This is a genomic window from Bradyrhizobium sp. WSM4874 (genome assembly GCF_055811835.1).
Window position 1 is genome coordinate 1 of record NZ_JBVVPR010000056.1, and the last position, 41,359, is coordinate 41,359.

The following is a 41,359-nucleotide window of genomic DNA, read 5'->3' on the forward strand; positions in this document are numbered from 1 at the left end:
TTGATTGCGAGGGCTCAACGATAACGGAGGTTGTCTGCCACGAGCGCCGACCGCAATTACGTCATCGTTTGCAAATTCGGCGATGAAGTTGCCGGACGGCACTGGCTGCACGCTCGGCACGCGGGTCGCGGAATTGCTGGTGAACGTGTATTACAGACCCATCGCGCGCAGTTGGCTGAAAACGCTCGCCGGCACGTCCGGTCAGCGATGTCGGCGACCGTGCTTGCGACCAGCAACGCCGGCCATCGCCGGCGCGACCGCGGCTTTGAGTTCGACGTCATGCGGCCACAGGCTCGATGCCACTACGGCCGGCGACCGGCGATTGACGCGGCCGAGCAATTGGCAAGCGGCGAACCCGGTCACCAGCGATCCGTCGCGGCGGTGTCTGCCGCCGCTGTTCTCGGCCGGGCGCGCGACCTGATGGTGGACCGCGCTGAGGGTCGAGCGAGTGTCTTTGCAAACGCGGGCGATGGTGGTGAGGTCGTTCATGGCAGCGGCCCTCGTTCGGCACAAAAGTCGTGGTGAAGATGCTGGCTGCCAGTTTGCTCGGAACGCGCGGTGTCGGTGATCAGGCCGACCGCGTTGCGGAGCACCCGGAGTCTGGACCCCGACGCAGCCGCGCGCAAGCGGGATGTGCTAACGTCGAGGTTATGTTGCTCACGAAACGCCAGCGCCGCGATCTGGTCCGCATCGATCAGAACTAGTCGTACAGTTGCGAAATGTCGGCTCGTGGCGAGATGGCGGGACGACATCAGTGTCGACTTTGAGAGATGGCTGGATATTCGCGGGCGCATCGCGATCGATGAACAGGCTGACGTTTCGCGCTCCAATTTCTGGAGCGGTCAACGGGGTTGAAGCGGCGCAACGCTTTGCCGCGCTTCGCCTCAATTCGACCATTCGACTCAGGCTGTGCTTGTATTTGTTGCTGGCGTCTCGTTTACGACGGTTCTCGATCCCGAACCGGCGCACAACGAAGCGGAGCCGAAGGCCCGGAGAGAACCCCATCGAACCGGGTCTTTGCGCTCTCGATATGGCGAAGCCCATCGCCTTACCGTTTGTATTGAGCCCGGGGAGGGAATTCCCGGCTGCGCATCTCGGCTTTTATCAGGAGCCGTTGCCGCTTTGCTGCGGCGATCTGATCCCGGACGTGCTCGCGCAGATAGTTTGCTTCGTCTATGGCGCGCTGAGGGCGGTCCAACAATTTCTGAGCCTCGCGGCTGATCGCCTCTGCCATGACATGCTCCCGAACAGGCGGGAGCGCAGTCGCGTCTCTCAGTCCCCGACGCCCTGGAAATCGCGGCCGGCGATGGCAGGCAACGTACCACGGCCAAGATGGGTCCAACACGTGCCCCATCAGTGTATTGCCGTAGGTATCGATCCACTGAACCTCCTGGAGGAAGTTCTCGCGAAGATACCGTTGCTCCTCGCTCGAGCAACTGTGCCGCCCGTGCATACGGCCTTGATTCCGTAAATGGAAAGCGGCCGGTCCAGGGCGCCAACGAGGGCGATCAGAAGTTTGGACGTCGTGAACAGCAGTGCGGGCCTCAGGCTATGCAGGAGCTCGATGGTCTGACGCAACAGGTGACGGACATACGGATCGGCATCCTGCCGTTCTCGAATCAGCTCCTAGATCCAGCGCCGATCGAAATCGATGCACTGCTATCTTGCGGGCCGTCGCGGTGACTGCTTTGGCCTTGCCAATGCGGGACGACAGTCTTCTATAGAAGGCGCCGAGCGCGGTATCAGTGCGTCCGACGGTTACGGCAGCAGGCGCAGCAGAGCTGCGGCCCGCAAGATAGCAGTCCTGTTCTATAATGCTGTGCGTCACGGAATGGACTACGTCGATCTCGGGGCCTCGTCCAATGAGACACGCTATCGGACGCGAGTGATCAACAATTTGCACCGACGTGCCAAGGCATTCGGCTTTGTCCTGCACCCCTTGGAACCGGGAGCTGGTGCCGTTTCTTAGGAATCGTTCTCCAGCGTCAGCTCCCCGATCTTGGCATGCAGCGACTCACATCGATCGCAGGCGTGGCCGTCGTAGGGCTGCCCGAGCCGATACATCGGAAGCTCCGCCCTCAAGCTGGGACTTCCAGGCCATCACTTGATTGGGGTGGAGTCGAATTGCTCGGCAAGCTGAGCTATCGACCGGTCGCCCTTGACGGCGGCAAGCGCCACCTTCGCCTTGAAAGCCGGTGCGTGGTTGCGGCGTGCTCGTCTGCTCATCGTCGCTCCTGATTCGCAGGCACCAGCGTGCCCGCTGTCAGGCAGAAACTCCACTTATAGACCTGTTCAAATTTGCGGAGCCGGCTCTCTTGCCAAAGCGCCCATCGCCGTGATTGGCAATCCACTCTTCCCTGACGCGCACTTTCACATCCTGTGCGGCCTCCATGACCGCCTGCTGGAAGAAACGACTGTGCGTGAAAATAATGACCTGCCGGCCGGCAGCCGCTTCCTTGACCAAGCGCTTTGCTACCTGAATCGCCTTCTTAGGTGCACGAATATTGGGATTGCCTATACCAAATTCGTGAACTGCGTCTAGTTCGCACTCTAGCTGAACGGGAGGCCCGAAAGCACGCGGAGCCGCTACGAGTTCGGATACAACTTCAGTCAATCCGGCAAGACCGAATGCATCTTCCACATATCGAAAACGCTTTAATAGCTTGTTCGCGCGTACAGGGCTGCTGCGGGTAGTCAGAGCGAGCCGAGCAACCGGGCCACCCCGGCCTTCCGATGGCAAGTTGAGCATACACTGACTTGTTGGTAATAGGTTCTCAGTGGCCTTGGAGCTGCTATTCAACCGAAGCATACAGCCCCATCCCAACCACCACGCCGATGACATTGGCGCGAGGTTCGGGCTTCCGTTCTCGTTTAACGATGAAATGAGAACAACAGGTGTCCCAATGTAATCAATGGCAGGGTCAAACGGAATCGTTTCGATTTCATATGACTCGCCATCATTCCTCCTTACCGCCAACATCTCTGACCTCCTGTGCTTGAATGTCTATTTTGAGAGGCGCCCGCCGTGTTCGAAGCTTCGGAAGAAAAGCCGCGGCAGGCAACGAATTCGCTCCGCGGACCGGGCTCCGTTTGGAGGGTAGAAAAGCGTCGAAAAAATACGGCCAGGCTGCCGTACAAACAGAAATCGAACCACTCGATGACCGTGCCTGCGCTGGAGGCAAGTCCTATGGTCCAGATTCCCGGAGCTCGGGCATCCGCTTTCGGTTTGCTCATGGGACTCTCCTTCGCGCTTTTGGCGCAAGCGAGTTTAGTTGCGCGGACGCCTGAGCGCACGCGCTGTTGTCACCTGGCAAAATACTAGAAAGCTCGCGGCTTACTTATGCTGCGACCGATTGCTGCGTGGGCGCGTAACGCGCAAGACATGCGCTGGCTTCTGTCGAGATGCGCTTGACCAATTCACCAGCGGTTGGGATGTCATGTATCAATCCGATACCCTCGCCAACGGTGACATTGGCAGTATCATAGTCACCCGATGACCATGCCGCGTCGACGCGCTGCAGCTCCGCCTCTTGGAGGTTACGCAAGTCGTCTTCCCGGCCGTGCCACTGCTCGATGAAGCCATTCTTCATGAGCCTCCCGGTGTATTCTGAGGGCCACGGCTTTTTGCGAACCACGTCGTAGACACGAGTCCGGATCGTTTCGTCGCCTGTGGCGGTCACCGCCTTTTCCTTTGCGTTACGATGGATCACCGATTCTTGCGTGGCCCAGAAGCGCGTCCCCATCAATGCGCCATCAGCACCGAGCATCAGCGCCGCAGCGAGGCCGCGTCCATCGGCGATACCGCCTGCAGCAAGCACGAGGACATGAGAGGCCCTTTGTGCCACCAGATCGGCGACCGCCGGAACGAAGGGCATCGTGGAGCGCGCCGTTAGCCCGTGGCCACCTGCCTCGGTGCCTTGCGCTATGACGACATCGGCACCGACGTCGATGGCGCGCTTCGCATGCTCAAGTGTTTGTACCTGACAGATGAGCGGAACGCCCGCTTGCTTCACCTGCGGTGCATAGGGCTCGGGATCCGAGAATGAGAGCATGATCGCCTTGTTGTGCCGCTGCAAAGCAAGATCGAGCAGGCCAGGATCGTTTGCCAGAGCCCATGTTATGAAACCGCATCCGACGTCCCGGCGGCTCACCTTGGCCGACTGTTCTTCGAACCAGGTCCGGTTGGCATAACCTCCGCCCAGCATGCCCAACGCGCCGGCCGCGGAAACGGCCGACGCGAGTTCGCCGCCGGAGGCGGGGTCCATCGGCGCCAGTACGATCGGATGCTCGAGTCCAAAAAAGTCGGTCAATCTCGTTTTGATGCCCATTTTCCGTCCTCGCTCAGGCGCGATCCGCCTTTTTCCATGCAAACACTAGATCAGACGTTGACAACGGAAAAGTGATTAGTTTTGATCAAAGTCATCATTACGGGAGATGACCCATGGACAGCACCGACCTTAACTTCTTTACGGCGGTCGCAATGGCGGGCGGGATCGGCCGGGCGGCAAACGAGCTCCACACGGTGCAGTCCAATGTGACGCAGCGGATTCGGGCACTCGAGGTTCAGCTGGGGGTCCAGCTTTTTCACCGGTCCAAAAGGGGAGTGACGCTGACCTCGATGGGGAGCAGGCTGCTTCCTTACGCCAATCGGATCAGCGAGCTTTTGGCAGAGGCCCATCGTGCAGTGAAGGATGAGGCCTTTCCAAGCGGCGAATTGCGCATCGGTTCGATGGAGACGACGGCGGCCTTACGGTTGCCGCCTCTGCTTACCCAATACGCCATCGCCTATCCCGACGTTGACGTCCAGATCGAGACCGGCCCTACGGCAGTTCTCGTCGACAATGTGGTTTCTCGCAAACTGGATGGAGCTTTCGTCTCCGCACCGATCACGCACGGCGAACTCGCCTGCACGCCGATCGTGGAGGAGGAGCTGGTGCTGGTAACGTCACCGATGGTGTTGTCCGACCAACATCTTACCAAGTTCTTGGCAACAGGGAGCGGCCGCAAGGTGATCGTCTTCCGCGCGGGCTGCTCATACCGTCAGCGCTTGTCGGAATATTTGGCGCATCATGGTTTTGTCGACCTGCGCTGGATGGAGATGGGAACGCTGGATGGAATCATCGGCTGTGTCGCCGCATCGGTCGGCATTTCGCTCATCCCGCGTATAGTGGCTGAGCCGGCCGAGCGGCAGGGCTTGATCAGGCTCCATCCACTGCCCAATGGCACCGGCACAGCGGTCACCGTGTTTGTTCACCGAAAAGATACGTTCGTCTCGTCCGCCCTGCGGGCGTTCATTGAATGCGCCGGATCAGGAGCGAAGCTCGAAGCTGTTCCGGAGCGATCTGCGAGCGTGGTCAAGACGCCTCGAAAGATGACCTAGCAGCCTTCACGGAGGAAGCGATGAAGCGGTGTACCTCCTGAACTCTCCGCGTTTCATGCGTGTCAGGATGAGAGGTGAGCCAGTAGTTTCGCACGAAGCGTAGATCCGGGAGCAATTGCCTGAGCTCGGGGTGGCGCCTGGCCGCGTAATCGTGAAGAATGCCAACGCCGTGGCCAGCTCGCACCGCCTCCATCTGCGCAACGACGCTTCCGCATTCGTAGCGGCGCGACATGAGACGGCCAAGAGTCGATGCGTAATACAAAGCACGGCTATAGACGAAATCCTCAACATGCGTGACGAACAACCGCCCTTGAAGTTCGGCCTGAGTTTTGACTGGTCCTTCCCGTGCTAGGTAACTGTCCGCCGCGTAGACACTAAGAGTGTAATCAGTCAATTTTGAAAGGATGAGCCGCCCCTGCTTGGGCCGCTCCAGCGTGATAGCGATGTCGGCCTCTCGCCTCGACAAGGAGAAGGTGCGTGGAAGTGGGACGAGCTGAATTACCAGCCCGGGATGGCTTGCAGCCAGTGCGCCCAGACGATCGGCCAAGAAATAATTTCCAAGTCCGTCCGGCGCTCCGACCCGCACCGTACCGGTGATCGCCTCGCTCGTCGCTCCGATGCTGGAGCCCACTTTTAGAAATTCGCTTTCTGCGCGCTCGGCCGCAGCGAGCAGAGCCTCGCCGGACGCCGTCAATGTGCAGCCAGACGTGTGCCTTTCGAGCAATTTGGTTTTCAGGCTACGCTCCAGCGCTGTGAGCTGGCGAGCGACCGTTGCATGATTCAGGCGCAGGTTCTTTGAGGCCTTCAGAATCTGCCCGGCCCGCGCAATCTCGAGGAATATCCGGACCCGCTCCCAATCCATTGGCTATACTTTCTGCACAACAGAGCCGCTAATTCGGCCGTTGATGCGCAATTCTATGCGCTCCATACGGGACTTGATCAAGCTCTGATACAGGAGAGAGTCCATGGCGGCGACTATTCCGAACTTCATCAATGGTGAGTTGGTACTTAGCCGGAGCGCCCGCACTTCGCTCGTCTACAATCCGGCCACCGGCGAGGAATCCGCAACGCTTGGCCTGGCTACGGCGCAAGACGTTCAGGCCGCAGTCACGGCGGCTCGGAAAGCCTTTCCGGCTTGGCAAACACCCCTCCGCTGCGGCGCGCGCGCATCCTCAACCGCTTTCTGCGGATCATGGAAGACAGGATCGACGAGCTCGCCGAGGCCATCACCGCTGAGCACGGCAAGGTGCTCTCGGATGCAAAAGGCGAGATCCAGCGTGGCATGGAGGTCGTCGAATTCGCGACCGCGGCACCGCAACTCCTTAAGGGAGAAGTCACCGAAAACGTGGGTACCCGCGTTGACAGTTACTCTTTGCGTCAGCCGCTTGGAGTGGTTGCCGGAATTACACCGTTTAACTTTCCAGCCATGGTGCCGCTGTGGATGTTTCCGGTGGCGCTCGCATGCGGTAATAGTTTTATCCTGAAGCCCTCGGAGCGGGATCCGTCAGCGTCGCTCATTCTGGCGCAGTGGTTGAAGGAGGCCGGGCTGCCGGACGGCGTCTTCAACGTCGTGCACGGTGACAAGGAGGCGGTGGACGCCATCCTGACCGACCCCGGCATCGTCGCCGTCAGCTTTGTGGGCTCCACTCCGATCGCCCGCTACATCTACGAGACCGCCACTCGCCACGGCAAGCGCTGCCAGGCTCTTGGCGGCGCCAAGAACCACATGATTGTCATGCCGGACGCCGACATGGACCAGGCCGTCGATGCGCTGATGGGTGCGGCCTATGGCTCTGCTGGCGAACGCTGTATGGCGATTTCGGTGGCGGTTCCCATCGGGGATACCACGGCCGAGCGGCTGATCGAAAAGCTGGCGCCCAAGGTCCGCGCTCTGAACATCGGTCCCGGCACTGATCCCGAGGCCGAAATGGGTCCATTGGTGACAAAGCCCCACCTTGACAAGGTCCGGGGTTACATCGATGCGGGCGTCGCAGAGGGTGCAAAGCTGATTGTCGACGGACGCGACTTCCGGCGCCAGGGCTATGAAAACGGATATTTCATCGGTGGAAGTCTATTTGACCGCGTGACCACCGACATGAAAATCTACCGTGAAGAGATCTTCGGTCCGGTCCTCGCGGTGGCACGCGCCAAGTCTTATGACGAGGCAGCCGAGATGATCAACAACAATGAATTCGGCAACGGCACTGCTATCTTCACAAGGGATGGTGACGCGGCCCGTCAGTTTGCGCACCAAATTCAGGTGGGAATGGTTGGCATCAACGTCCCGATCCCGGTGCCGATGGCGTTCCACTCGTTCGGAGGCTGGAAAGCGTCTCTTTTCGGCGACCACCACATGCATGGTCCCGAAGGAGTCCGATTCTACACCAAGCTCAAGACAATCACGACAAGGTGGCCGACCGGTATCCGATCAGGCGCCGAATTTGTAATGCCAACGATGAGCTGATCTGTCGAAGCAGAGGGCCGTGGACGCCTACCACGGCCTTCTTGCGTCAACTCTCGAATTCGCTCCTTGCGTCGTGGCGAGCGGCTGATTGTTTGTGCTTGCTGCGCGTCAAGCAAAAACGGCACTAAAGCTTGTGTCCCTCGTAGACCGCACTCATCCTGACGGTTCTGCTTGGCGGACTGGCCGCGCAGCGTCCCATCTTGGCCGCAGGCGTTGCCGTCATCCTTGCCATTCTGCTTGCAGCCCGTGCGGCGTTGCACGACTTCGTCCGTACGGTGCTCACGGAGAACGAAGTCAAGGACGGCCTGATCTTTGCCGCCGCCACCCTCGTCATCTTACCCCTGCTTCCCGATCAGCCGATCGGCTCCTTTGGCGCGCTCAATCCGCGCGCGATCTGGATCATTGTCAACCTGGTAATGGCGATCGGTGCCGCCGGGCAGTTTCAATACGGCTGCTCGGTGCAAAAGGCGGGCTCGCTATCTCGGGCTTCGCCTCCGGTTTCGCCTCCAGTACAGCCACGATCGGAGCGATGGGGGCGCGGGCACGCAAGACGCCGGAGTTGCTCGGAGCCGCCACCGCCGGCGCAACGCTTTCGACTGTCGCAACGATCGTTCAGCTCTTTGCGGTGCTCGCAGCAACCAGTCTGCCCACGCTGCAAACTCTACTGGTTCCGTTACTTTGCGCTGCTGTCGCGGCGGCGATCTATGGCGCGATCTTCACGATCAAGGGCATGCGGGAAACGGCGGCAGGCGATCTGAAACTCGGACGGGCTTTCAGCCTGCGTTCGGCCTTGTTGCTGGCGTTGACACTCTCCGCAGTTCTCCTGCTCTCCGCCAGCCTGCGGGAGGTATTTGGAGAAATTGGCCTGGTTGTCAGCGCGGCTGTAGCCGGGCTCGCAGACACGCATTCGCCTGCCGTGGCAGCAGCCACCCTCGCCGCCTCAGGCAAGATCAACTCCGCCGACGCTGTCGCTTCGATTTTAGCGGCGCTTTCGACGAATACCCTCAGCAAGATCGTTGTTGGCTGGATCAGCGGCGGGCGCTCCTTCGCACTGCGGCTAATACCGGGCCTTATTCTGGTCATCGCGGCCGCGTGGGCTGGCGCATTTTCGATCTCCTGATCGCCTGGGCCGTCTATGCCGACTGCCGCGAGTCTATTGCTGCCGGGCTGAGTTCTTTGTCCCACGCATAAAGGCCTGCATCTCGTCCAGAGTGAGCTTCCCATCCTTATTGCTGTCCATTGCCTTGAAAATTCGTTCGTGGGCAACCTGAAACTCCGACAATGAGATGGTCCCGTCGCCATCAGCGTCCATCAGCGCGAAGATCACGCGGAACATGATTGCTGGCCCCATTCCATCCGCGCCCGTCATGCCTTGCCCATTCATGCCGCGCCCCATCATTCCCATCATGTCACCACCACGCATCGTGCTTTTGCGCTCCGCGGATGGGCCTGCGGGCGATTCCGCCTCCGCGGGCGGCGACACTTGGCTTTGTCCAGGGTGATGGACCTCGTGATCAGCCGACGACTGAGCAAACGTGGGATAGCTCAGGACAGCAGACAGCAGCGCTACAGCGATGGATGGGACTCGCATGGATGCTTCTCCGGCGTCGATTAAAGAAGCAACGTTGCCGATCCCGACTGGGTTGGGCTTGAGCCAAGTCAAGGGCAGTGCGCGGCGAAACTGCTGCACTCTCCGGTCGTCGCGGGGTCGTTTGCGATCCGGTCAACACTGTTTGTGCGTGGCTGTAGCCTGTCGTCGCGAACGGTTCTAGCGAGCACAAGGTCATGCGGCACGTCAGCGGTCGTGCAGATGATCGACATCCGAACTTGAGACGCAAACTACGGGATGTTGTCCACAGCATCCTAGCGTGCTGGCGGGTCGGTGTTTGCAACAACCGTTTGAAACGTCAGCTTCTCAACCGGTTTTGATCGCTAAGGCATTGATATGGTGGGCGCACCAGGACTCGAACCTGGGACCCGCTGATTAAGAGTCAGCTGCTCTGAGAAACTTCGCTGGTGGATTCACCCGGTGTGAAAATCGGAAGCGCCAGACGCTCGAAGCGCCTGAGCTTCTGCAGAAGTCACATTGCCTCAAGAAGTGATCGCCCACGCTTGCCGTCAATGTAGTTTTCTTGATCTCCCGGTGCACACGTCGTGCACACGCCGCCTTCTAACTTATTGATGAACTTGAACTCTCGCTGCAATCCATCATCGGAGAAATCGAGTTCACCGGTTGCGGTAAGAGCAGGCCTTGTCGCAGAGCGGCACCGTAACGCGGCGGGACGACCAACCTACGCGCGGTAGCGTTGCATCTGGGACCGAAAAGTCAACGTTCTTGCTCCTTCATTCTTAGCCGCCCTTCACGCGCCGCGCCTTTCTGGGTTCCCGGTCGGTGACGGTCCTGAACTGGGTCTAGAACCGTCGCGCGAGTAAACGAACGACCATTTTCGAGATGGTGCGCGATCCGCTCCTTGGCGAAGGCCATAATGCTTTGGCGAGCATTCTCATCGTTCGGCAGAGCGCGTTCGACAAGCTTATTAATGACGACAATTTGGGATTGGGCCGCGAGCAGGTCAGAATCATGCGCGACCGCCGGTCGCTCTGCACGGCGTGCCTCGACCGTCACACTCCACCTGTTGCGCCACATCTGACGCCTTTCAGTGCTAGCGACTCCTGTAGCGGCGTCTATGAACTTGATCGCCCTGATGACGGGCTCGACGCCTTCCCTGCGCAGAGAGATGCGGTCGCCAGGCCTGCCGCCACTATTTGCGACGTCGTTCTCAAGGCCGACGCCCCACACCTGATGGCGCCGGCCATCGTCAAGTTCGATGGCTACATAGGTTGATGGCTCCGCGTCGGGGCGGTTGCGGTAGGCGCCATAACCGACCTCCATCAGACGTCCGGAAACACCCTTGTCGTAGTCGAGCCTATCCGCCCGCAGCGGCTTGTCCGGAGCCGAGCGAGCGTCTACCTCGTTGGTCCGGGCCTGGGCTCGTTCCCATGCCGCTCGTCGATCAGCGAGCGCCTGGCTGTCAAGCTCAGTTGGCTGATACCCCTTCACATCCATGAAGCGCGCGCGTGCCTCGAGCCAGGCCTCGCGTCGGAACTCGACGGAACCACGGACGTGAAGGGCGTCCCACTGGCGATGTTGTGCGACGCTGACCATGTCCCGGATCACTTCGGCAGCAGCCATACGGGTGACCAGGCGATCGTCAGTGGCCTTGAACGCGAGGTACTCTTTCCGCTCATCGGCATAGAGCCGCGCCTCGCGGTCAGATCCATCCTTTCCGGATTCACTGGCGACCACGTAATATTTCCGATGGATACGGTCTGGAAACGCCCTATCGGTGAGTTCCGCGGATGAAGGCTTGTTGAGGTCTGTTGCTATGGAATCGTCTTCCCCCTTTTCTCGGGCGGAAGCGCGCCCCGCGCGACGTTGCCGCTCCAGGCTGAATTCCTCGCGAGCGTCATGCCTGTCGTTCATGCTGCTCACCCTTCTGCTTGCGGCCGGTCCGCCGCGTCGGCGGAATGACCTGAGCGTCGATGTAGTTCAGGGTCCAGGCTTTCAGGTCGTCTTCGGAGAGGCCTTCAAGCTCGACATCCACGTCCCCGAAGTCGAAACTGACACCGGCAGGAATGGTGGAGGGGTCGGCCACCTCCTCGTCGGTCATCGGTCGCGACCGAAACACCGTGCGGAGTTCAGCGATCTCGGACCGAAGCTCTTTGATCTCTGCCTCCATCAGCGCATTCGAGCGGCCTTTGGGCATCTCCGGAACAGGCGCCGGGAGCAGACGCCGCAGGAAGGCCTTGTCTTCGTAATACACGATCTTGTCGGCGATAACGGGCGGCAGCCCCGAGGCTAAGATGAAGGCCTTGGACCTAGGCAAGAGTTTCAATTCCTGCGGCAACATCAGGGCACGACGATGCTCGGAGATCGTCTCGCTGGTCGAGCGCGTCGCAAGCCCTTTTGGCCCGCTGCGGCTGCGCGCCTTTACCGTGTCGTAGCCAATGCGCTCCGACAGCTCATTGGCCACGTCCTGCTCCTTCGGGGCAAAGACGACCTCGACGGCATGGTTGGTCATGAAGTTGCGGGCTGCGTCGATGCCGTAAATTGCGCGAAGCTGAGCCGGACTTTGAACCACCGTGAGGAGCCGGATGCCGTATCCGGCGATGAACGCGACCGATTTCGCAAGCACATTGACATTGCCCAGCGCCGGAAACTCATCGAGCAAGAGCAGCACCTTGCGATTGAGTTTAGAGTTCTGCTCCGGCAGTTCGCGCGTATTGAGATCGACCACCTGCTGGAAAAACAGATTGAGAAGCGGTGCCATGCGGTCGAGATTGTCTGGCGTGACCCCGAGATAGATCGACATCGGCCGTTGCCGCAGCTGCCGCAAATCAAAATCGTTGGTCGATGTCGCCGCGTCGATGCGCGGGTTGAGCCAGAGGCCGAGCCTTGCGGTAACGGTCTTGCGCACCGAGTTCATGGTGTTTTCGGAAGCCGCGAGGAAGTCGTTCAAGGCGCTGACGCAGTGTCGCGATAGTGGCGAAGGGCCGGCTTTGCGAGCGGCAATGAGTTTCTCAAAATGGGCCTTGAGGTCGCTCGCTGCGGACAGCTGGTGCAGGATTTCGCCGATCGTTAGGGGCAAGCCAGGCGTTTCCGCGACATAGCCTCCGATCGCCACAAAGGCCGAACGTGCCGCCTCGAACCAGAATGGGTCGCCACGGCTTTCGGCCGGAAACAGCATCATCGCGATGCGCTGGAGATCGTCATAGAGATCGGCGGGATCGCTGCGGACATAGCCCAGCGGATTATAACGCGCCGTGCGACCGTTTTCCTCGAGCGGGTCGAACAGATGGACCTCTTGCCCATGCGCTGCACGAAATCCCGCCGAGCGATCCCAGTTCTCCTTCTTCACATCCAGCACAACAACTGAATCCGGCCAATTGAGCAGGTTAGGAACGACATAGCCAACCCCCTTCCCTGCGCGGGTAGGGGCGTAGACCAGGACGTGTTCCGATCCGCCAAAGCAGAGCAGTTTGCCGCCCTTGCGGCCGAGCAGCACGCCTTCCTTGGACCGCAGGCCGGCGGCCTTGATCTCGCGCTCCGAGGCGAAACGGGCGCTGCCATGAAGCGGCAGAGGTCGCTGCCGGAGGATAGCGCCGAGCAGGCCAAAGACGACGATCACCCCGGCCAGGGTTGAGAGTGTCAGCCAGCGGTCAAAGCGTGGGTCAGTGCCGTATCGGGGCCAGCCCGTGGCGATCTCGGACCAGTGGATGCCTCCATCGTGATGCCTGAGCCCGAGCAGCAGAACATTTGAGGCGACCAACAGAAACAGCCCGATGGCGCCGACCGCAAGCGCAGTACCGAGCGCGAACCTAGTGGGCGTGGTCGCGTTTGCGAACGGGGTCATAATAGATTTCCGAGATGCGGTAGCGGCCATCTCGCTTCTGCATCTGGACGACGACGTCGACCAGAAGCAGCAGGAGCGAGCGGATATCGTCGCGATGAAGGTCACGGCCTTCCGCACTTTCCTTCACCAACAAGGTCAATTGCTCGAAGGCGAGCCGGGCGCTATCGGCGTGGACCGTCGTGATGGACCCCGGATGTCCGGAGTTCACATTCCTCAGATAGAAGAACGCGGTCCCATCCCGAAGCTCCTGCAGCAGGATCCGATCTGGCCGCATCCGCAAGCACGACTCGAGCAGTTCGCGCGGTCCAATCCTGGCGACGCCCTGCCCGTCCTTGGCATAGAGCAGCCGCACGCAATTCTGATGGGGGATGACAAGCTCGGCGGTATCCTCAATCGTGATGAGCCGCTCCTGCGCCGGGATGGCCGCGATCAGCGCCTTGGACAGGGTGGTCTTACCGGAACCGGTTGCGCCAGAAATAAGAATGTTGCGGCGAGCTCGCACGGCCAGATCGAGGAACTCGCGCCATTCGCCGGCTTCCTTGAGGGCAAGCAAGCGATGCTCGTCAGGGCGGAGCTCATTCCCCGTGACACGGATCTCGTCGAACAGTCTTGCCTGCTGGAAAGCGTCTAGCGTCATGGTCAGGGTCGATGGCTTGCGGATTGTCAGGCTGATCGTCCCGGCCGGCACAGCCGGCGGGACCACGATCTGGCAGCGCTCCTCGCCGATCAAGCTGGTCGAGACGACCGGATGCTCCGGACCGATGTCCTGGCGGGTGTGGCCGGCGGCGGCAGTCGCCAGATGCGACAGATAAGCGTGCGTCAACGCCGGCGCGTTATGCCGGGTCCAACCGCCGGGCCCTTCCACGAAGATCTCGCCAGGGCGGTTGACGACGATTTCGGTCAGGGCTTTGTCCGCCAGGTATGGCGCCAGCGGCTCCAGATAGCGCTCCAGCACCAGGCGGCCACCATCGCGCTCAATCGACATCACCTGGCTCATTTTGTCACCACAGCCGGGGCCACGATGCCACCAGGGATGGTGCGGTCGAGAATCTGGGTCCGGGTCTCAATTCGCCGAAGTTGGTAAACCGAGGAGAAATCGACGTCGCGCGCAACAAAGATGTTCACGAGTTCGCCCTGGTTCTTGTTCAGCGTCGGGGGGATGTTGATCGACTGCTCGACAGCGATAGCGGCGGCCGTATTCGTGGCCCCCGCGGTGTTGTTGATTTGGATGGAGCCGTCCTGCATCTGCTGACGGCCGATCGACGAGGCATCGCTGACGATCGAGAGCAGCAGCGCCGAGCCAAACCGCTCAAAGAAGTGGGTGTCAATGTCACCGTCGAAGCCGGCGCGGCCCAGCGCATCGGTGGCAGGCGAGGACAGGGCTGCAATCACGCCGGTCGGCGTCTTGGCGCGGGTCCACAGCACGAACAGGCGCTTTGAACCGCGGCGCACATTGCCGCGATACTCGCCGACCACTTGCGTGCCTTTTTCCATCAAGACCACGTTGCCGGAGTCCGACATCACGTCGCGTATGACGACGCAGGAGACGAAGCCGGCCACGTCTGAGGACATCGCGGTTTCCAGTACGCACGGAATTGAAGTACCCTGGGTGACCAGCAGATTGCGGTTGGGAAGCCGCGCGGCGCGCACGCCCTCGATCGGCGTAGGTTTCAGCTTGTCGGCAAGGTCGTTGCGCGGCTCGCCCCGTCCAATCCCATAGGGATCGGCAATGACACTTCCGGTCACGCTATCGCGGGCGGGACGCCCGGAAGAAATCGGCCTATTATACGCCAGCACTGGGGCGCGCCGGGCGCTCTCCAGCAGCTGGTCGGAGGCGGGTGCTGGCGCAGCTGCGATCGGCGTGGCTGCAATTGAAGCCGTGATGATTGGCGCAGACGGCGGTTCCGGTGCGGGCTCGAACGCCGCCGCCGGCCGGATCATGAGCTTGCGGGCGGAATCGCTCACTGGCTTATCGCTCTTCCAGGTGCTCCAGATGATCAGAAAGGCAAAAGCGGTCAGCGCCAGCGCGCCGAAGCCGCGCTTGAGCATCGCCGTTCGACCATTGTTCCCTCCTCCCACTGGGGTAATGCCGCGGTCGCCGGCAATCGTCTCGTCATCATGCTCGGTCATGTCGCGCCCGCCTATCGTGACTTCAGGGTTGGAGGTGATTTCTTCGCCCGCCGCTCAATCGAGGGGCTGGTGGTATTGGTGCCGGGGTTGATTCCGACCGCGTCGAACGCCTCGTTGAAAATGCAGAGCACGTTGTCGCCCTTGCGCAGCCGAAACTCCCGCGCCGTGGCATGAACGACCACGAGCTCGCCGCGGACATCCTTAGGCACGAGGCTTTCCGAGCCGTCGGAGTTGATCAGATAGATCGCCGGGATTTCGCGGTTGCCCGCAAAGCGGAATGTGGTCTCTTTGCCGTCATCGAATACGGCCTCCGGCTCAAGATCGATCGAGCCCTGCGCCGAAAAGCGCCAGTTGCGCGCCCCATAGGAATGATGCAAGTCGAAGGTCTGCTCGATCAGCGCGCCTTCCCGCTCGGCGCCGCGCGCGGCGGCTTCCACGCGACGGCGTTCTATCTCGTCACTGGGATAGGCGAACCGGACCACGAAATAGCTGTCCGCCAGCGTGGTCTCGGCGATCGACAATTCGAACTGATACGAGCGCTTGCGGCCGTCGGGACGGGTGGTCACAACCTGCAGATTGGTCGGCGGATGCTTTTCCCGAGGCTTGAGGAACAAGATCGAGCCTGCGGGGGCAACCTCCCATGCGACGGAGTCGCCGATCGCGACATGCGCGACCTCCTCGTCATCAGCAAACAAAATCTGGGTTGAAGCCCGGATGACGCCGTTGACCCGCACCACGTTGGCCGGATCGTAAGCGACTGTGCGCACCCGAGCGTCGTGTTGACCAGGTGCTGGCTGCTGCAGCGCCAGTACCGGTCCCGCGAATCCCAGCGCAAAGATCATCAAAAGGACGGAACGTTTCATGGCACCACCTCCGGATCGGCGCGATATTCCGAAACCAGGAAGCCGAGGGGATTGATGAGACGGTCGGCGGAGGACATGGGCGCACTGGCATAGGAGAACGTCAGGGTCGAGACCCAATGGGTGATGCGGGTTTCCTCGCCCTTGCGGCTCTCCTTCATGAACCGTACGGAAGCGACATTGTCGGCGAGAAGCGAGATCGCCTTGATGCGTACCGTGGCGACCCCGAAACGGCCTTGAACGACCTGCGGGCTTTCGGGATTCGAGCCGCGGTACCACGCCGCGAAACGGGCTTGCTCGCCCGCCCCGGACAGCAAGGAAATGGTTCGAAAGTTGGTTTCCGCCTCCGGATAGCTGTAGCCCTCGCGTGCACGCACATAGCGGCCGAGAAAATACTTGGTCACGGCTTCATCGTAGCGCGCCGGCGTCGATTTGAGCGCGGAGACCGTATCAACAATGCCGGTGGCATTATCGACCCGGATGACGAACGGCTCGACCGTTTTGAGTGGCGCAAGTGCCGCGACCGCACCGACCGAGGCGGCCGCCAATACGCAGGCACCCGCGGCAATCACCCACGCCGTTCGGCGCGAACGATGGGCCGATAGCAACAGATCCTGTTCCCACCGGCGCGCGTTGTCGAAATAGGTCTTCAGATCATCCTGCCGGACCATCTCACGCCTCCTTGCCGCAGGCGCGGTAAGACGCTGCAATGTCCAACCGAGAGCTCAAATTGGCGGTATGGCTGGATGGCGCGAACGGGCTGGCGTCGCCTTTGCGGATGATGGGTGCTGGCCCGGACGGCGGAATTGGCGCTTCGGGCGCCGCCAGCGGCGTGCCGTTCTCCCAATCCCAAAGTGAACGATTGAGTGGGCGGCGCGTCAGACCGTCACAGGACGGCGGCCCCTTTGACCAGTTCGCGCAGGCCCCAAGCTGCCATGCGATAACGCAAATGATGAATAGTCGACGCCACATCGTTCTGATGCCCCTGTCTTTCCTGTCGCCTGATGTGCCGGCGATCTTTGCTTACGCTGTCGTAGTGCCCTGCGATCGGACCCGCCGCATACTGCCGCCCTGCCGGCTGGCTCTGACTGCAGCAAGACCCCGGCTTGCCGACCAGCGTGCGCCAGCATAGGCGCCGCCGGCTGCGGCCGTGGCATTGGCAATCAGGGGACTTGTGACCAGCCGGCTTGCGAGCGATGCCCCACCCCCGGCGAGTCCGCCTGCGATGATCGGCAGTTGCAGCGAGATGTATCCGGACAGACCGAGCACTGCGCTGATCGCGACCGCGGCCACCACCATCTCGCCGGCTGTGCCCGCATTGGCTGCGAACCTGTCGATGAAGCCGCTGACGGTCGTTAGCATCAGCCCGACCAACGCGACGACGAGCACCAACAGAATGACGAAATTCGCGACCTGCCGAAGCCAGGCTTCTGTGAACGGCCGCGTGGCCTCGAATAGCCCGAGCGCAATAAAGATAGGGCCGAGCGCGATCACGACGCCGAGACCGACCTTGGCATAGAGCAGGATGGCAAACTGCAAGAAGGAGCCAACCGCCACGAAGACCAGGAGAATGGCGGCAACCAGCGCCGGTGCGATGTTGGTCAGACCGGCTTGTTCGTAGATCTTGTTGGCAACGTCGATACCTTTGGAAAGAAGCTGATCGAACGGAGCTCCGGAACTGGTATTAAGTCCCGCCCCCGCCAGCGCATTGCCGATCTCTTTCGGCAACGAGTCGAAGAACAGACTCGTGACGTATTGCTGAAAGGCACTGGAATTCGTTGCCAGCAGCACCACGACCACGATCCGCATCGCCCGCCAGGCAAATTCCATGATTGGCTCAGAGATCGCGCCGCGCATCACCGCAAAGCCGTAGAGAATGACGTAGAGCGTGACGGCAGTGCGAAGCGGACCGTCGATGTACGAGGCGAGATTCGACACCGAGGTGGACACGAATGCCGTAATCGGTTGCTCGAATTCCTTCAGGAAACTGTCAAAGACGTTTATGGCCATCGCGGCGGTCCTTACTTCAGGGCGTCTTTCATCTCTTGGATGGTGACCTTGTTACGCGCTTCATTCGCGTTGATGCAGTCGGGCGTGTTCCCACGTTCGCCTGGGTTATCACGGCACGCCTTGAGCGTTGCTTGAAGCTCGTCCCGATGCTCGAAAAACCAGCTGACGGTCTTCGTCTGCCGGGTCGTATCGGATTCATTACAACCCGTAAGAGCGGCGGCAACAGCGATCAGCAGAAGGGATGCTCTCAGTCTCATTGCAACGCTGCTTTCATTTCATCAATCAGTTGTCGTTGTTTCTCGCGCTCCCGCTGCCCATCCATGTCCGTGCGGGCCTGCTGGATCATCGCGAGGCCTTGCATCCGGAGCACATCGTTCTGGAGCAGCGCCTGTTCGGCCTGCAGCCGGGCTGACAAATCAAGGGTCTCCTTGACGTCTGTCGCACTGCTGATGCGGGTTCTGAGCTCTTCGAGTGCGTCGATACGCTGCGAGGCAGTGTCGTACACCGCCTGCCCCATGGAGTGCTTGGCGCCGGTCTGCCGCGCGATCCGGTCGAGCTCGCTCTGGTAATACGAATTGCCGCTGTTGCCGGCATATGCGCGGTTCTGCGACAGATAGTGATCAATCGCGTCGGCAAAGTTGCCGCCACCCTGCCCCGCGACGAGACGTTCGATCTCTGAGAATTGTTGCGGCAGCGTTTTCCGGAACTGCGGTGTGTTCAAGAGCGACCCGATGTCGTTGGCGTTGGTCCGCTTGTTGAAGCTGTCATAGAGCTGCTTGGCCTGGTTCAATTGGTCCTGCGCCACCTTGAGCTGCGACGTCAGGGTATCGACCTGCTTCTTCAGCTCCGTCAGTTGCTCAAACTGCCGCGCAAAGACGTTAGGGTCGAACACGATCTCGGCTGCTGCCGGAGACGCCATCAGAAGGGCCGCGACTGACGCGGAGGCAAACATCACCGACATGCGCTGAACCATCATCGGGCTTTCCTCCGCTCCGCGTGAAATACCGGCAGCCACTGGGCCGGATCGTCGCCGTGCTCGCTGCGAATGCGATCGAGCAGTTCGACCGTTTCCGTCCGCCCTGACAGCACGGCAAGGGCGTCGTCGAAACCGCCGAGATCAAGTTCCGCCACGACCGAGTTGTGGCCCTGCTTGACGAGAAACCGCCGGCTCTCGGGCGCGAGCTCCTCCTTGATCAGGCGGAATTCAGTGTTGGTCAGATGGAACCCGTCGATATAGTCCGATCGCGTTCCCCGCGCGTTCGGCAGGAAGATTTGCGTCGGGCATTGCTCGACGATGGTGTGTGCGATCGGCGAGGCCAACGCATCGCGTGGCGACTGCGTGCCGAACACCATCACGCCGTTCTGCTTGCGGATGGTTTTCAGTTTGTTGTTGGCGAGATCCCGAAAGGCCTCGTCGCCGAGCGCCTTCCAGAACTCGTCGATGTCGATGATCAGGCGCCGGCCGTCGATCAGCCGCTCGACCCGATGGAACAGATACATCATCAGCGGTGTGCGAACGGTCGCATGATCCAACAGATCGGTCATGTCGAAGCCGATGAACCGGGCCTCCAACCCGATGGCATCTTGTTCGCCATCCAGGACCCAGCCGTAGGGAGCACCCCGGCACCATCGCTCCAACCGTGCGCCGATCCCTTCCCGATCTTGCTGGCCGAGAAAGGCCCGCAGCGCCCCAAACGAGCGTTCCGCTTGCCGCAGTTGGCCAAGAGCTCTTAACCCGGAATCGATCCGTTCCTCCTCGGTCACCGTCAGCGGCCGGTTTTCCGGCGTGACGAGTTTCCGGATAAGTGCGCCGAGAAAGGACAGGTTGGCCGGCGTCAGCTCCAGCGCCTTGAGCGGCGCGCAGCCGGTTGCAACGCCGTTGTGGAGCGTCAGATAGGTGCCGCCGGCGGCGCGGACGAAAATCTCGGCGCCGCGGTCCTTGTCGAAGAACACGTAAGTGGCGCCAAGCCGCTCGGCCTGCGACAGCAGGAAATTCTGTACGACGGTCTTGCCGGATCCGGACGGACCGCAGATGAAGGTGTTGCCGAGATCGCCGTGATGGAACGAGAAGTAGAACGGCGAGCCCGACGCGGTCTTGAGCATCGCAACAGCCGGACCCCAATGGTTGCCGGCAGCCTTCCCGGTCGGATAGGTGTGAAACGGGGAGAACGCCGCGAAATTGCGGGAGCTGATCGCCCCAGTTCGTGCCCGATATTTGAACAGCCCGGGGAGCTGGGCCCAATAAGCCGCTTCAAGTCCAAGATCTTCGCGCGCGACCACGCTACCGGCATCGGCCAGTGCTCGCCGCGCCACGCTCATATGTTCCTGTAGCTGGGAAGGCGTCTCCGCGTAAATCAGCAGCGAGAGGTGATGATCGCCGAGCGCGAATCTATTGGATTCGAGATCGTCGAGCGCGTGAGCGAGTTCGTCGATTTGCGAGGCCGCCGGATCCTGAGCCGACACCAGCTGGTTCTGCTTGCGGGTCAGAACGGTCTTGGCGTCGGCTTTGGATAAGAACGCAAAGGATTGCGTGAGGGTGATCTCGAAGGGCGCGGAAAGCAGCGCGTTCAACTGGCCAGGTCTCGTGGACGCTGGATATTCCTTGATCCCGAACATGCCTGCGAAGCGCGATCCGCCGGCACCCCGGATTTCGATGGCTTCGCGGCCGAAAATGACGCGGTTCGAATAGAGCGCGGGGCCGATCGGTCCTTGCGGCAAGGGGACCGGCATCCACTCCCCGCTTGTGATGGCGTGGAGCAGTTCCATCGGTTCTGAAAACACGATCCCGTTGCGCTCGACCAATCCAAGAGTATGGGCACCGTAACGCTCCAGGGCTGCGACCATGTCGCGCCTGGCATCCTCGAGCCGCTTCAAAGCATCGCTGTCGGCCTCGGCGGATTGCGCAGCGCGTCGGCCAAGCTGCTTGAAGAACGCTGCGGCCACGTCCGTGGCGGCACGACCGGGATGCCAGACCAGCGTCAGATAGAGATCATTGCGAAAGAGCGCCTCGTTGCGGAGCCGGTTGCGATATTGCGCGTCGAGCGCGGCTGCAAATGTCGAGCGGAACGTACCGGCGGGGTAGTCTGACGTTCGACGGCGCACCAGATGGGTCCATAGCGCCAGCCGTGGATCCGCAACGTTGCGTAAGGTGAGGTTCAGCTTGGCGTGAAGGTCGTTCAGATCCGCCGTCTCGGCGGTTTCGAACGAAGTGCCATCAAGCCTGATCACTGTGAGCAGCGCTCGGGTCGTGAGACTGATCACCGTATCGGTGATGTGCCGGCCGAATGGCAGGTAGACATCGGGACCGATCTCCCGGGTCTTCAGCGCTGCGTTACGCATAGCCAAGGTCTCTTGTTCGATATCGCCGAACGAGCTTGAGCGGCGTGCAGGACGATCCGCCCCAAAATGACGCGTTGCGCGTGCGCCCTCGCGTCTCGATCCAGGCAAGCAGAATCCGGAACATGTTGGGGTCGTGCCGGCAGATGATGCGGCAAAGGCCATGGATCGGAACCGCGACCAAGCCGTAGAGAATGCTGCCAGCTACTAGAAACAGGATGCAGGAAAACATCACGTTGAGCGCCACAGCCTCCATCGTGACGCCGGCGACCATGGCCGGACGCGTGCAGGCCAAAAACAAGGTGTCCTCCGTGAGACGCGCGGCCTCGGTCATCAATGACCCCCAGTCAAGGTCGAAACCACCTCGGAGGCGCCGAACGTGATGGCCACACCGAGCACGACATAGGCGGCCTTGCGCAGATCGAGGTAACCGAACATCCAGGCGATGCCGACGATGATGACGGCCAGCGTCGCTAGCAGGCGGGCGACGTTGCCGGTCAGCATGTTGACGATGTTCTGCAGCACGCCTTCGATGTTCGCGGTCTGCGCAAACGCGGGCTCGACCAACGCGATGCTGAGAACGGCGCCCATGCAAAGGAGGGCAGCGGAGTTTTTAAGAGGAGAAGTCATGGCACGGCTCCGATTGGCACTGCAGCCGGACCCCAGCCCGGACCGCGGTTGAGTTGAGATGAAAAGCGGCGATCCTCATCGTTCGTAAACAAAGGCTGATGTGCCTATGCCCGAGCGATAGACGTCCCAGGGCCGGCGCTCGCTGGTAGAGGCTGCGGGTGGATTGCTTGTCGTATCGCCGGTGGGGCGAGCGCGGCCGGTAGAAGCAATCGGCTCGATACGAGGCTCCGAGACTTCACCGGAAGCCTTCGGTGCGAAGCTCGCGACGACCTCGGCGATCGCCTGGTCGCGGTCTGCGCGTTTTAGGCTCGCCGCTTGCAGTCGTGTGTCGAACAATCTGCCAAGGCCGGCAATGTGCTGGCACGCATCGAAGGTGGTACTAGCCGTCAGTCCGGCCTTCCTTGTTTCCTCAGCATCAAGTTGAGCGAGCCCCGTTCGGACCTTCTGACCGGAGGCGATGGCCTCGGTCGCGAGCTGGATGGCTTCGTCCCGATCAGTGGCCTGAATCGGAATCGGTTTGCGCCCCTGAATCGTGATGAGCAGCGGTTCGAACGAGCTCGCCTGCCGCACGATTGCCGTCAGCGGCCGGACCATTGCCGTCGGGGCACATCGCTCGGCCAGAGCTGCGAATGCAGCTGGATCCATGGTTGAGAGCCTTCTTGTCGGGAGTTGAGACGTTCGATGCTAGGCTGCGGCCGTTAGGCTCGACGGTGCGTCAATTGCACACCCTGAAATCTGCCCGGCCGCTCGGATCGCGCCGAGGGCCTCTTCGGTGATCGGCAACAATCCAGCGACGGCATTTGTCGTCCCGATTTGACGAGGCGTGCCGAGGCGATCGAGATGCCATCCGGCCCGGCGCAGGATGCGTTCCACGCGCACGTCAGTAACCGTTGCGATGGCCTGAAGATTGTGCTGCTGCCCCCATTCGATCATGGCTGCAAACAGCAGGAACGTCGCTTTGCGCAGACCATTCTCTGCTGTTGCCGCCGCACTTTTGGTGTCAACGCAGAAGCGCGAGCTCTCCCACATTCTGGCCGACCTCGGCGCCGCGTTACCATCGAGCAACACCGGGAACGTATCGGCGAGCATGTTGCGTCCGGTGGTGGGCAGGAGGCGAACACAGCCCACAACCTCGTTCTGCTCGAGTGCCAGGAGATAAGTTGGCTTGAAGGTGTCGTACTGATCGATCTCCAATCCGTTGCAGACTGAGACGTCCCAGTCGAGCCGTTCCTTGAACACACGCCCTCGCAGGCGGTGCATTCCCATTGCCAGTTCAGAATCCTGCAGCAGCGCCGCACGCGTGCGAACAATGGCCTTCATTCTTAACCTCAAACTTACGAATCACAGCTTCGAGATCAAGAAAGCAGTCGCAGTCACGGCGTTGCGCTGTCAGTTCTGACAGGGCCTTGGTTCTGTTGGTCGCGAAGCGCATTCGCAAGGCGCGGTTATCCGCACGCAATTTGGAAACCCTATAAGTTCGTGACGCGCGGATCTGACGGCGCAGGGAATGGAATTCCCTAACCTCTACAAATGGAGAAAAATAGTTGCCTTGGGTGGCGCAGTCAGAAGTTGTTTCTCCCCCGTCGTATGTTCGCGCTGCTCCTGTAGTTCTGACAGGACGATATCGAGTTGTTCGTGCCGCAAAGCTGCCGCAACGTCACAATACAGCGTCTGCACGTGGAGCGCGAATCGTCATAAGTTTCGCGTTGAGGGAACTAAGAAACGACTGAAGTGGCGCAATGAAAGATGTCAAAAGAGCATGCGATGAATTTGTCGATTGTCTGCACGCAGCCCATACGGAAGATGATTTTCGGCGTGTTGCGGAACGAGCTGCGCATGCCCTGGGATTCCGGTGGTTTGCCTATTTTAGTCAGCGCGCTAATGGCCCCATTCTGATCTCATCCTATCCGAAGAGCTGGACCAGCCACTATTTTCGCGAAGGCTATCACAACATCGATCCCGTTCTTCAGGAGCCGCGAAACACGAGCCGTGTGTTCCTGTGGGATGGTCGTGAGGCGCGAAGCGCAAAGTCGGCGAAAGAGCGCCGCCTGTTCGATGATGCGCTCAGCTTCAAGATCAGGACCGGCCTGACCATTCGCATTCCCTCAAGCCAAAACCGGTTTGCGGCGTTCACGCTGGCGGTGGATGAGCGCAGCCTTGGACTCGATCGCTTCGTCGAGAGCTCGCAAGATATGTTGCAAACGGTGGGGCTCACTTACCATGCCCATGTGAGCGCTGCCGGAATTGGATGGACGCCTCGGTACGCCCAGCAGGTCTGCACCTTGACCCAGCGCGAAAGGCAATGTTTGGGTTGGATCTCCGAGGGCAAGACGATGCAGGATATTGCTCAGCTCCTCGGTGTCGGCTCGCGCGGTGTAAAATTTCATTTGGATAATGCCCGGCGGAATCTTGCTGCATTAACCCTCCCGCACGCTGTGGCTCTCGCGCTTCGGCAGGGATTGCTCCCGTAATGCGCAAAACAGCTGTCCGGTTTGCAAGGAGTTGCGAAGATCGACGGTTCAATTGGGGTAGTAGTACTGGGCGGTCGCACTCAGGGCGCGGGATTCTTTGGTACATACCCACGGCGTGATTTGCGGACGAGCCAAGCCTCGAGCGCTTCGACGGCCTGGACCCTCCCGGCAAACAGATCGATCCGCCGGCGGCCACGGTGGCCCAGACGTCCCCATTCGCGCACCAACGCCGTATCACCGAACAGAGTCGGTTCAATCGTGAGGACATAGAACCTGGCCATATTGCGGGCCGGATCGCAACGTTGGAGCACGAGGTATGGCACCGTGAGTTCGGACATGCGCAAGAATCGCACCTGTCGAAAACGTCGTCCAATTAAGTTATCGAATCGATCAGGCCTATCGATTCAGAATGTTAATACCGGTGATGAAAGCCATTGAGGGTGCTCAACGAGCGGTCTCCGAAACTACAGGGTGTTGTGCGCCTCTGACTGCAAACAAAGTGGGCGTCGCCCTGCGGGCCGGCCTGGAGGCTGCGCTGACCCCCCGCGAGCGGGTCTTCCCCCTTACGGGCTGCCATCCCTGACGCGAAACGGCCCGAGTCCCCGAACAAGGCAGCTGCTGAGTCATCGGAAGCTCCCGCGTATTCGCGTCGGACCTCAACCCCCTAAATGCAAGCGATGCCTATGGTCTCGAGGACATCGAGGCCCAATCCGCGGAGTAATCGCCTGGTGGGCAAATCGACTGTCGCTCCGGACAAAAGACGGCGGCTGTTCTCGCAGTCAATCAGACCGATACTGCATCCGCGGGCGAACGATGTGCGTTTCGGCTCACATGCTTCCGGTGAAGGACCAACTCCGCTCTCGATCGGGCTTCCTTGGTTCTGGTGCGGCCTTCTACGATCAACCCGCAAGGGGTTCGCTACGCAAGCGTGCGACCTCTTCGGCTTCGCCTCTCGAGGTGACCGCGACCGCCCCCGAACACGTCGGCGCCTGTCGAGCGGGGATGGTCCCCGCCGCAAGACGGGAGCCTTTCAATGTCGCACAATCTCACCCTCGCTCTGAACCACGCCTTCGATCTGGCCCGCACGCTGGTGGTGCCGGTCATCCTTTTCCAGCCTGAGAGCGAATTCGGTGTGATGGTCTCCAGCGAATACCACGGGAATCAGGATGCGATCGTCCATGAATACGACCCCTGGTGCCCGGCTCATCGAGCCGGGTGACCGGCTGCCGCTGGCGCCTTGCCGGCTGCAAGGGAAGCTTCGCCGCGCCCACCTAGCTGACAAATTCGACAGCTTGTCCGCGCGCCCTTGCCTCCGGCAGGCTTCGCGGCCGGTCGGGGGGACGTGCCGCAAGGCTAGGAACAAGTGAGACCAACAGAAGAGGGCCGGACGTCGCCTGCGCGACCCGGTGCAGATAAATGGACAAGCAAGAAATTGAAGAGCTGCGTAAAAAGGTTGGTTGCGCAGCCCTGCTCGAGAAAGACGGCTGGAAGGTCGACGTCAAGGAAAGCACCCGGCGGGCGATCAAGTATCGCCGCGACACCAACATCATCATCGTCATCCACCAGGGCCGCGGCTGGTTCGATCCATTGTCGCCGGCGAAAGGGGACGTGTTTTCGCTAGCCGAACACCTCGGTGCTGGTGGTTTTGTCGAGGCGTGCGGCCGTGTTGCGGATGTGGTTGGCTTCGTTCCTGCGGCACCAGCGTGGCAGCGCCCGGCAAGGGCCAAGGCCCTTGCGTCGATTGTAGAGCGGTGGGGATATCGTGTCACGCTGCGGCCCGGCTCGCCAGCTTGGCGCTATCTTACCGGCGAGCGCGGACTGCCGGCGGACATCGTGAAGCAGACGGTCGCTAGCGACCTGTTGAGAGAGGGCCCCCTAGGCAGCATGTGGGCGGCGCACAGCAATTCTGCTGGAGCGCTCACAGGTTGGGAGGAGCGTGGACCGTCGTGGCGGGGCTTCGCCACGGACGGCAGCAAGGAGCTCTTTCGCTTCGGGTCGGAGGGGGCCGAGCGGATCTGTATCACCGAGGCCGCCATAGATGCGATGAGCCTCGCCGCAATCGAGGTCCTGCGGCCTGACACCCTTTATGTCAGCACCGGCGGCGGTTGGTCGCCCGCGACCGATGACGCCATCCGCGGCTTGGCCAAGCGCGCCAACGCTTGGCTCGTGGCAGCAACCGACAACAATCGGCAAGGCGACATATACGCCGACCGTGTCAGTACCATCGCCGCAGATGCAAGTGCCCGGTATGCCCGTTTGCGGCCGCGCGCCGGCGACTGGAATGAGGATTTGAGCGCCTGACGTCTAACTGATGCGGCTCGCCAGGGTGACGCGCCGGCTGCGTGGGGGCCGCGCCAAGGCCTTCAAATGAGTGGGGTCTCTGACGCCCTGGCGTTGAGCGAAGGAAGAGGGGATCGAACAATGAAGGTGGGAAGATGAAATGGGAATGCAGCGCTGCCGCATGCCCGGCCGGCGCGTCAAGGGTGAAGCTTCGCCCGCGTTCCGCGGCCCTTGACCCGCCGGACCTTCGATGCGGCCGGCGGGGGAGGTGTGATGAAGGACTGAAGTGACGAAGGGATCAGGCGGATCGCTCGCGCTGTCAGTCCGGCCAGGCCGAGAGGAGCCGCCCATGCACACCTCCCCCAGCATCCGCAAAGTCTTCGAAGGCGTTGCGACGCGCCATGAGATGCACCGCTTGTTCAACCGCCATCGTGGTGACCCCGCGATGGCCGAAGGTGAAGGCCAGCATCTCTTCGCCGGCGAGTGGTTTGAGATCAACGAGCGGGAGCACGACTACATGCTCGAGATCCTGCCCCCGCTGTTCATGCGCGCCGACATGTTCGCGATGCGCGAATTCATGACGGGCAGCATCACCAGTATCTTCTTCACGCTTGCCATCGACGGAAAGCGGCGCTGGTTCCATGGCTATTGCGATCTTTCAGATCGGCTGTCGCCGGAGCGGATGAAGGCGGCGATCATCGAGCGCGAGTCACGGCCCATGCGCGCGATGACGCGCGACGAGCGGCTCGACCACATCTGGTCGAGCACGCATGACGATTATCGCGGCTATGCTGGCGAGCGCTGGCCGCAGGCCATGCGCGGCCGCCGCACTGTACTCGTCTATGCCGGCCAGAGCGGCACGGTCCTGAAGCTCCTCGACGACCTCACCGAGGCAGAGATCGCGGCCAAGCTGCCGGTGCAGTTCCGCCATCTGCTGGAGACGGCCGCGGCCTAGCCCGACCTTACCTGCCCGCCCCGCGGCAGCCCGGCCTCGCGCCGGGCGTCGCATTTCAGCACCCGGCCCGGGCGGGCCCACTCATCAACTCTCGCAACTCCGTGCCGTCCGTCGCAGGGACCGCTGCGGCTTTCTGTAGCGCTGCCGAAGGGAAGGTTTTTTGGTCTAGGTCGGCTCCGGGCCACAAGCGGCCTTTCGGCAGCCCGGCTGCTTACTTCCGTTTGAGTATCGGGAGCGGACATCACCCGCGCTGGTCGGGAGGTCCGAGATGGGCCAACAACGGACTTGCTCTTCTCGCAGAGAGCAAATCCATTCAGTCACGTCGTCTACGCGGATGCGCAAAGGAGGGTGGCACGGCGAGGCGGAGCGCCTTCGCTGTCTTCATTGGTGATCACTAGCTCAAACTTGGCGGGCTGCTCTACCGACAGGTCGGAAAGCTTGGTGCCTCTGAGGATCTTCTCCACGTAGCCCCCTGCACGAACACACAAATCCGCTATGTCAAAGCCGTACGAAATCGACCCGCCAGCGGTCGCGAATAGCCGGAATAGATAACTTCGCGGGCAGACGATGCTTCGCCGCGAGCGACGTTAGTTTACGTACGCTTTCCGAAAGACGCCGACGAGGACGTGACGTTGACCGCCCTATCCATCGCAGCCTCCATCCGCACTTTGTCAGCACTTTGCCGCTCTGCAATTTGAGCTGTCCGTGCAGCCCCGCGGCTCTGGGCCAGTTCCCGGCTCAAGACTTCAGTTTTCAGAATGCTGAAGGTTTTGAAGTCGGAGCTTGCCAAGAGTACTCGGCCATCCTTGAATTCGGCCTGAAACACAACGTCCGATTTCCGGTCTGAGCTTGCCAGCACTCCAGCAGCGGCCCCAGCTACGCCAAGCAAAGCTGCGCCAACGATACCGCCTACGACAGCACCAGTGGATCTGCCGACCTGATCCTGAAGCAGGATCTCCACGCTGACCAAGTCTTCGAGCGAAATTCGCTTTGAGAACCAGTCACCCGCTGCTTTGATATCGATTGCAAAATGCTTGCCGCGAAAAAAGTCATATAAAACGGTAGCTTTACGACCCGTAAAATCGCCGCCGCGAATGTTGATGATCCTACCCATGCAGCAAGCATACCATTATGCCTTTGCCCAATTGTTAATTTAGGTCGGCGAATTGTCGCCATTGCCGGTTGCGTCGGGCCACGATCGCCTTCGGCGATAGTGTCCAAATGCCCACGACGCGTCTCCTCAACGAAGCGTCTCATCAGGTCCGCCAGATCAAACCGAGAAGCGGCCGTTCATGTCGGTTTGGGGTCAGAAGGCGAAATGCTGATCTCGCCTACCTTGGTCTGCTTTACCCCGAGAAGCGGCGCTTATTGAGCGCGCGCCCAAGACCCGCTCCTGACGACCAGGAGCGCGCGCATCGCACGGACGAATGTCCCACTCCGGCCCGATCGGTCGTCCGGGGAAGCGGCATGGCGCGGCGGCATGGCGGGACCCCGCCTGAATTCCCGGCGCGCTTGAGCGAACGTCGCGAGCATGGCGCCACGACGGCGGTCTGGCTGGAGGACTTTCCGGCATCGTCAACCCGGCCCCAACCCTGTCGCCTCCCCTCGGGTTTGCTGCGGTCTGCGCCCCCGGCGGTCCGCTTCAAGGCCAAGTCGCAAGCGACCGGAGACCGCCGATCTCGGCAAGGCCCGGCCGCGTCCGGCGCAGGGCCCAGCAGCGTGGCCCCGCTTGTCCGCAACCGAACCTCGCTCGCCTGGCGGTCCCCGGACCTTGAAGCGGCCCTCATCCCGGCGGCGCTGGGCGACCGCACCCGAAGGGAGAGCCGGCAGGGGCCGGACCGAAGCCGACGGCGAAACCAGAAAAGGACTTCACCATGACCAAGACCGCTCGCGCACCCCGCACCAACGCCCGCGTCGTCCCGCTTCGCCGCGGCACCACCATCGAAATGGTCCGGCTCGTTTGCCCGGACGCAGCCCAGGCCACCCGCATCGCCGAGAGCTTCGGCCTCCCCGTCCTCGACAGCGACGCCATCTGCGACCTGCATCAGCGGCTCATCAGCGAGACCGCCGACGCGCTCGGCGAAGGCGTCAACGAACGCGCCATGCAGATCCATCTGCAGCGAATCGTCGGCTCCTATGTCGGCTCAGCCCACGGCGCTGGGCAGTTCTACAGCCGCGCCGTCACCGAAGCGCGCGAGGCGACGGCAAAGCTCGCCAACGACACGCGCGACGAGGACCTCGACGGACCTGTCGGGTTCGAATCCACGGCCCAGCGCAAGCGCGAATTCGCCGCCGAGGTCGCTGTTCAGGCACACGCACTGCGCATGGCGGCCGAAGGCGCCGCCGCAGCCTACGAGCACGTCGTCGGCGAGAGCTGGAAGCCATTCGAGCGCCAGCCCGACCAGCCGGGCGAAACCGTCAGCCGCAAGGCGGCCGAGGTTCAGATGGCGGCGTTCGGGTGACGCCGCCGGCGGGGCTTCGGCCCCGCCATTCTCTTTCACGATCGGATATCGGCCGGTCCCTGCGGGCCAGCCTTTTTCATGTCGCACGGCGCGGCGGCGCAAACGAGCAAAGAGAAATTATCCGGGATGGAGCGCACGTTGCGGCCCGTACCGGCTTTCGGTCGATGCTCCGGCCGGCGCGGCAGCGCAACGGCTTTGCCGTCCTCCACTGCGTTCCGGTCCGGTGTCTCTCCCCTCAGCCCGACCATCAGCGTCACCGGATGCGCGACCCCGCAGGCCTTCGCAGCGGACCGCCGTGACGGGCCGCGACGGGCGCGGCCTCCAACGGAGGTTAGGATCATGACTGGTAAGGAAACCAAACCCCGCGCCGACATCTATGCGCGGATCACCGATCGCATCGTCGCAGACCTTGAGCGCGGTGTGTGTCCGTGGGTCAAGCCATGGAATGCGGCCAACGCGGATGGGCGCGTCACGCGCCCGCTGCGTCACAACGGCATGCCCTACCAGGGCATCAACGTCGTGCTGCTGTGGTCGGAAGCCGTCGCGCGCGGCTTCACGTCGGCGATCTGGATGACGTTCAAGCAGGCGCTCGAACTCGGCGGCCATATCCGCAAGGGCGAGACCGGAACGATGGTGGTCTACGCCAACAAGATCACCAAGACCGAGACCGACGAGCATGGCGACGACGTCGAACGGGCCGTTCCGTTCCTGCGCGCCTACACCGTGTTTTGCGTCGATCAGATCGACGACCTGCCGGATCAATATTACGGGCGCCCGGCGCCGACCATCGCGCCGGCGCAGCGCATCGCGCATGTGGACGCCTTCTTCGCCAACACCGGCGCGACCATCCGGCATGGCGGTGACAAGGCTTTCTTCGCACCATCGCTCGACATCATCCAGATGCCGCCGTTCGAAAGTTTCCGTGACGCCGAGAGCTATGCCGCCACGCTCGCGCATGAATGCGTGCATTGGACTGCGCCGGCGCATCGCGTCAATCGCGATCTCAGCCGCTACGCAAAGGATCGCAGCGAGCGCGCCCGTGAAGAGCTGGTTGCGGAACTTGGCGCGTGCTTCCTCAGCGCGGACCTTGGTATCGTGCCCGAACTCGAGCCGCGTGCCGATCATGCGAGTTACCTTGCATCGTGGTTGGAGGTGCTAGCCAACGACAGGCGCTTCATCTTTAGCGCGGCCGCCCACGCTCAGCGGGCAGTCACCTATCTGCACGATCTTCAACCCAAGCCGGCCGAGATCGACCAAGCGGCATGAGGTGCAACGATCCGTCTCTCGGCCGCTTGCGCTCATCGTTCACCTTTCTAGACAACGACGAAGGCCTCATCTCACGGGCTTTTCTTTTGTGCGTCGCCATGCCTGTGCCGGCGACTGGAGAGGCGGTGCTTCCCATCCCGACGGCGTAGGCGAGATGCGCCGGGTGGGTTCTTGGTGCTTCCGAGATGCCCGTCTGTTTCTGGGCGCGCGTCTTTCCGAAGCCGCAGAAGGCTGGTGTCATCACAATACGACAGTCCGGAGTTGGTTATTGCGTCCGCTGGACTGGCGGAAAGCTTACGCGGCGCACGCGAGTGCTTTCACCAATGCGCCCGTCGTCGTGCGGTGTGGCTTGCCTGTCGCTCAGTCGTATCCTCATCGTTCGGCCTGTCGCGCCCAATGCGTCCTCGATTTGGCATGTCTAACCGAAGGCCGTCGTCGCTGCGCTCCGCCTCGATCAAAAGACCGCAACGGCCGTTCTCGGCTTTCTTCCCCTGGCCGCTGCGCGCCCATTCCTCGCGAGACAAGAAAGCCTCGCCCTGGCCGCCCTCTACTGCGTGGCGGCCCTTCGGGTGCGGCCCGATCGCCTCCGGTCAACGACAGCCATCGAGGTCGCGATGGTCGCGGCCCGAGAACGAAAGAGGACACGAACATGGCTACCATCGGCAACTTCACCGTCAACGGCAACGGCTTCGTCGGTACCGTCAAGACCCTCGCTCTAGGCACCGTCAAGACCAAGATCGTTCCGGCCGAACGCTCTTCAGACAAGGCCCCGGACTACCGCATCTTCGCGGGCGCGAACATCGAGTTCGGCGCCATGTGGAAGAAGAAGTCCCAGGACACGGGCCGCGAGTACCACTCGGTCAAGCTGGACGACCCGAGCTTCCCGGCTCCGATCTACGCGACGCTGGTCGAGGTCGAAGGCGAGGAAGGCCGCTCGCTCATCTGGTCTCGCCCGAGTCGCGACTGAGACGCCGCGCAGGTGGCCCCGCCGCGAGGCGGGGCCTTCACCCGTAGGCGGAAAGGAGAAATGATTTTGAACGCGCGCGTAAAGTCGACAAGCGCTGCGTCATCGTGCCGCCTATCCCTTCATGGATAGCTGATGGGGAGGCCGGAAGGGCCTCGTCGGCAGTCACACCGCATCACCTGCGGCCCGTGGCGACGGCCCACTACGCTCATCCAAATAGCCGGGCCAGCGCATTCGATTGCTCGGCGAATTTTCGGGCGTTGGTCTTCCGAAGCCGTTCCAAGTTTTGCAGCTTCCATCGCAGGCCGGGAAGCTGCTCCAAGTGCGGCACGCCCAGTAGCGACCATTCGGGCTCTGCGGCAACCAGCGACAGCAGGAAGCGGCGCTCATCGCCGTTCAGACCTTGCTGCAGTTCGCGCATCATTCGCTCGCGCGCTGCCAAGAGCGCGTCGAGTTCAACGGGCTCGGTGGTCATGCCCGCGAAATTGTCTTCGAACTCCTGGCGGAGATCCCGCAGCGATGGAAACAGGACCTCGTGCACCGGCCGGTTATGGCTCGCAAGATAGACGACGAAAGCGCGGCGAATGCCGGCCGTGATTCCCTCGTGCGCGAACAGCTGCGTGACGTCGAACAAGTCGCGGGGATGCTGGCGGTCCATCGCCGCAACCAGTTTGCCGCCGTAGACATCTTCGAACGACGCCACCGGGATTTCGAGATCCGCCTGCAGCGTGTCGCGCGCGGCCTCTGTCAGCGACGCCATGTGCACCGGATGGACGGTGCCGCGCATGACGAAGTTGACCTCGATCTTGACCTCAATGCCGCCTCGCCGCACCATCAGCTTGGTCTCGCCGGATTCCGTCGCGGCCGGCGCATGGGTCAGAAACCTCTGCTTCTGCAGGCGCGCGGCCGACTGACGGATGGCCTCGTTGATGCGCCGCAGCGCCTGCTCGCGCGGCAGTGTGTGGTCGGGAAACACCAGATCGAGATCGACCGAGAGCCGCGGCATGTCGCGCACGAACAGGTTGATCGCAGTGCCGCCCTTGAGTGCGAACGTATCGTCGACGAGCACCAGCGGCGCCACGCGCGTCAGCAACCGCGCGCTGTCGAGGTAGACCTGGTTCATGGCTTCAGCACCAGGAGCCCATCACCGGAGCGGGACACCCAGGCCCTGTCGCTGCCCTTGGGCAGTTGAGACGGATCGAGCTTGCTGGCCCAGGGCTGAGAGAGTTCGCGGCCAAGCTGCAGGCACAGGCGCACGGTCTTGACGCTGGTGCAGCGCTTGAGCAGGTCTCGCAGCAGATCGGCACGCAGGCTGTAAGTGCTTTCGACCAGCTCGCGCGCTTCTTGCAGCGGCTGCCGGACGCCGACTTCGCTCAGCACCTCCAGCAATGCGCGTTCCGGCGCCGAGACGAGCGGGCCGCCCTTGCGGCTCTCGAAGGGCCGGACATGAAGCAGCGCGCCGGGTTCTTCCTTGAAGAGTCGCTTGCGGTGGTACTCGGCCGGGAAGCGCTGGGTGAACCACTCCGGAAGGCGTCCGGCTTTCCAGCCGTATAGATGGAGGACGGGCCGCTGGGAGACGTACTGGCGGATGCCGTGCCAGTCGAAGGCCGACTTACCGCCGACATGCAATCCTTCGAAGCTCCGCTGCAGCAGGACGAGGCTCGGGTGCAAAGTGGGCGGATCGTTTGGCCGGCAATAGACGCCGCGTGCCAACCGTTGCAACCAGCCGGCACGGACATAGTGGACGGCAAGGTCAGCCGATATCCCGAGGGCGGCGAGGTCACCGGAGGTCAGCGGCGCCCCCGGCGCCAAGCGGGTATAGAGCCTGTTTAGCTTGTTTCTGTGGGTCGTAGCCATGTTACGATAATAAGAATATTGTCAAATTCCGCAAGCTTGAATTGGAAGGCAAAGTCGTAGTCAGGCTACGATAACCCGCATTAAGCTAAGAAGACCCCAAGATCGGCCGGGAACTCGTCAGCTACGGTTCGCTATGCTCGGTGATACCCGCCAGACACCACGTGGTGCGCAATTCGGGTCTACTCACCGGTGCACGAAGGCGCCTACTCTCCGCTGACAAGAAACCTTGCCGGCGAATACACCCCATGCAGAAGTCAGCGCCCGATCTTGATGTCGCCGATGCCGCGCCGACCGCGCCGATTCTGACCGGCTATGACGAGCAGCACCTGGTCACCTATCTCCGTCTGCTCGACGCCGCAGCCGATGGCGCCGACTGGAAATACGTCGCGCGGACCGTGCTGCATATTGACGTCGCGCGCGAGCCGGATCGGGCGCGCCGGGCGTGGGAAACCCATCTCGCCCGTGCCCGCTGGATCACCGCGCATGCCTACCGGGATCTGCTGCGGGGCGGGGCACCGCACTGAGGGCGCCTACAGAATCCCCCAGGCCCGATATCGTCCCCTGCCGGTCACCTCCCGCAGGTCAAGCTCGCCGACCAGGTCCTGAGCGGCGCGCGGCGTGATCCTAAGCTCCTTCGCGATCATACCGGCCGAGGCGATCGGCCGGGTCAACATATAGTCGAGCAGCCCGGGCAGTTTTGACGTGGCGCGACGGCCGGCGAGTTTTCGGGCGAGCAGGGTTCGCTGGTTAAGCCAGCGGTCGTGGTCCTTGAGACCGGACGCCGCGGCAGCGGTGATGGCCTCGAGTTGCACGGCGAGTCGCGCCGCCGCGTCGCGCGGCCGCCGGCGTTCGCGGGGGATGGCCTTCAGCCCGTCATGCAGGCAGGGCAGATGCCAGCGGGTCTTGGCCCGCGCGCGCAACACGCTGGCTGCCAGCAACCGGCCGAGCCAAGGCGTGTGCTGCAGCGGGGCGATGGCGTCCCAGGCGTCGGTCGCAAGCGCGGCCGCGAGCGTCGGCGGCAGTGTGCGGGCCTGCTCGACCACGGCGCGCCATTCGTCGAGGCGCGCGTCCTCGTCCCAGTCGGGGTCGTAGACCAGCGGGTCCCGCTCGGACTGGGTGCGGCTCCCGCCGGCGAGTGTCCGCTCCGCCTTGGCATTCGCGGCGTCCACCGCGGCGCAGGCGGCGGCCAGGTGCGGGTCGGACACGATGCCGCCAAGCGGCGTGTCGAGATCAGCGTCTCCGCTATCATCGCTGCCGACGAAGCCTCGCTCCGCTTCCTTCCGGGTGCCCCTCCCCGCCTCCCACTCGCCCTGCCCGCTACGGCCGCGCAGGCTGTCGAGCCCCGCCGGCGATGGTGCCCAATCCGGCTTCGCGTCGGCGATGCGGCGCCGGGCGCGCAGCACGGCGTGAGCGCGGGTGAGTTCGTGGGTCGGGGCACGGATGTCCATGCCGGCGTCGTGGAGAACCAGATCTTCGAGATGGACCAGCTCGCCTTCCAGCCACAGGCTGGCGCAGGCGTCAGTATAATGTGTCCGCGCAATCCAGCCGTCGCGGATCGGGCTCTTGGCCAAGCGTTCGTCGAGCCGGGCAAGCGCGTCCTCGGCGATGGCGAGCGGGCCGGCTAGCTGAGCCCAAGGCAGTGGATCGGAGATTGAGTAACCGTTTTGCAAGGTCTTGATAACCTTAACAGGAATCGTTCAAACGGAACCTATCACGGGAATAACTTCGGTCATAGCGACAGGCTGGTTCCCCGTGGGCGCTCGCTGTCAATAACCACTGCTTATCGATTAAGCAGACCGTTAAAGCGCATCAGCGATCCGAGAGCCGCAGCCCGGTAAACTCCCCTGCCCTGGTCCGGACAAGCCCCCTCCTTTCCGCGCGCCGCGGCCGCCCCAGCCGGGTCGCCTAGGCGGCTTCGATATCGGTTTGCGGAAAGTCACCGCCCTTGAACATCAAGGGCTGCCCCAGATGGCGGGCGCAAGCGTAGGCAAAACAGTCCCCGAAATTGAGGCTCGCCGGATGCCGGCCCTTGCCGAATCGGTTGAAGGCGTCGAGCGCGAGCCTTGCCGTTTCAGACGGCACTGCGACTACGGCGATCTCCATCAGCGCCAAATACTCATCGACCGCTTCGGCGGCGGCGCTGACCGAAAGATCCAGCACGCGCGCGACCGCGACCGCCGCCTCCCATACCGCCAACGGTGACGTCAGACGCGTTCCGGTCTGCTGCAGGCGAGCCAAAAGCTCGCGTGCCTCCTCCTCGTCGGTCAGGAGCGCAGTCAAAGCCGAAGCGTCAATGAACATTAGGTGTCCTCATACAAGCTGTCGCGGAACGCCTTGTCGGCGGGCTGTCCCTTGGCGGCGTCGCCTTTCGCGCGTAGATCCCGGCAGAACTGGACGCCAAGGTCGACCAAAGACGGCTTGCCCTGCTCGCGCTCGAGCTCGTGGGCGAGCGCCACATGCACTGCTTCGGTGAGGCCGAGTTTTTTTAGCGAGGCCACCTTGCGAGCGAGCGCGTCGGTCTCCGGGTTCTTGATGTGGAAGGCCATGGCGCGCTCCTCTAGACCGCATCGTGTATACCTATATATCGTCAAGGATACACCAATGGGAAGGGCCGGCCTCGTCGTTTGCGCCCCTAAGACGTGCGGCCTTCGTGAGGGCAACTTTTATGGTTAGTTGTCTATGAACGCCTGCCCTCTCCGTCTCCCGGATGCTACTTCCCTCAGGGCTATCCTCGCAGATCATCTGGCCGTCGGGACAATAACGACCATCCCACCCTCGCCGCTCCTTCCTCGCTTTGAATTCTGCGCGGCGCGGATCGACGTCGACTACCGATGGGATACCGATCGCGACTCGACTAGTGCGACGCGCCTTGGCGAATTGAAGCGACGGATGACCGCAGGGCACAAATTGTTGTCAGCTGACAACATCCCATCCTTGGCAGGGCCCTGTTGTCAGCTGACAACAATCGCCCGGGGGTCGCTACTGTCTGCCATGATCCAGCGGCGTCCATCGGGCGGATCGGCTTCGTTCGAGAGCCACCCCAGCTCGATATCCCATCGGGAGACCGTATTCGTTCGGCGGCCTTGCCGCTCGCCAAAGGAGCACCCCCCACGCCGGACGCCTTCCGATCAACCTCCATTAGACCGGGCATTCAACCGCGAGCTCGGCCTGAACCCGCCTAAAGGCCTGAATGCCTTCGCCTGCTTGGGCCCACACGCCGGTCTATTGTTGCGCCGGTCGAAACGAGTCCAACAGGAGGTCCCAGCGTGGCGATACGATGCGGGCTTTCGAGGAATCGTCCATCTCTGGAACCCCGGGCGACTCGGCGAGCTTTGCCGCGAATGGATCTGAAGGCCGGCGTCGAGCTTCCCGGCTCGAGATTGATCTGGCCGGCCGAGGTGACGGCCCGTTGCCGTTACTTCGCCGGACCGCACGCGCCCCGATCGAGCGATGATTGATGAGCTGCGGCACTCCAGCATCGGTTGGAAGGGCAGGAGGTCCGTTGCAGCGCCGCGCCCTGGGGTCGATGTCGCGGCTGGCGATCCGTCGGTGTGGCCACACGGCAGTGCAAGAGAGGAGCCAGCGTCGATGACCTGGGATGTGTCTGGTCGGTTGCGACCTGTTCGTCCCGGCCGGCCGGTGGCCCCCCTGCGACAGTGCGACTCTTCTGCTTTTTGGGCGAGCTGCGGCGCAGCGAAGTGACGCGCCAGCCCCCGATCGACACCGGGAAGGTGCGGCGCGGCACCCATCCAAGCGAGATGACATCGTCGCTTTACGCTGTCTCGCCATCCACCTCAGGCGTCTGAGGCCATTGTCGTGAACGAGGCGGGGAGGGTGCTTCTCGCGGGACTGCGGCGCCAGGCGTCGGGCGAATGGCAGGCGGGAGCCGACGCTACGTGGCGGCGCGATTCTCTAGATTTCGCCGTACAGGGCCTGAGATCAGAGCACTCAACGGAGGCTACGCACCGGGGCGTGTCCCGTTGCCCGGGTTCCAGCTGTGGCAGCACCGTTCAGCGCAGCGGTTGGCGAGCTACAAAATGAAGCTCTGGGGGACTCGTGAAAGCGAGCCGACTCACGCCATAGTCGAGGTTTATCCCATTCGCTGAAGCCGTTGTTGTCAGCTGACAACAGCAGGGCGCACCAAAAAAGGCCCTGCGGCCGTTTGGCGCGTCATCACGCGTTAATAGCTCGTTAACCCTTTAATTCTTGCTCAAATCACAGAATCGTGGCCATCTCTCAAGACGGGGATTAGGCGTCTGACGAGCAGAAACCGTCTTGAGAAGGCAAATGGCGATCTTAGCGGAAGATTCGGCTACCATGAGCGAGACTGCGTCTGCGCGGATCACTCGGCACGCGGGCATTCTTTCCGGCCAGCTTCGCTCGCTCGCGACGACTCTTTTCCCGCCTTCGGCGAGCAAGTCGCTCCGGTCGTTCACCTCTGGAGAGGTTGCGCGAATTGCGGGCGTGTCCGATGGGTACCTTCGGCAGCTCTCTCTTGACGGACTTGGACCGACCCCAGCGACAGGAACCGGGGGGCGACGGTCTTACACTCTGGGTCAGATTCATGAGTTGCGCGAGTATTTAGCCACTGCGCGGCCGCGCGAAGCAATGGAATTCCTTCCGCGCCGGCGCCCAGGCGACAAGCTCCAAATCATCACCGTCGCAAACTTCAAAGGCGGCTCCGCCAAGACGACGACGGCATTGTATCTGTCGCAATACCTCGCCCTTGCCGGCTTTCGAGTCCTCGCGATTGACCTCGATCCGCAAGCTTCGCTTTCAGCAATGTTCGGGTACCAACCCGAGTTTGACATTGGGGCGAACGAAACCCTGTACGGGGCCATCCGATATGACGAACACCGCCGGCCACTGCGCGAGATTGTCCGGCCGACCTATTTTGACGGGATAGGGCTCGTTCCAGGCAATCTCGAGCTTATGGAGTTTGAGCACACTACGCCTCGAGCAATGGTCGAGCGGCGAGAACGCGGACACGACCTGTTCTTTCGCCGGGTCGCCAGTGCCATCGACCAGGTTGCAGACGAATACGACGTCGTTGTTATCGACTGCCCACCCCAACTTGGTTACCTGACCATGGGCGCGCTAAACGCGGCGACCGCTATGCTCGTGACCATCCATCCGCAGATGGTCGATGTCGCATCCATGAGCCAATTTCTCCTCATGACGTCCGACCTCATGTCCGTCATCGAAGAAGCTGGCGGGAGACTCGATCACGATTTCATCCGGTACGTCATCACGCGTCACGATCCCAATGACGTGCCCGAAGCTCAAATCGTGGCTCTCCTCCGCACCCTCTTTGGTTCGGATGTACTCCAGGCGACTGTGTGGAAATCGACCGCCATCGCCAATGCTGGTCTCACGAAGCAATCACTTTATGAGCTGGAGCGCGGCGCCGTAGGGCGGGGCGCCTACGACCGGGCATTAGAATCGGTCGACGCGGTCAATGCCGAAATCGCGCAACTTCTTAAGAAGGTGTGGGGTCGATGAGCAAACGTACTGACACGATCAAGAGCCTTTTCACGGCCCCGCAATCAAGTGCGTTGTCAGCTGACAACATGCCCCCTGCCTTGCCGCGGGTCTCGTCGGGCTCGGTTCGCTCGTTGAAAGACTCTTTCTCTGAGGTCGAGAAAGAGAACGAGGAGCTTCGCGAAAAAATTGCATCTGGGGCTGTGATACTTGAAATCGACCCTTCGCTCGTCGATCCGTCACCGCTGGCCGACCGTTTTCGCGATCAGGATGATAGCTCGTTCGAAGCGCTCAAACAGTCGATCGCACAGCGTGGCCAAGAGGTGCCTATTCTCGTTCGGGAGCATCCTGAAGCGAAAGGGCGTTATCAGAGCGCCTATGGTCATCGCCGCGTCCGCGCCACGCGCGAACTAGGTATTTCCGTCAAAGCGATTCTGCGATCGTTGTCAGATGAAGCGCTTGTCGTGGCGCAAGGACTCGAGAACGCACCGCGCGAAGATTTGAGTTTCATTGAGCGCGCCAGCTTCGCGATGCATATCGAGGATGCCGGGCATAGCCGCTCAATCGTGCAAGATGCGTTGTCGGTCGATCGGGCGGAGGCCTCGAAACTTCTTGCCGTGGCTCGATCGGTTCCTGCCGAGGTCATTCAAGCAATCGGGAAAGCTCCGAAAGTTGGCCGCGGCCGTTGGCAGTCATTCGCTGAATTGATCAAGGATTCCGCGGCGCTCAAACGGGTCAAGGCGGCGATCGCCGAACCTAAATTTGCAGAGCACGAAACCGACGCACGATTTCTTGCAGCATTCTCCGCGGCAACCCGTCCATCTCGCGGGGAGCCCTCGAAAGGGTCGGAAGAGAAGCCAATCTTTTCCGCATCCGGCAACAAGATTGCGCACGTGCGTCACGCCGAGCGTGAGTTGAAGCTTACTCTCGACAAAAACGTCTCGGCGACATTCGCAGCGTTTCTTGTCGACCAACTTCCGGCGCTGTTCGACGCCTTTTCCAAAACGAGCAGTGGTCAGGAAAGTAACGAGGCCTGACGGCCTCGTCCCGTAAACACGAACCAGGAGCAGACGAGGCAAAAGAAAAAGGCCCCCGAAACGGAGTTCCGGAAGCCCTTCTCTTCAAGTTTGGCGACTGACAGAGAATCACTTTCGCGAATCGCAGTCAAGAGTTTCTACGCGATTTTATCGTCGTTTCGGCGAGCGGATTTTCTTTGCCCAACTGAGGCAAAGACATGCAGTCACACTCTCCAACGACGCCCTTTGGGCGGCGATCGCTGACGCTTGCCCATGTGGCAAGCCAGATGGTCGCAACCGAACGTCCTCCCGAAAAGATCGTGCACAAATGGAAGATCTTCCACGCCATCTGCACGGCACGGCCGCGCCTTGGGGTGTCGGAG

Annotated in this window: 42 protein-coding genes and 2 pseudogenes; 14 read left to right on the top strand and 30 right to left on the bottom strand. The window is 61.7% G+C overall.

The genetic code is table 11. The features are described from left to right. Nucleotides 1-201: 201 nt before the first annotated feature. The 5 genes and pseudogenes from AC0L3P_RS34865 to AC0L3P_RS34885 form a co-directional block, all read right to left on the bottom strand. The gene (locus AC0L3P_RS34865; RefSeq protein ID WP_473308749.1) at nt 202-489 is read right to left on the bottom strand and encodes a hypothetical protein; all 288 of its coding nucleotides are present in this window, start codon (nt 487-489) and stop codon (nt 202-204) included. Nucleotides 490-1,048: 559 nt separating this feature from the next. Continuing rightward, the gene (locus AC0L3P_RS34870; RefSeq protein WP_473256494.1) at nt 1,049-1,234 is read right to left on the bottom strand and encodes a hypothetical protein; all 186 of its coding nucleotides are present in this window, start codon (nt 1,232-1,234) and stop codon (nt 1,049-1,051) included. 737 nt (nt 1,235-1,971) lie between these two features. After that, nucleotides 1,972-2,226: pseudogene (locus AC0L3P_RS34875) on the bottom strand (transposase); the annotation flags it as partial. 37 nt (nt 2,227-2,263) lie between these two features. Then, nucleotides 2,264-2,980, bottom strand: coding sequence for a flavin reductase family protein (locus tag AC0L3P_RS34880; RefSeq protein WP_473308750.1), 717 nt, complete (start codon nt 2,978-2,980; stop codon nt 2,264-2,266). A 358-nt stretch (nt 2,981-3,338) separates the two neighbouring features. Next, nucleotides 3,339-4,328, bottom strand: coding sequence for an NAD(P)H-dependent flavin oxidoreductase (locus AC0L3P_RS34885; RefSeq protein ID WP_473256492.1), 990 nt, complete (start codon nt 4,326-4,328; stop codon nt 3,339-3,341). Nucleotides 4,329-4,441: 113 nt separating this feature from the next. On the opposite strand from AC0L3P_RS34885, the gene AC0L3P_RS34890 reads away from it, so the two are divergent. Further along, nucleotides 4,442-5,380: a LysR substrate-binding domain-containing protein gene (locus AC0L3P_RS34890; protein ID WP_473308751.1), complete on the top strand. Its 939-nt coding sequence runs from the start codon at nt 4,442-4,444 to the stop codon at nt 5,378-5,380. Here AC0L3P_RS34890 and AC0L3P_RS34895 read toward each other — a convergent pair. After that, nucleotides 5,355-6,242: a LysR family transcriptional regulator gene (locus AC0L3P_RS34895; RefSeq protein ID WP_473308752.1), complete on the bottom strand. Its 888-nt coding sequence runs from the start codon at nt 6,240-6,242 to the stop codon at nt 5,355-5,357. The genes AC0L3P_RS34890 and AC0L3P_RS34895 overlap by 26 nt on opposite strands. Before the next feature lie 103 nt (nt 6,243-6,345). Here AC0L3P_RS34895 and AC0L3P_RS34900 point away from each other — a divergent pair. Both AC0L3P_RS34900 and AC0L3P_RS34905 read left to right on the top strand, forming a co-directional pair. Next, nucleotides 6,346-7,844 (top strand): annotated as a pseudogene (locus AC0L3P_RS34900) (CoA-acylating methylmalonate-semialdehyde dehydrogenase). Between the two features lie 133 nt (nt 7,845-7,977). Further along, on the top strand, nt 7,978-8,964 hold the full coding sequence (locus AC0L3P_RS34905; protein ID WP_473308783.1) for a DUF4010 domain-containing protein: 987 nt from the start codon (nt 7,978-7,980) through the stop codon (nt 8,962-8,964). Nucleotides 8,965-8,997: 33 nt separating this feature from the next. On the opposite strand, the gene AC0L3P_RS34910 is transcribed toward AC0L3P_RS34905, so the two are convergent. The 15 genes from AC0L3P_RS34910 to AC0L3P_RS34980 form a co-directional block, all read right to left on the bottom strand. Next, nucleotides 8,998-9,534 carry an EF-hand domain-containing protein gene (locus AC0L3P_RS34910; RefSeq protein WP_473308753.1) on the bottom strand — a complete coding sequence of 179 codons (537 nt, stop codon included), beginning with the start codon at nt 9,532-9,534 and terminating at the stop codon, nt 8,998-9,000. A 636-nt stretch (nt 9,535-10,170) separates the two neighbouring features. After that, entirely contained in the window at nt 10,171-11,328 is a 1,158-nt protein-coding gene (locus tag AC0L3P_RS34915; protein ID WP_473308754.1) for an LPD7 domain-containing protein, read from the bottom strand. Next, nucleotides 11,312-13,288 (bottom strand): type IV secretory system conjugative DNA transfer family protein, encoded by a 1,977-nt coding sequence (locus tag AC0L3P_RS34920; RefSeq protein WP_473308755.1) that lies wholly within the window; start codon nt 13,286-13,288, stop codon nt 11,312-11,314. Before AC0L3P_RS34920 ends, AC0L3P_RS34915 begins: the two co-directional genes overlap by 17 nt. Next, complete coding sequence (virB11, locus tag AC0L3P_RS34925) at nt 13,224-14,255, bottom strand: P-type DNA transfer ATPase VirB11 (RefSeq protein WP_473308756.1); 1,032 nt, start codon at nt 14,253-14,255, stop codon at nt 13,224-13,226. The genes AC0L3P_RS34920 and virB11 overlap by 65 nt, the downstream gene beginning before the upstream one ends. Beyond that, nucleotides 14,252-15,388 carry a type IV secretion system protein VirB10 gene (gene virB10, locus AC0L3P_RS34930; RefSeq protein WP_473308757.1) on the bottom strand — a complete coding sequence of 379 codons (1,137 nt, stop codon included), beginning with the start codon at nt 15,386-15,388 and terminating at the stop codon, nt 14,252-14,254. Before virB10 ends, virB11 begins: the two co-directional genes overlap by 4 nt. Nucleotides 15,389-15,399: 11 nt before the next feature. Beyond that, nucleotides 15,400-16,251, bottom strand: a complete 852-nt coding sequence (gene virB9, locus AC0L3P_RS34935) for a P-type conjugative transfer protein VirB9 (RefSeq protein WP_473308758.1) — start codon at nt 16,249-16,251, stop codon at nt 15,400-15,402. Then, nucleotides 16,248-16,919: a VirB8 family type IV secretion system protein gene (locus AC0L3P_RS34940; RefSeq protein ID WP_354201991.1), complete on the bottom strand. Its 672-nt coding sequence runs from the start codon at nt 16,917-16,919 to the stop codon at nt 16,248-16,250. Before AC0L3P_RS34940 ends, virB9 begins: the two co-directional genes overlap by 4 nt. 352 nt (nt 16,920-17,271) lie before the next feature. Next, on the bottom strand, nt 17,272-18,258 hold the full coding sequence (locus tag AC0L3P_RS34945; RefSeq protein ID WP_473308759.1) for a TrbL/VirB6 family protein: 987 nt from the start codon (nt 18,256-18,258) through the stop codon (nt 17,272-17,274). Nucleotides 18,259-18,269: 11 nt separating this feature from the next. Beyond that, nucleotides 18,270-18,515, bottom strand: a complete 246-nt coding sequence (locus AC0L3P_RS34950) for an EexN family lipoprotein (protein WP_473308760.1) — start codon at nt 18,513-18,515, stop codon at nt 18,270-18,272. Then, entirely contained in the window at nt 18,512-19,234 is a 723-nt protein-coding gene (locus AC0L3P_RS34955) for a TrbJ/VirB5 family protein (protein WP_473308761.1), read from the bottom strand. The genes AC0L3P_RS34950 and AC0L3P_RS34955 overlap by 4 nt, the downstream gene beginning before the upstream one ends. Continuing rightward, the gene (locus AC0L3P_RS34960) at nt 19,231-21,597 is read right to left on the bottom strand and encodes a VirB4 family type IV secretion/conjugal transfer ATPase (RefSeq protein WP_473308762.1); all 2,367 of its coding nucleotides are present in this window, start codon (nt 21,595-21,597) and stop codon (nt 19,231-19,233) included. The genes AC0L3P_RS34955 and AC0L3P_RS34960 overlap by 4 nt, the downstream gene beginning before the upstream one ends. Continuing rightward, on the bottom strand, nt 21,590-21,928 hold the full coding sequence (locus tag AC0L3P_RS34965; protein WP_473308763.1) for a VirB3 family type IV secretion system protein: 339 nt from the start codon (nt 21,926-21,928) through the stop codon (nt 21,590-21,592). The genes AC0L3P_RS34960 and AC0L3P_RS34965 overlap by 8 nt, the downstream gene beginning before the upstream one ends. Then, nucleotides 21,928-22,224 carry a TrbC/VirB2 family protein gene (locus AC0L3P_RS34970; protein ID WP_473308764.1) on the bottom strand — a complete coding sequence of 99 codons (297 nt, stop codon included), beginning with the start codon at nt 22,222-22,224 and terminating at the stop codon, nt 21,928-21,930. The genes AC0L3P_RS34965 and AC0L3P_RS34970 overlap by 1 nt, the downstream gene beginning before the upstream one ends. A gap of 75 nt (nt 22,225-22,299) precedes the next feature. After that, the gene (locus AC0L3P_RS34975; RefSeq protein ID WP_473308765.1) at nt 22,300-22,869 is read right to left on the bottom strand and encodes a lysozyme family protein; all 570 of its coding nucleotides are present in this window, start codon (nt 22,867-22,869) and stop codon (nt 22,300-22,302) included. Between the two features lie 39 nt (nt 22,870-22,908). Continuing rightward, complete coding sequence (locus AC0L3P_RS34980; RefSeq protein WP_473308766.1) at nt 22,909-23,544, bottom strand: acyl-homoserine-lactone synthase; 636 nt, start codon at nt 23,542-23,544, stop codon at nt 22,909-22,911. Nucleotides 23,545-23,963: 419 nt separating this feature from the next. On the opposite strand from AC0L3P_RS34980, the gene AC0L3P_RS34985 reads away from it, so the two are divergent. Then, nucleotides 23,964-24,695 carry an autoinducer binding domain-containing protein gene (locus AC0L3P_RS34985; protein ID WP_473308767.1) on the top strand — a complete coding sequence of 244 codons (732 nt, stop codon included), beginning with the start codon at nt 23,964-23,966 and terminating at the stop codon, nt 24,693-24,695. A gap of 80 nt (nt 24,696-24,775) precedes the next feature. On the opposite strand, the gene AC0L3P_RS34990 is transcribed toward AC0L3P_RS34985, so the two are convergent. Continuing rightward, complete coding sequence (locus AC0L3P_RS34990; protein ID WP_085398296.1) at nt 24,776-25,033, bottom strand: WGR domain-containing protein; 258 nt, start codon at nt 25,031-25,033, stop codon at nt 24,776-24,778. 695 nt (nt 25,034-25,728) lie between these two features. Between AC0L3P_RS34990 and AC0L3P_RS34995 the strand changes: the two genes are divergently transcribed. The 3 genes from AC0L3P_RS34995 (at nt 25,729) to AC0L3P_RS35005 (ending at nt 27,930) form a co-directional block, all read left to right on the top strand. Beyond that, entirely contained in the window at nt 25,729-25,914 is a 186-nt protein-coding gene (locus AC0L3P_RS34995; protein ID WP_473308768.1) for a hypothetical protein, read from the top strand. A gap of 197 nt (nt 25,915-26,111) precedes the next feature. Next, nucleotides 26,112-26,996: a DUF3991 and toprim domain-containing protein gene (locus AC0L3P_RS35000; RefSeq protein WP_473308769.1), complete on the top strand. Its 885-nt coding sequence runs from the start codon at nt 26,112-26,114 to the stop codon at nt 26,994-26,996. A 328-nt stretch (nt 26,997-27,324) separates the two neighbouring features. After that, nucleotides 27,325-27,930, top strand: a complete 606-nt coding sequence (locus tag AC0L3P_RS35005; protein WP_473308770.1) for a DUF1419 domain-containing protein — start codon at nt 27,325-27,327, stop codon at nt 27,928-27,930. 326 nt (nt 27,931-28,256) lie between these two features. Here the strand turns inward: AC0L3P_RS35005 and AC0L3P_RS35010 are convergent, their stop codons facing one another. After that, nucleotides 28,257-28,418, bottom strand: coding sequence for a hypothetical protein (locus AC0L3P_RS35010; RefSeq protein WP_473308771.1), 162 nt, complete (start codon nt 28,416-28,418; stop codon nt 28,257-28,259). A 104-nt stretch (nt 28,419-28,522) separates the two neighbouring features. Further along, on the bottom strand, nt 28,523-29,044 hold the full coding sequence (locus AC0L3P_RS35015) for a hypothetical protein (protein ID WP_473308772.1): 522 nt from the start codon (nt 29,042-29,044) through the stop codon (nt 28,523-28,525). A gap of 760 nt (nt 29,045-29,804) precedes the next feature. Between AC0L3P_RS35015 and AC0L3P_RS35020 the strand changes: the two genes are divergently transcribed. Beyond that, nucleotides 29,805-30,392 carry a hypothetical protein gene (locus AC0L3P_RS35020; RefSeq protein ID WP_473308773.1) on the top strand — a complete coding sequence of 196 codons (588 nt, stop codon included), beginning with the start codon at nt 29,805-29,807 and terminating at the stop codon, nt 30,390-30,392. Between the two features lie 35 nt (nt 30,393-30,427). Here the strand turns inward: AC0L3P_RS35020 and AC0L3P_RS35025 are convergent, their stop codons facing one another. After that, nucleotides 30,428-30,649 carry a hypothetical protein gene (locus AC0L3P_RS35025; RefSeq protein ID WP_473308774.1) on the bottom strand — a complete coding sequence of 74 codons (222 nt, stop codon included), beginning with the start codon at nt 30,647-30,649 and terminating at the stop codon, nt 30,428-30,430. Nucleotides 30,650-30,731: 82 nt separating this feature from the next. On the opposite strand from AC0L3P_RS35025, the gene AC0L3P_RS35030 reads away from it, so the two are divergent. Together AC0L3P_RS35030 and AC0L3P_RS35035 are read left to right on the top strand one after the other, a co-directional pair. Beyond that, nucleotides 30,732-31,658 carry an ArdC family protein gene (locus AC0L3P_RS35030; protein WP_473308775.1) on the top strand — a complete coding sequence of 309 codons (927 nt, stop codon included), beginning with the start codon at nt 30,732-30,734 and terminating at the stop codon, nt 31,656-31,658. A gap of 649 nt (nt 31,659-32,307) precedes the next feature. Further along, on the top strand, nt 32,308-32,625 hold the full coding sequence (locus AC0L3P_RS35035; protein WP_473308776.1) for a DUF736 domain-containing protein: 318 nt from the start codon (nt 32,308-32,310) through the stop codon (nt 32,623-32,625). Nucleotides 32,626-32,830: 205 nt separating this feature from the next. Here the strand turns inward: AC0L3P_RS35035 and AC0L3P_RS35040 are convergent, their stop codons facing one another. Both AC0L3P_RS35040 and AC0L3P_RS35045 read right to left on the bottom strand, forming a co-directional pair. Next, nucleotides 32,831-33,745 carry a nucleotidyl transferase AbiEii/AbiGii toxin family protein gene (locus AC0L3P_RS35040; protein ID WP_473308777.1) on the bottom strand — a complete coding sequence of 305 codons (915 nt, stop codon included), beginning with the start codon at nt 33,743-33,745 and terminating at the stop codon, nt 32,831-32,833. Further along, nucleotides 33,742-34,479 (bottom strand): type IV toxin-antitoxin system AbiEi family antitoxin domain-containing protein, encoded by a 738-nt coding sequence (locus AC0L3P_RS35045; RefSeq protein WP_473308778.1) that lies wholly within the window; start codon nt 34,477-34,479, stop codon nt 33,742-33,744. The genes AC0L3P_RS35040 and AC0L3P_RS35045 overlap by 4 nt, the downstream gene beginning before the upstream one ends. A gap of 236 nt (nt 34,480-34,715) precedes the next feature. On the opposite strand from AC0L3P_RS35045, the gene AC0L3P_RS35050 reads away from it, so the two are divergent. Continuing rightward, complete coding sequence (locus AC0L3P_RS35050) at nt 34,716-35,003, top strand: DNA -binding domain-containing protein (protein ID WP_473308784.1); 288 nt, start codon at nt 34,716-34,718, stop codon at nt 35,001-35,003. A gap of 6 nt (nt 35,004-35,009) precedes the next feature. On the opposite strand, the gene AC0L3P_RS35055 is transcribed toward AC0L3P_RS35050, so the two are convergent. The 3 genes from AC0L3P_RS35055 to AC0L3P_RS35065 form a co-directional block, all read right to left on the bottom strand. Further along, entirely contained in the window at nt 35,010-36,149 is a 1,140-nt protein-coding gene (locus AC0L3P_RS35055; protein ID WP_473308779.1) for an RHE_PE00001 family protein, read from the bottom strand. Between the two features lie 235 nt (nt 36,150-36,384). Next, the gene (locus AC0L3P_RS35060) at nt 36,385-36,780 is read right to left on the bottom strand and encodes a type II toxin-antitoxin system VapC family toxin (RefSeq protein WP_473308780.1); all 396 of its coding nucleotides are present in this window, start codon (nt 36,778-36,780) and stop codon (nt 36,385-36,387) included. Beyond that, the gene (locus AC0L3P_RS35065; RefSeq protein WP_473308781.1) at nt 36,780-37,025 is read right to left on the bottom strand and encodes a type II toxin-antitoxin system VapB family antitoxin; all 246 of its coding nucleotides are present in this window, start codon (nt 37,023-37,025) and stop codon (nt 36,780-36,782) included. Before AC0L3P_RS35065 ends, AC0L3P_RS35060 begins: the two co-directional genes overlap by 1 nt. A 1,741-nt stretch (nt 37,026-38,766) precedes the next feature. On the opposite strand from AC0L3P_RS35065, the gene repA reads away from it, so the two are divergent. From repA to AC0L3P_RS35080, 3 genes are all read left to right on the top strand, one after another. Further along, a complete protein-coding gene (gene repA, locus AC0L3P_RS35070; RefSeq protein WP_009859460.1) occupies nt 38,767-39,981 on the top strand; it encodes a plasmid partitioning protein RepA in 1,215 nt (404 codons plus the stop codon). After that, nucleotides 39,978-40,997 (top strand): plasmid partitioning protein RepB, encoded by a 1,020-nt coding sequence (repB, locus tag AC0L3P_RS35075; protein WP_473308782.1) that lies wholly within the window; start codon nt 39,978-39,980, stop codon nt 40,995-40,997. The genes repA and repB overlap by 4 nt, the downstream gene beginning before the upstream one ends. A 197-nt stretch (nt 40,998-41,194) precedes the next feature. Beyond that, the coding region (locus tag AC0L3P_RS35080; protein WP_473308785.1) for a helix-turn-helix domain-containing protein at nt 41,195-41,359 on the top strand (165 nt) is incomplete at its 3' end.

What these genes read in the sequence shown, in the direction of transcription:
- AC0L3P_RS35005 (WP_473308770.1), top strand. Translation starts at nt 27,325, where the DNA reads ATGCACACCTCCCCCAGCATCCGCAAAGTCTTCGAAGGCGTTGCGACG.
- AC0L3P_RS35030 (WP_473308775.1), top strand. Translation starts at nt 30,732, where the DNA reads ATGACTGGTAAGGAAACCAAACCCCGCGCCGACATCTATGCGCGGATC.
- AC0L3P_RS35020 (WP_473308773.1), top strand. Translation starts at nt 29,805, where the DNA reads ATGACCAAGACCGCTCGCGCACCCCGCACCAACGCCCGCGTCGTCCCG.
- AC0L3P_RS34955 (WP_473308761.1), bottom strand. Translation starts at nt 19,234, where the DNA reads ATGATGGTTCAGCGCATGTCGGTGATGTTTGCCTCCGCGTCAGTCGCG.
- AC0L3P_RS34885 (WP_473256492.1), bottom strand. Translation starts at nt 4,328, where the DNA reads ATGGGCATCAAAACGAGATTGACCGACTTTTTTGGACTCGAGCATCCG.
- AC0L3P_RS34920 (WP_473308755.1), bottom strand. Translation starts at nt 13,288, where the DNA reads ATGGCCGCTACCGCATCTCGGAAATCTATTATGACCCCGTTCGCAAAC.
- AC0L3P_RS34880 (WP_473308750.1), bottom strand. Translation starts at nt 2,980, where the DNA reads ATGTTGGCGGTAAGGAGGAATGATGGCGAGTCATATGAAATCGAAACG.
- AC0L3P_RS34945 (WP_473308759.1), bottom strand. Translation starts at nt 18,258, where the DNA reads ATGGCCATAAACGTCTTTGACAGTTTCCTGAAGGAATTCGAGCAACCG.
- AC0L3P_RS35035 (WP_473308776.1), top strand. Translation starts at nt 32,308, where the DNA reads ATGGCTACCATCGGCAACTTCACCGTCAACGGCAACGGCTTCGTCGGT.
- AC0L3P_RS34975 (WP_473308765.1), bottom strand. Translation starts at nt 22,869, where the DNA reads ATGGATCCAGCTGCATTCGCAGCTCTGGCCGAGCGATGTGCCCCGACG.
- AC0L3P_RS34865 (WP_473308749.1), bottom strand. Translation starts at nt 489, where the DNA reads ATGAACGACCTCACCACCATCGCCCGCGTTTGCAAAGACACTCGCTCG.
- virB10 (WP_473308757.1), bottom strand. Translation starts at nt 15,388, where the DNA reads ATGACCGAGCATGATGACGAGACGATTGCCGGCGACCGCGGCATTACC.
- AC0L3P_RS34990 (WP_085398296.1), bottom strand. Translation starts at nt 25,033, where the DNA reads ATGTCCGAACTCACGGTGCCATACCTCGTGCTCCAACGTTGCGATCCG.
- AC0L3P_RS35000 (WP_473308769.1), top strand. Translation starts at nt 26,112, where the DNA reads ATGGACAAGCAAGAAATTGAAGAGCTGCGTAAAAAGGTTGGTTGCGCA.
- AC0L3P_RS34870 (WP_473256494.1), bottom strand. Translation starts at nt 1,234, where the DNA reads ATGGCAGAGGCGATCAGCCGCGAGGCTCAGAAATTGTTGGACCGCCCT.
- AC0L3P_RS35045 (WP_473308778.1), bottom strand. Translation starts at nt 34,479, where the DNA reads ATGGCTACGACCCACAGAAACAAGCTAAACAGGCTCTATACCCGCTTG.
- AC0L3P_RS35060 (WP_473308780.1), bottom strand. Translation starts at nt 36,780, where the DNA reads ATGTTCATTGACGCTTCGGCTTTGACTGCGCTCCTGACCGACGAGGAG.
- repA (WP_009859460.1), top strand. Translation starts at nt 38,767, where the DNA reads ATGGCGATCTTAGCGGAAGATTCGGCTACCATGAGCGAGACTGCGTCT.
- AC0L3P_RS34965 (WP_473308763.1), bottom strand. Translation starts at nt 21,928, where the DNA reads ATGACCGAGGCCGCGCGTCTCACGGAGGACACCTTGTTTTTGGCCTGC.
- AC0L3P_RS34985 (WP_473308767.1), top strand. Translation starts at nt 23,964, where the DNA reads ATGAAAGATGTCAAAAGAGCATGCGATGAATTTGTCGATTGTCTGCAC.
- repB (WP_473308782.1), top strand. Translation starts at nt 39,978, where the DNA reads ATGAGCAAACGTACTGACACGATCAAGAGCCTTTTCACGGCCCCGCAA.
- AC0L3P_RS34915 (WP_473308754.1), bottom strand. Translation starts at nt 11,328, where the DNA reads ATGAACGACAGGCATGACGCTCGCGAGGAATTCAGCCTGGAGCGGCAA.
- AC0L3P_RS34950 (WP_473308760.1), bottom strand. Translation starts at nt 18,515, where the DNA reads ATGAGACTGAGAGCATCCCTTCTGCTGATCGCTGTTGCCGCCGCTCTT.
- virB11 (WP_473308756.1), bottom strand. Translation starts at nt 14,255, where the DNA reads ATGAGCCAGGTGATGTCGATTGAGCGCGATGGTGGCCGCCTGGTGCTG.
- AC0L3P_RS34995 (WP_473308768.1), top strand. Translation starts at nt 25,729, where the DNA reads ATGTCGCACAATCTCACCCTCGCTCTGAACCACGCCTTCGATCTGGCC.
- AC0L3P_RS34970 (WP_473308764.1), bottom strand. Translation starts at nt 22,224, where the DNA reads ATGACTTCTCCTCTTAAAAACTCCGCTGCCCTCCTTTGCATGGGCGCC.
- AC0L3P_RS35015 (WP_473308772.1), bottom strand. Translation starts at nt 29,044, where the DNA reads ATGGGTAGGATCATCAACATTCGCGGCGGCGATTTTACGGGTCGTAAA.
- AC0L3P_RS34980 (WP_473308766.1), bottom strand. Translation starts at nt 23,544, where the DNA reads ATGAAGGCCATTGTTCGCACGCGTGCGGCGCTGCTGCAGGATTCTGAA.
- AC0L3P_RS34960 (WP_473308762.1), bottom strand. Translation starts at nt 21,597, where the DNA reads ATGCGTAACGCAGCGCTGAAGACCCGGGAGATCGGTCCCGATGTCTAC.
- AC0L3P_RS35065 (WP_473308781.1), bottom strand. Translation starts at nt 37,025, where the DNA reads ATGGCCTTCCACATCAAGAACCCGGAGACCGACGCGCTCGCTCGCAAG.
- AC0L3P_RS34890 (WP_473308751.1), top strand. Translation starts at nt 4,442, where the DNA reads ATGGACAGCACCGACCTTAACTTCTTTACGGCGGTCGCAATGGCGGGC.
- AC0L3P_RS34940 (WP_354201991.1), bottom strand. Translation starts at nt 16,919, where the DNA reads ATGGTCCGGCAGGATGATCTGAAGACCTATTTCGACAACGCGCGCCGG.
- virB9 (WP_473308758.1), bottom strand. Translation starts at nt 16,251, where the DNA reads ATGAAACGTTCCGTCCTTTTGATGATCTTTGCGCTGGGATTCGCGGGA.
- AC0L3P_RS35040 (WP_473308777.1), bottom strand. Translation starts at nt 33,745, where the DNA reads ATGAACCAGGTCTACCTCGACAGCGCGCGGTTGCTGACGCGCGTGGCG.
- AC0L3P_RS34895 (WP_473308752.1), bottom strand. Translation starts at nt 6,242, where the DNA reads ATGGATTGGGAGCGGGTCCGGATATTCCTCGAGATTGCGCGGGCCGGG.